General features: G+C 65.8%; 59 protein-coding genes and 1 tRNA gene (1 of these 60 only partly in view). 33 read left to right on the forward strand and 27 right to left on the reverse strand.

What is annotated here, in order from left to right; translation table 11 throughout:
• From HV766_RS25370 to HV766_RS25410, 9 genes are all read left to right on the forward strand, one after another.
• A partial coding sequence (locus HV766_RS25370; RefSeq protein WP_254593360.1) for a thiamine pyrophosphate-dependent enzyme occupies positions 1–631 on the forward strand: 631 nt, incomplete at its 5' end.
• The gene (locus HV766_RS25375; protein WP_119449583.1) at positions 628–930 is read left to right on the forward strand and encodes a (2Fe-2S)-binding protein; all 303 of its coding nucleotides are present in this window, start codon (positions 628–630) and stop codon (positions 928–930) included. The genes HV766_RS25370 and HV766_RS25375, both read left to right, overlap by 4 nt.
• Complete coding sequence (locus HV766_RS25380) at positions 921–2,309, forward strand: FAD/NAD(P)-dependent oxidoreductase (RefSeq protein ID WP_054453501.1); 1,389 nt, start codon at positions 921–923, stop codon at positions 2,307–2,309. The genes HV766_RS25375 and HV766_RS25380 overlap by 10 nt, the downstream gene beginning before the upstream one ends.
• Positions 2,306–3,424 carry an NAD(P)/FAD-dependent oxidoreductase gene (locus HV766_RS25385; RefSeq protein ID WP_175182054.1) on the forward strand — a complete coding sequence of 373 codons (1,119 nt, stop codon included), beginning with the start codon at positions 2,306–2,308 and terminating at the stop codon, positions 3,422–3,424. Before HV766_RS25380 ends, HV766_RS25385 begins: the two co-directional genes overlap by 4 nt.
• Before the next feature lie 101 nt (positions 3,425–3,525).
• Entirely contained in the window at positions 3,526–3,846 is a 321-nt protein-coding gene (locus HV766_RS25390) for a BON domain-containing protein (protein ID WP_054453503.1), read from the forward strand.
• Positions 3,847–3,939: 93 nt separating this feature from the next.
• Positions 3,940–4,215, forward strand: coding sequence for a hypothetical protein (locus HV766_RS25395; protein WP_054453505.1), 276 nt, complete (start codon positions 3,940–3,942; stop codon positions 4,213–4,215).
• A gap of 35 nt (positions 4,216–4,250) precedes the next feature.
• Positions 4,251–4,760: a CinA family protein gene (locus HV766_RS25400; protein WP_054453507.1), complete on the forward strand. Its 510-nt coding sequence runs from the start codon at positions 4,251–4,253 to the stop codon at positions 4,758–4,760.
• Between the two features lie 86 nt (positions 4,761–4,846).
• Positions 4,847–5,407, forward strand: a complete 561-nt coding sequence (locus tag HV766_RS25405; RefSeq protein WP_119449578.1) for a DUF4142 domain-containing protein — start codon at positions 4,847–4,849, stop codon at positions 5,405–5,407.
• A gap of 92 nt (positions 5,408–5,499) precedes the next feature.
• Positions 5,500–5,733, forward strand: coding sequence for a hypothetical protein (locus HV766_RS25410; RefSeq protein WP_054453510.1), 234 nt, complete (start codon positions 5,500–5,502; stop codon positions 5,731–5,733).
• Between the two features lie 3 nt (positions 5,734–5,736).
• Here the strand turns inward: HV766_RS25410 and HV766_RS25415 are convergent, their stop codons facing one another.
• Positions 5,737–5,940: a hypothetical protein gene (locus HV766_RS25415; protein ID WP_175182055.1), complete on the reverse strand. Its 204-nt coding sequence runs from the start codon at positions 5,938–5,940 to the stop codon at positions 5,737–5,739.
• 111 nt (positions 5,941–6,051) lie between these two features.
• Between HV766_RS25415 and HV766_RS25420 the strand changes: the two genes are divergently transcribed.
• Entirely contained in the window at positions 6,052–7,137 is a 1,086-nt protein-coding gene (locus tag HV766_RS25420; protein WP_175182056.1) for a mechanosensitive ion channel family protein, read from the forward strand.
• On the opposite strand, the gene HV766_RS25425 is transcribed toward HV766_RS25420, so the two are convergent.
• The 3 genes from HV766_RS25425 to HV766_RS25435 form a co-directional block, all read right to left on the reverse strand.
• Positions 7,134–8,888, reverse strand: a complete 1,755-nt coding sequence (locus tag HV766_RS25425; protein WP_175182057.1) for a phosphoglucose isomerase-related protein — start codon at positions 8,886–8,888, stop codon at positions 7,134–7,136. The genes HV766_RS25420 and HV766_RS25425 overlap by 4 nt on opposite strands.
• 145 nt (positions 8,889–9,033) lie before the next feature.
• Positions 9,034–9,432, reverse strand: a complete 399-nt coding sequence (locus tag HV766_RS25430; RefSeq protein ID WP_054453518.1) for a PRC-barrel domain-containing protein — start codon at positions 9,430–9,432, stop codon at positions 9,034–9,036.
• Between the two features lie 174 nt (positions 9,433–9,606).
• Positions 9,607–9,786: a hypothetical protein gene (locus tag HV766_RS25435; protein WP_125472928.1), complete on the reverse strand. Its 180-nt coding sequence runs from the start codon at positions 9,784–9,786 to the stop codon at positions 9,607–9,609.
• A gap of 107 nt (positions 9,787–9,893) precedes the next feature.
• On the opposite strand from HV766_RS25435, the gene HV766_RS25440 reads away from it, so the two are divergent.
• The 5 genes from HV766_RS25440 to HV766_RS25460 all read left to right on the forward strand — a co-directional run bounded on the left by HV766_RS25440 (position 9,894) and on the right by HV766_RS25460 (position 13,896).
• The gene (locus HV766_RS25440) at positions 9,894–10,427 is read left to right on the forward strand and encodes a DUF421 domain-containing protein (RefSeq protein WP_125472929.1); all 534 of its coding nucleotides are present in this window, start codon (positions 9,894–9,896) and stop codon (positions 10,425–10,427) included.
• A gap of 215 nt (positions 10,428–10,642) precedes the next feature.
• Positions 10,643–10,993: a hypothetical protein gene (locus tag HV766_RS25445; RefSeq protein ID WP_054453523.1), complete on the forward strand. Its 351-nt coding sequence runs from the start codon at positions 10,643–10,645 to the stop codon at positions 10,991–10,993.
• 183 nt (positions 10,994–11,176) lie between these two features.
• Positions 11,177–12,133: a glycosyltransferase family 9 protein gene (locus HV766_RS25450; RefSeq protein ID WP_054453525.1), complete on the forward strand. Its 957-nt coding sequence runs from the start codon at positions 11,177–11,179 to the stop codon at positions 12,131–12,133.
• A complete protein-coding gene (locus HV766_RS25455) occupies positions 12,108–13,226 on the forward strand; it encodes a glycosyltransferase family 4 protein (protein WP_175182058.1) in 1,119 nt (372 codons plus the stop codon). Before HV766_RS25450 ends, HV766_RS25455 begins: the two co-directional genes overlap by 26 nt.
• 64 nt (positions 13,227–13,290) lie before the next feature.
• Positions 13,291–13,896, forward strand: coding sequence for a hypothetical protein (locus HV766_RS25460; protein WP_175182059.1), 606 nt, complete (start codon positions 13,291–13,293; stop codon positions 13,894–13,896).
• 39 nt (positions 13,897–13,935) lie between these two features.
• Here the strand turns inward: HV766_RS25460 and HV766_RS25465 are convergent, their stop codons facing one another.
• Positions 13,936–14,325, reverse strand: coding sequence for an OsmC family protein (locus HV766_RS25465; RefSeq protein ID WP_175182060.1), 390 nt, complete (start codon positions 14,323–14,325; stop codon positions 13,936–13,938).
• Positions 14,326–14,721: 396 nt separating this feature from the next.
• Between HV766_RS25465 and HV766_RS25470 the strand changes: the two genes are divergently transcribed.
• The 5 genes from HV766_RS25470 to HV766_RS25490 all read left to right on the forward strand — a co-directional run bounded on the left by HV766_RS25470 (position 14,722) and on the right by HV766_RS25490 (position 19,269).
• On the forward strand, positions 14,722–15,195 hold the full coding sequence (locus HV766_RS25470) for a (2Fe-2S)-binding protein (protein ID WP_054453532.1): 474 nt from the start codon (positions 14,722–14,724) through the stop codon (positions 15,193–15,195).
• Entirely contained in the window at positions 15,192–17,483 is a 2,292-nt protein-coding gene (locus tag HV766_RS25475) for a xanthine dehydrogenase family protein molybdopterin-binding subunit (RefSeq protein ID WP_175182061.1), read from the forward strand. Before HV766_RS25470 ends, HV766_RS25475 begins: the two co-directional genes overlap by 4 nt.
• Positions 17,484–17,485: 2 nt before the next feature.
• Positions 17,486–18,526, forward strand: coding sequence for an XdhC family protein (locus tag HV766_RS25480; RefSeq protein WP_175182062.1), 1,041 nt, complete (start codon positions 17,486–17,488; stop codon positions 18,524–18,526).
• Between the two features lie 106 nt (positions 18,527–18,632).
• Complete coding sequence (locus tag HV766_RS25485; RefSeq protein WP_125472936.1) at positions 18,633–18,815, forward strand: type II toxin-antitoxin system HicA family toxin; 183 nt, start codon at positions 18,633–18,635, stop codon at positions 18,813–18,815.
• Between the two features lie 61 nt (positions 18,816–18,876).
• Positions 18,877–19,269 carry a type II toxin-antitoxin system HicB family antitoxin gene (locus tag HV766_RS25490; RefSeq protein ID WP_041654201.1) on the forward strand — a complete coding sequence of 131 codons (393 nt, stop codon included), beginning with the start codon at positions 18,877–18,879 and terminating at the stop codon, positions 19,267–19,269.
• Positions 19,270–19,392: 123 nt separating this feature from the next.
• Here HV766_RS25490 and HV766_RS25495 read toward each other — a convergent pair.
• From HV766_RS25495 to HV766_RS25525, 7 genes are all read right to left on the reverse strand, one after another.
• Positions 19,393–19,469: transfer RNA gene (locus HV766_RS25495), tRNA-Arg, on the reverse strand.
• A 95-nt stretch (positions 19,470–19,564) separates the two neighbouring features.
• Positions 19,565–20,149: a helix-turn-helix domain-containing protein gene (locus HV766_RS25500; RefSeq protein WP_054451277.1), complete on the reverse strand. Its 585-nt coding sequence runs from the start codon at positions 20,147–20,149 to the stop codon at positions 19,565–19,567.
• Positions 20,150–20,161: 12 nt separating this feature from the next.
• Positions 20,162–21,454 carry an NAD(P)/FAD-dependent oxidoreductase gene (locus HV766_RS25505; RefSeq protein ID WP_175182063.1) on the reverse strand — a complete coding sequence of 431 codons (1,293 nt, stop codon included), beginning with the start codon at positions 21,452–21,454 and terminating at the stop codon, positions 20,162–20,164.
• An 11-nt stretch (positions 21,455–21,465) separates the two neighbouring features.
• Positions 21,466–22,155, reverse strand: coding sequence for an amino acid ABC transporter permease (locus tag HV766_RS25510; protein WP_059371832.1), 690 nt, complete (start codon positions 22,153–22,155; stop codon positions 21,466–21,468).
• Positions 22,156–22,157: 2 nt separating this feature from the next.
• A complete protein-coding gene (locus tag HV766_RS25515) occupies positions 22,158–22,850 on the reverse strand; it encodes an amino acid ABC transporter permease (RefSeq protein ID WP_054451275.1) in 693 nt (230 codons plus the stop codon).
• A gap of 4 nt (positions 22,851–22,854) precedes the next feature.
• Positions 22,855–23,646: an ABC transporter substrate-binding protein gene (locus tag HV766_RS25520; protein ID WP_054451274.1), complete on the reverse strand. Its 792-nt coding sequence runs from the start codon at positions 23,644–23,646 to the stop codon at positions 22,855–22,857.
• Between the two features lie 142 nt (positions 23,647–23,788).
• The gene (locus HV766_RS25525; protein ID WP_054451273.1) at positions 23,789–24,538 is read right to left on the reverse strand and encodes an amino acid ABC transporter ATP-binding protein; all 750 of its coding nucleotides are present in this window, start codon (positions 24,536–24,538) and stop codon (positions 23,789–23,791) included.
• Between the two features lie 149 nt (positions 24,539–24,687).
• Between HV766_RS25525 and amaB the strand changes: the two genes are divergently transcribed.
• Both amaB and HV766_RS25535 read left to right on the forward strand, forming a co-directional pair.
• Complete coding sequence (gene amaB, locus HV766_RS25530) at positions 24,688–26,190, forward strand: L-piperidine-6-carboxylate dehydrogenase (RefSeq protein ID WP_054451272.1); 1,503 nt, start codon at positions 24,688–24,690, stop codon at positions 26,188–26,190.
• 137 nt (positions 26,191–26,327) lie between these two features.
• Complete coding sequence (locus tag HV766_RS25535) at positions 26,328–27,620, forward strand: phospholipase A (protein ID WP_119449546.1); 1,293 nt, start codon at positions 26,328–26,330, stop codon at positions 27,618–27,620.
• 28 nt (positions 27,621–27,648) lie between these two features.
• On the opposite strand, the gene pdxK is transcribed toward HV766_RS25535, so the two are convergent.
• The 12 genes from pdxK to HV766_RS25595 form a co-directional block, all read right to left on the reverse strand.
• The gene (gene pdxK, locus HV766_RS25540) at positions 27,649–28,482 is read right to left on the reverse strand and encodes a pyridoxine/pyridoxal/pyridoxamine kinase (protein WP_054451270.1); all 834 of its coding nucleotides are present in this window, start codon (positions 28,480–28,482) and stop codon (positions 27,649–27,651) included.
• Between the two features lie 36 nt (positions 28,483–28,518).
• On the reverse strand, positions 28,519–28,881 hold the full coding sequence (locus tag HV766_RS25545; protein ID WP_054451269.1) for a cupin domain-containing protein: 363 nt from the start codon (positions 28,879–28,881) through the stop codon (positions 28,519–28,521).
• Between the two features lie 42 nt (positions 28,882–28,923).
• Positions 28,924–29,478 carry a helix-turn-helix domain-containing protein gene (locus HV766_RS25550; RefSeq protein ID WP_054451268.1) on the reverse strand — a complete coding sequence of 185 codons (555 nt, stop codon included), beginning with the start codon at positions 29,476–29,478 and terminating at the stop codon, positions 28,924–28,926.
• Between the two features lie 93 nt (positions 29,479–29,571).
• On the reverse strand, positions 29,572–30,354 hold the full coding sequence (locus tag HV766_RS25555; protein ID WP_054451267.1) for an aldolase: 783 nt from the start codon (positions 30,352–30,354) through the stop codon (positions 29,572–29,574).
• Positions 30,355–30,382: 28 nt separating this feature from the next.
• On the reverse strand, positions 30,383–31,024 hold the full coding sequence (locus HV766_RS25560; protein ID WP_054451266.1) for a glutathione S-transferase family protein: 642 nt from the start codon (positions 31,022–31,024) through the stop codon (positions 30,383–30,385).
• A 2-nt stretch (positions 31,025–31,026) separates the two neighbouring features.
• Positions 31,027–31,992: a Bug family tripartite tricarboxylate transporter substrate binding protein gene (locus HV766_RS25565; protein ID WP_054451265.1), complete on the reverse strand. Its 966-nt coding sequence runs from the start codon at positions 31,990–31,992 to the stop codon at positions 31,027–31,029.
• A gap of 250 nt (positions 31,993–32,242) precedes the next feature.
• Positions 32,243–32,629: a VOC family protein gene (locus HV766_RS25570; protein WP_175182064.1), complete on the reverse strand. Its 387-nt coding sequence runs from the start codon at positions 32,627–32,629 to the stop codon at positions 32,243–32,245.
• A 153-nt stretch (positions 32,630–32,782) separates the two neighbouring features.
• On the reverse strand, positions 32,783–33,892 hold the full coding sequence (locus HV766_RS25575) for an SDR family oxidoreductase (protein ID WP_175182065.1): 1,110 nt from the start codon (positions 33,890–33,892) through the stop codon (positions 32,783–32,785).
• 7 nt (positions 33,893–33,899) lie between these two features.
• Positions 33,900–34,871, reverse strand: a complete 972-nt coding sequence (locus tag HV766_RS25580) for a Bug family tripartite tricarboxylate transporter substrate binding protein (protein ID WP_119449600.1) — start codon at positions 34,869–34,871, stop codon at positions 33,900–33,902.
• A 56-nt stretch (positions 34,872–34,927) separates the two neighbouring features.
• Complete coding sequence (locus tag HV766_RS25585) at positions 34,928–35,845, reverse strand: SMP-30/gluconolactonase/LRE family protein (protein WP_175182066.1); 918 nt, start codon at positions 35,843–35,845, stop codon at positions 34,928–34,930.
• Between the two features lie 11 nt (positions 35,846–35,856).
• Complete coding sequence (locus tag HV766_RS25590; protein WP_054451251.1) at positions 35,857–36,183, reverse strand: AtuA-related protein; 327 nt, start codon at positions 36,181–36,183, stop codon at positions 35,857–35,859.
• Between the two features lie 2 nt (positions 36,184–36,185).
• On the reverse strand, positions 36,186–37,544 hold the full coding sequence (locus HV766_RS25595) for an acyclic terpene utilization AtuA family protein (RefSeq protein ID WP_119449541.1): 1,359 nt from the start codon (positions 37,542–37,544) through the stop codon (positions 36,186–36,188).
• A 110-nt stretch (positions 37,545–37,654) separates the two neighbouring features.
• On the opposite strand from HV766_RS25595, the gene HV766_RS25600 reads away from it, so the two are divergent.
• The gene (locus HV766_RS25600) at positions 37,655–38,548 is read left to right on the forward strand and encodes a LysR family transcriptional regulator (protein WP_175182067.1); all 894 of its coding nucleotides are present in this window, start codon (positions 37,655–37,657) and stop codon (positions 38,546–38,548) included.
• On the opposite strand, the gene HV766_RS25605 is transcribed toward HV766_RS25600, so the two are convergent.
• Entirely contained in the window at positions 38,545–39,240 is a 696-nt protein-coding gene (locus tag HV766_RS25605; RefSeq protein WP_119449540.1) for a FadR/GntR family transcriptional regulator, read from the reverse strand. The genes HV766_RS25600 and HV766_RS25605 overlap by 4 nt on opposite strands.
• 268 nt (positions 39,241–39,508) lie before the next feature.
• Here HV766_RS25605 and HV766_RS25610 point away from each other — a divergent pair, with 268 nt between their 5' ends.
• The 10 genes from HV766_RS25610 to HV766_RS25655 are packed head-to-tail and all read left to right on the forward strand — an operon-like array spanning position 39,509 to position 49,016.
• Positions 39,509–40,636 (forward strand): cupin domain-containing protein, encoded by a 1,128-nt coding sequence (locus HV766_RS25610; RefSeq protein ID WP_054451247.1) that lies wholly within the window; start codon positions 39,509–39,511, stop codon positions 40,634–40,636.
• Positions 40,637–40,647: 11 nt separating this feature from the next.
• Entirely contained in the window at positions 40,648–41,784 is a 1,137-nt protein-coding gene (locus HV766_RS25615; RefSeq protein ID WP_175182068.1) for an LVIVD repeat-containing protein, read from the forward strand.
• A 1-nt stretch (position 41,785) separates the two neighbouring features.
• Positions 41,786–42,163 carry a RidA family protein gene (locus HV766_RS25620; protein ID WP_054451245.1) on the forward strand — a complete coding sequence of 126 codons (378 nt, stop codon included), beginning with the start codon at positions 41,786–41,788 and terminating at the stop codon, positions 42,161–42,163.
• A gap of 39 nt (positions 42,164–42,202) precedes the next feature.
• Positions 42,203–42,805 carry a glutathione S-transferase family protein gene (locus HV766_RS25625; RefSeq protein WP_175182069.1) on the forward strand — a complete coding sequence of 201 codons (603 nt, stop codon included), beginning with the start codon at positions 42,203–42,205 and terminating at the stop codon, positions 42,803–42,805.
• Between the two features lie 20 nt (positions 42,806–42,825).
• Positions 42,826–43,629 carry an ABC transporter ATP-binding protein gene (locus tag HV766_RS25630; RefSeq protein ID WP_225590541.1) on the forward strand — a complete coding sequence of 268 codons (804 nt, stop codon included), beginning with the start codon at positions 42,826–42,828 and terminating at the stop codon, positions 43,627–43,629.
• Between the two features lie 14 nt (positions 43,630–43,643).
• Positions 43,644–44,450, forward strand: coding sequence for an ABC transporter permease (locus HV766_RS25635; protein ID WP_119449599.1), 807 nt, complete (start codon positions 43,644–43,646; stop codon positions 44,448–44,450).
• Positions 44,451–44,473: 23 nt separating this feature from the next.
• Complete coding sequence (locus HV766_RS25640) at positions 44,474–45,487, forward strand: ABC transporter substrate-binding protein (RefSeq protein ID WP_054451241.1); 1,014 nt, start codon at positions 44,474–44,476, stop codon at positions 45,485–45,487.
• A gap of 9 nt (positions 45,488–45,496) precedes the next feature.
• Entirely contained in the window at positions 45,497–46,993 is a 1,497-nt protein-coding gene (locus HV766_RS25645) for an aldehyde dehydrogenase family protein (protein ID WP_054451240.1), read from the forward strand.
• Positions 46,990–48,603, forward strand: a complete 1,614-nt coding sequence (locus HV766_RS25650; RefSeq protein WP_054451239.1) for a GMC family oxidoreductase — start codon at positions 46,990–46,992, stop codon at positions 48,601–48,603. The genes HV766_RS25645 and HV766_RS25650 overlap by 4 nt, the downstream gene beginning before the upstream one ends.
• Positions 48,603–49,016 carry a hypothetical protein gene (locus tag HV766_RS25655; protein ID WP_175182070.1) on the forward strand — a complete coding sequence of 138 codons (414 nt, stop codon included), beginning with the start codon at positions 48,603–48,605 and terminating at the stop codon, positions 49,014–49,016. The genes HV766_RS25650 and HV766_RS25655 overlap by 1 nt, the downstream gene beginning before the upstream one ends.
• A gap of 64 nt (positions 49,017–49,080) precedes the next feature.
• Here HV766_RS25655 and HV766_RS25660 read toward each other — a convergent pair whose 3' ends face one another.
• Both HV766_RS25660 and HV766_RS25665 read right to left on the reverse strand, forming a co-directional pair.
• Positions 49,081–51,894, reverse strand: coding sequence for an autotransporter family protein (locus HV766_RS25660; protein WP_175182089.1), 2,814 nt, complete (start codon positions 51,892–51,894; stop codon positions 49,081–49,083).
• A gap of 115 nt (positions 51,895–52,009) precedes the next feature.
• Positions 52,010–55,758: the 3' end of an autotransporter-associated beta strand repeat-containing protein gene (locus HV766_RS25665; protein WP_175182071.1), read on the reverse strand. The gene runs 3,784 nt beyond the window's last position; 3,749 of the gene's 7,533 nt are visible here — the last part of the coding sequence; its start codon lies beyond the right edge, outside the window; it ends in the stop codon at positions 52,010–52,012.

Raw genomic sequence — 55,758 nt, forward strand, 5'->3', positions numbered from 1 at the left:
GGCCGCCGCAGCGCCCGCGCTGCCGCCCACGCCCGGCCCGCTGGACCTGAACGCGGCGGCGCGCCACGTCGCGGCCACGCTGCCGCGGCACTCCTGCGTCACGGTGGGCGCGGGAAATTACGCGCTCTATGCGCACCGGCACATCGCCTTCAAGGGACCGGGCAGCCAGCTTGCGCCCGCCGTCGGCGCCATGGGCTACGGCCTGCCCGCAGCCATCGCGGCCAAGCTGCGCGACCGCGATGCGGCCGTGGTCTGCTTCGCCGGCGACGGCTGTTTCCAGATGACCATGCAGGAGCTGGCCACCGCGGCGCAGTACCGGCTGGGCATTGTGGTGCTGGTCTTCAACAATGGCCTGTTCGGCACCATCCGCCTGCATCAGGAGCGCGCCTATCCCGGACGCGCCCTGGCGACGGAACTGGTCAACCCCGATTTCGCGCGGCTCGCGCACAGCTATGGCGGCTACGGCGCTGCGGTCGAGCGCACGGAGGATTTCGCGCCGGCCTATGATGCCGCGCTGGCGTATGCCCGGGAGCATCGCATGCCGGCCATCGTGGAGCTGCGCTACGACGCCGACATCATCCTGCCCGACCGCACCCTGTCGCAACTGCGCCGCGCGGAGACCGCCGCATGAAACCGCTGCTGCGCCGCGTGTCGGCGCCCGAATCGACGCCGCTGCGCCTGACCTGGAACGGCTTGCCGCTGCAAGCCCATGAGGGCGACACCGTGCTGACGGCGTTGCTGCTGGCCGCGCAGCACCTGCGCGTCACCTTGGGCGAAGGCGCGCCGCGCGCCGGCTTCTGCCTGATGGGCGCCTGCCAGGATTGCTGGGTGCAGACGGCGGACGGCGCACGCCTGCGCGCCTGTTCCACCGCAGTCGAAGACGGCATGGAACTGGTCAGCGCCCAGCCCGGAGAACTCGCATGCAAATGAACCCGCCCGGCGCCGATGACTCGCCGCGCATGGTGGTGGTGGGCGCCGGGCCCGCGGGCGTGCGCGCCGCGCAGACGCTGCTGCGCCACGGCGTGCGTCCGGTGATCGTGGACGAAGCCGCCTTGCCTGGCGGCCAGATCTATCGCCAGGGCGCGGCCCCTCGCGGCACCGCGCGCCAGCGCTATGGCTTCGAATGGAAGCGCGCGCAGGCCATCCACGCGGCGGGCGCGGACCTGGCCGCCCGCGCCGACTATCGCGCCGCCACCGCGGTGTGGAATGCCGCCCCGGGCTGCCTGGACCTGGTCCGCGACGGCGAACTGGAAACCCTGCCCTATTCACGGCTGCTGCTCGCCACCGGCGCCACCGACCGAGTCCTGCCCTTCCCGGGCTGGACCCTGCCCGGCGTCTACTCGCTGGGCGGCGCGCAGATCGCGCTGAAGAGCCAGGGCTGTACGTTTGGGCCGCGCATCGTGTTCGCCGGCACTGGCCCCCTGCTCTATCTGGTCGCCTACCAATATGCGCGCGCCGGCGCCCAGGTGCAGGCCGTGCTGGACTGCGCGCCGCCAGGCAGCCAGGTCCGCGCCGCGCCGGCGCTGCTGAGCCAGCCCGGCATGTTGGCCAAAGGCATGTACTACCTGGGCTGGCTGCGCGCCCACGGCGTGCCGGTGCACCATGGCGCACGGCTGGATGCGGCCGAAGGCGCAGGCCGCGTCGAGCGCGCGCTTGCGACCCTGGGCGGCAAGCAGCGCGCCATTGCTTGCGACGCGCTTGCGGTCGGCCACGGGCTGCGCGCGGAAACGCAGCTTGCCGACCTGCTGGACTGCGCCTTCGACTTCGATGCCGCGCAGCGCGCCTGGCTGCCGCGCCGCGACCCGGACGGCCGCAGCACGGCGACCGGCGTCTATCTGGCCGGCGACGGCGCCGGCATCGGCGGCGCGGTCCTGGCCGAGCTTGCGGGCGAACGCGCCGCGCTGGCCATGCTGGCAGACAGCGGCATCGACGTCAGCGCCGCCAGGGTGCAGTGGCTGGCCCGCCGCCAGGCGCGCTGGGCGCAATTCCGCCGCGGCCTGGACCGGGCCTTTCCCCTGCCGGGCGCGGGCGCCGACTGCGACGACTCCGTCATGGTCTGCCGCTGCGAGGAAGTGCGCGCCGGCACGTTGCGCGCCGCGGCCGCGCAATACGCCATCCACGATCTCAACCGCTTGAAGGCGCTGACGCGCATCGGCATGGGCCTGTGCCAGGGACGCATGTGCCAAGCGGGCGCGGCCGAGCTGCTGGCCGACTGCCGCGGACTGGCCTTGGCGGACATAGGCCGGCTACGCGGGCAGGCGCCCGTGAAGCCCCTGAACCTGTCCATGCTCGGCAAGGTGGAACCATGAACCCGCTGCACACGGAAGTCGCCATCATCGGCGCCGGCCTGGTGGGCGCTAGCGCCGCCCTGGCGCTGCGCCGCATGGGGGTCGCCACGGCGCTGATCGACGGCGGCGCAAGCGGCGCACGCGCCAGCGGCGTCAACTTCGGTGGCGTACGCCGCCAGGGACGCTCGATCGAGCAGCTGTATCTGGCGCAGCGCGCACACGGCATCTGGTCGCGCCTGCCGGACCTCATCGGCACCGATGCGGAATACGTGCGCAGCGGCCACCTGAAGCTGGCGCGCTCCGAGTCCGACCTGGACAAGCTTTGTGCCTACCGCGACAAGGTCGGCGACTTCGACCTGGGCCTGGAGATCATCGACGCCGCCGAGCTGCGTCGCCGCTTTCCCGCGCTGGGTCCGGGCATTGCCGGCGGCTCGCTATGTCCGGAGGATGGCCAGGCCAATCCGCGACTGGTCGCGCCCGCCTTCGCCCATGCCGCTGCGCGCGCCGGCGCCAGCCTGCTCGAACATTGCGCCATCACGCAGGCAGACACCCAGGGTAGCGGCTTCCTGCTGACCGCCGCCGACGGCCGGCGCATACGCGCCGACACCGTCATCAATGCGGCGGGCGCCTGGGGCGCGGCGGTGGCCCGTTGGTTCGGCGACGACCTGCCCCTGCAGGTCAAGTATCCGACCATGCTGGTCACCGAGCCTCTCACGCCGCAGATCGGCGTGTCGTTGGGCGTGGAAGGCGGCGGCTTCTATGCCCGCCAGGTCGCGCGCGGCAATGTGGTCATGGGCGGCGGCTACGGCAGCGCGCTGCCGGGAGACCGCAGCCGGCCGGGCCGCGCCGCGCTCGCCGAACTCGGCCGCATCGCTCCGACCGTGGTCCCGGCGCTGGCCTGCGCCAGCGTGATCCGCTGCTGGTCAGGCATCGAAGGCTATTTCAACGACAAGAACCCGGTCATCGGTTTCAGCCCCAGAGTGCCGCGGCTGCTGCATGCTTTCGGCTTCTCGGGCGGGGGCTTTCAGATCGCGCCGGCGGTGGGCGAGGTCATCGCCGAAATGGCGATGGGACGCGGCGGCTTGATCATGGCGGAGAAGTTCTCGGCCAGCCGCTGGGAGGCCGCCCAGGCCTGATCGGTGCGAGAGCCTGGGCGCGGCCCTCACAGGCATGCGAGTTGCTCGCTTCCCGCGGGGCGGCATTTCCTGCCGCCATCCACGGCAAAGGAGCACTATCCATGGTCAGAAAATCCATAGTTCACGGCCTGGGCGCAGCAATGCTCGCCTTGGCGCTGGCAGGCTGCGCGGCGCAGGACGGCCATCGCAGCACGGGCCAGTACACCGATGACGTCACTACCACGGCGCGCGTGCGGGAGGCGCTGCTGAAGACGCCCAATTTACGGTCCAACACCATACAGGTTGAAACCTACCAGGGCGTGGTCCAGCTCAGCGGCTTTGCGGACAACGAAGACAGCGCGGCCTCCGCCGTCGGCGCGGCCCGGGGCGTGGCGGGCGTGAAGGAGATCCGCAACAACATCCAGGTGCGAAATCCGCAGTAATGCGCGGCGGCGCTCGGGAGGATGGGCCAGCCGGGCACGCGGCTTGCTGCGCAACGTCTCATAGAGACCATTGCAGCCCTACGGAGAATCATCATGCCTGGCACGCCCGTCAACTCCCTGCCCGATCCCCAGACCGATCCCTCCCCCCGCCCCGACCTGGGTCCCAGCGATTCGTCGGACTCGGCCAGCGACCTGCCTCAGGACCTGGTCCATACCGATAGCGATGCTCAAGGCACAGGCGACCGCGAAAGCGCCAACCCGCGCGACCGCGACCACGAAGGCGCCGACATAGGCGCGGACCGGGTCACCGATGCAGACCATGCCGGCGTATCGCGCAAGCCGCCCGACCCGGTGCGCAACGGCGGCTAGGCCAGGCGATCGTCAACCGGAAAGGGCCATCCGCCATGGACGCGATCGAACGCATCGCCGCGTACATGCATGAACACGCCCTGACGCTGGTCACGGCGGAATCATGCACGGCCGGCCTCATCGCCGCCACGCTGGCGGATGTGGCGGGTGCAGGTTCGCTGCTGGACTGCGCATTCGTGGTCTATTCCCCGCAGGCAAAGATGCGTTGCCTTGGGGTGACGCCCGCGACCCTGGCGCGGCACAACCTCACGAGCGAGCCGGTAGCGCGGGAGATGGCGCTGGGCGCATCGCGGCAAAGCCCGGCGCTGATCGCCATTTCCAATACAGGCGTCACCGACTCGGTCGACGACGACATTCCCGCTGGCACGCAGTGCTATGCCTGGGTCTTCAAGGCGGGCCAGGCCGATGCCGCGCCGGCAATCTACGCCGAAACCCGGCGCTTCTCCGGCAACCGCAACGGCATACGCCTGGCCAGCGCCCGCTATGCCCTGCAGCGTCTGGTGGAGTACCACGCCGAACTGACGGGCAAGCCCAAGCCCCGCTGAAGTCGCTGACGGGCGGGAACAGCGATTGCTGGTGGCTGCAGGCTCCCACCCATAACGGCGCACCGCGCCCAAATCTGGAGGTTTCCATGAAAACCCGCTATCTGACCGCCACGATCCTCGCCTCGCTGACGTTGGCTGCCGCCCATGCTGCGCAGGCGCAAACCGCGCCCGCCGCGCCTCCCACGGCCGCGGCAGCGAAATTGGACAGCGCCGACCGGGACTTCCTGGAGAACGCAGCCCAGGCCGGCCACCTGGAAGTCGCTGGCAGCAAGCTCGCTCTTGAAAAAGCCCGCGATCCGGACGTGAAGGCGTTTGCCCAGAAAATGATCGACGACCACGGCAAGGCCGGCCAGCAATTGGCCACGCTCGCGCAAGGCAAGGGTTATCAGGCGCCGACCGAACCCTCGCTGGTGCAGCAGGCAAAACTGAAGGCGCTGGGCTTGCGCGACGACAGCTTCGACAAGGCCTATGTGGACGAGATTGGCGTATCCGCGCACCAGGACGCGGTGAAGCTCTTCGAGAAAGCCTCGAACGACGTGAAGGATCCCGACGTCAAGCAATTCGCGATCGAGACCCTGCCGGTGCTGCAACAACACCTGGAAATGGCGACAGCCATGCAGCAACGCCTGGATGCCGCCAAGAAATAGGAGTCTTCCCCGAGGATTAGTACCAGCGAAGGAACAGATGCGCATACCTGCGGGCGCATCTGCAACCAGTGCGCTTGCTGCGGAACATGCATATGGATCGCGAGGAACTATTGGCACAAATGATCGCCACGCCAGCGGTCGACCGGGACTTCCATGACTGGCCCGAGGTGCTGGCCAACTATGCGGAATGCCTGATGGCGCTGCAGCCCAGGCTGCAGCCCGAAGAGCTGGAAAGGCTGATACGGGTTGGCGCGGATTTCTATCGCACGCTGGCGCGCGCCGAACAATATCGGCATGCGTCAGTCTGGGACGAACCGCAGCCGTAACGCTCAACCATAGGAGCCATATGAGCGCCTGTGGTACGCCTCCCTGACGTAGCGCTTGAGTTCTGCCTCAACTGAAGAGACGGCGGCAACTGGTTCCGCCTGCGGATCGAGCAAGCGCCGCGCTGCTTCGAGCGTGCGCCGCGCCCTCAGTTCACCTTCGCTCAAGATCTCGGCGGGCGCCGCCGTCGTATCGCGCTCTTTGTCCATGACGCTGCTCCTGAAGGCGAGCGGAATGCCGCCGCCTCGCTATCAGCAAACCACGTGCCCGCGCGGACGGCACGGCAATTGCTGCGTTGCGGCTTTCCTCCAGGAGACGGCATGCTCGCAAACTGGTTGCCTGAGGTCCGGGGCCTTTCGGACCATCCGCTGATGCTTTGGGCATTGGCGCTGACGGCGGGCGCCGCGTTGTTCTTCGCGCTGAGCGCCGCCTTGCGGATCACGCGGTCGCGGCTGCGGCAGCGCGCCGACACGCCAGGCCATCCTCTTGCGCGTTCGGTCTCCGAGGTCCTGCGGCGCACCAACAGTGTCATTTTGCTGTTGCTGTCCATCCTGATCGGCGCCGAATTCATCGGCGCCCCACTGCCCTGGAGCGCGGGCAAAGCCCAGCATCTTTGGTTCGTGCTGCTGACGCTTCAGCTCGCCCTGTGGCTCGACCGGGCAGTCGAGGTGGGACTCGATCATGCACTGGCCGCGCGCGGCCAGGTCAATGCCGTCACCGCCACCTTGTTCCGGTTCCTGCTGCGCACGCTGGTTGCCGTCATCGCCCTGCTGGCCATGCTGGACAATCTGGGCGTGAACATCACCGCGCTGGTGGCCAGCCTGGGCATCGGCGGCGTCGCCGTCGCGCTGGCGGTCCAGACCATACTGAGCGATCTGTTCGCCTCGATCTCGATCGGGCTCGACAAGCCCTTCGAGGCTGGGGATTTCATCGTCTTCGGACAGGTGGCCGGCAGCATCGAGCACGTGGGCCTGAAGACGACGCGCATCCGCAGCCTGGGCGGCGAACAGATCGTGTGTTCCAACACGGAGCTGCTCAAGCAGACCATCCAGAACTACAAGCGGATGCAGCAACGGCGCATCATCTTCACCGTCCGCATCACCTACATGACGCCGGTGGACCGCGCCGCCACCGTGCCGGAGCTGATCCGACAGCAGATCGAACGCCAATCCGGCACCCGCTACGACCGGGCGCATCTGGCCCGTTTCGGCGACAACGCGCTGGAGTACGAAGCCGTCTACTACGTCATGACAGCGGACTACAACCGCTACATGGACATACAACAGGAGATCAACCTGGGCATCATGCGCGAGCTGGACACGGCCGGCATCGCTCTGGCGCTCCCCGAGCGCATCGTGCACCTGCCGGCGCCCGCCCGGCAGGACGCCGATGAGCAATCCGGCTAGCGGAGCGCCGGTGGGACCAACGCGCGGTCCAGCAGCGCGGCCAGGCGGGCGAGCCCGGCCTCCACCGGTCCCGAGATGTGCACGCGCAAGCACGGCCGGCCCCGCGAGGCCAACTCTTCCATGTCGCCCAAGGCCTGCGCACGCTGCATGGCGGCGAAACCCAGGGCGTGGCCGGGCGCTTCCAGCTCCTCCCCGGCGTCCGCGGTAATGAACAGGAATCGTCCGCCCGCGGGGCCGCCCTTGTGCAGCTGGCCTATGGAATGCAGGTAGCGCGGACCGAACCCGACCATGGTTGCAGCGCCGGTCGCCTGGCGCAGCCGGCAGCGCATCCCGGCGAGGCGCGCGTCATGGACCGGATTCCGGGCGACATAGGCCAGCAGCGACACGTAGTCGCCCTGATCCATTCCCGCAAAGTACGACGCCAGCAGCTCGATCGCGGTCGCCCCCTCGGCCTCGCCATGGAAGGCCAGCGCGCCTTCGACCAGCCGGGGCATAACGTCGGCTACGCCGATGCCGGCTTCGTGGCGCGCCGCCAGGGCCTGCGTGCGCGCCTTGCTGGCTTCCACGTCCGGCTGATCGAACGGATTGACGCGCAGCACGGCGGCGGCCACGGCGGTGGCCATTTCCCAACGAAAGAACTCCTGGCCGAGCGACTGGGCAGACGGCAGTTCGCAACGCGCCACCGGGAATCCCGCAGCGGCCAGCCGCCGCATGCGCGTGTCCAGCTCGGCGCTGGGCGTATCGCTGCGCGCAAGATGGACGAACATGCGGTCGCGGCCATAATCGCACGCATCCCCGGCGGGCTCGTGGGCCACGGGAATGATGCCCCGCCCATTCTTGCCGGTGGATTCGGCCAGCAATTGCTCGAGCCAACACCCCACGTACTCCAGCCCGGGCGCGGCCAGGATGGTGAGCTTGTTGCGGCCGTCCAATGCGGCCTCGCCCAGCAGCGCTCCCAGAAGCAACCCCGGATTGGTGCGCGCCTGGGCCTGCCCCGCGCATGCCCGCACCATGGGGCGGGCGCTGCGCAGGAATGCCGCTGGATCGTGCCCCAGCAGCGCCAGCGCGACCAGTCCGAAGGGCGACAGCACGGAGTTGCGCCCGCCCACGGACGACTCGCCCTCGAAGACGGCGGCATAACCGTCCGCCCGCGCGCGGTCCAGCATCGGAGACCCCGGATCGGTAATGGCGACAAAGCGCTGCCCCGCTTCCTGCCGTCCAAGCCGCCGCGCCACCTGTTCATGGAAGTACGCAGCGAGCATGCGCGATTCCAGGGTCGATCCGGACTTGCTGCAGACGACAAACAGGCAACGCGTGAGATCCACCGCGGACTGCACCGCGCGCACCTGGGCCGCGTCGGTGGAGTCCAGCACGTGCAGGCGCAAGCCTCCGCTGGCCACGCCCAGCGTACGGGCCAGTGCCTCCGCGCCGAGGCTGGCGCCCCCCATGCCCAGCAACACCGCATCCGAGAACCCGGCCACGCACAACCTGCGGCAGATTGCCGTCATGCGGCCGAGCGCCCGGGGCGCCATGCCCGGTTGCAGCCAGCCCAGCCAGCGATCCTCATCGGTCCCGGTCCACAGCGTGGCGTCGCGTTGCCACAGACGCGCCATCCAGGCTTCGTTTTCGGCTTGCTCGACACGCTGGCGGATACGCGCGGCCAGACCGGCCGGCGCCTGGAAGCTGAAGCCGTTGAGCACCGCCTGACGGCCCAGGGAGACAGGGGCTCGTTCGCCGTGGCGTCTTCCCAAAAACCGGGCCGGGCGTATTGCCTGAACAGCATCGTGGGTAAGAGGAGTATGCATGGGAAGGGCCGGCCGACCGGCATGGGAAGAAGAAAGGGAAAAAAATGGAGGGGAAAAAGGGCGGCTCGCGGCCGCCCTCCCGAGCTGCGCCCTACCAGTAGGGATCCTGGTTGTAGTACTTGTGCACGCTCAACGCCCAGCTTTCGTCCGCCATCCTGGGCCAGTCGTCCTTGTCGAAGCCCGGCGCGTTCTTCAAGACCTCCTTGTCGACATTCAGGATGAAGCACTTGCGGTCGGTGTCCAGCGTCAAGGCCGCCCACGGAATCGCGAAGAGCTTGTCGCCCATGCCCAGGATGCCGCCGCGCGACAGCACGGCGTAGGCCACGCGTCCCCGCGGCACGTCGATCATGATGTCCTTGATCGACCCCAGGCTTTCTCCCGAGGCGTTGACGACGTCGTTGCCGTCAAGGGTGTCCGCAGCCATGATCTCGGGGCCAGGCCCGGTAGCGGAATCCTTGGGGCCGCCAACGATATTGGTTTGATGCTCCATACGTCTCTCCTATGCGGGGACCATCCCCACGTTGAACCACGGTCATGGCTGTATCGCTACGCCATTTCTTGCTCTCGATCCGAGTGGACCTATTCAGCAAGCGCCATGCCCATCCGGCCACTCGAAGACGTCCCGCCTGGCGTACGCGTTGGCGGGACGGTACGCAGCGGCCGCTCAGCCCTTGCTGCGCGCCCCAGCGCCTCGATTGCGTCGGCTTTGCTGATCCTGTCCGGTGCCTATTTGGCTGACATGGCCCTCCTTCTTGGTCCGGTTCTGCCCATCGCGGTGGCTGGCCTGGAGTTCCCGGTCGGTGTCATCGGCCGAAGGATTGGGTTTGCGGTCTTTGGGTTTCATGGCGGTCGTCCTCGTGATGGATCACTACCTCTCAGCAAATGCCATGCCCCCACTGCGTCTGTGCCGGCGCTGCCCGCACGCGGCACGGCGCTTGCTATCGAAACGCCATGGAAAAATTCGCCCAAATCTTCGAGTTGCAGGCGGGCTTTGCCGAAATGATCATCCGCGGCACGACCATGTATTGGGTGCTGTACGCGTTGCTGCGTATTTCCGGCAGACGTGACATGGGCTCCCTGGGAATGGCGGACATGCTGGTGCTGGTCTTGGTGGCGGATGCCGCGGGCAATGCCATGTCGGGCGATTCGTACTCCATGGGGGACGGCATCATCGTTGTCGCCACCATAGTCGGCTGGAGCTACCTGCTGGATCGGGTGGGCTATTACGTTCCTCCCTTGCGTCGCCTGCTTGAGCCACAGCGCGTCTGCCTGATCCGGTCCGGCAAAGTGCTGGTCCATGGACTCAGGAAAGAGCACATCACCCGCAGCGAACTGATGGAGCAACTAAGGTTGAAAGGCGTCGCCAACCTGGCTGAGGTCGAAAGAGCCTATCTGGAGGCAACAGGAGAGTTCAGTGTGGTCCGCGTGCAAGAGCGCTCCAAGGCGGGCGCCTCCACGCTGGAAGACGACGATGCCTGCGGTTAGCGTCCACCCGCAGCAGGAATGCGCACGACCGGCGAGGAAGCGGCGCGAATCGGTATATTTTTCCGGTGCGTTCGAGCTTGGGATGGAACGCCCGCTAGCGACGCGAGGCGTTCACAGGGCAAAGCACCTTTCCTTTCAGGATCACCGAGAGCCGTGCGCAGCCGGGCATGACGCTTGCGGATAGGTCCCAGCATTTCCCACATAGGAGCGTACTCATGAAAATCCGAGCCTTCACCTACGCGCTGGCCCTGTCCGCCGGACTGGCTTCGGCCGGTGCGCTGGCGCAGTCAGCCATGCCCACCTCGCCGTCCAACACGCCCAACGACAGCACCGCCGTCCCCCCCAACCAGCCCGTGCCGCCCGGACAGAAGCCGCCCGCGCCAAATGCGACGCCGAACACGCCGACCAACCCGCCCAACCTGAACAAGAGCGACCACACCCGGTCGGACATGCACAAGACAGACAAGCAGGGTCGCCACCGCGAGGCCAACGACAACGTGCCCAGTACCAAGGGCGGTGGCGCGGCGCCGCCTCCGGGCTACCCGAACTCGGGCGGTTCCAAGTAAGCGCGCAACGACGACGTGAACGCGAACCGCATACGGGCGTAGTTGTTTAGTTGTGTAAAGCACGTCCGGCAGGTTCTTCACACTCCTTAAAAGACCTCGGAAAGATTCATTCGACTGGATCGATACATTGCGCGGCAGCGGTCTGCGGACCTCCAAAAAACTGCCGTGCAAGCGAGGTTGCCCATGTCGGAAGTCGTCGTCTATGTCAGAAGCCAGCCCCGGCTGGGCGACCAGATCGTCGCCCTGCCGGCGCTCTATCAACTGAAAACCTGGTGGGCTTCCAGGCGGATCCGGGTGGTGGCCCGCGACGACCTGGCCGGCTTCTACCGCGGCGTGCCCTGGGTCGACGAGTTCGTCCGGGCCGCCACGTTCGGTGACTATCTGCGCACGCTCAAGAAGCACACCCCGGTTTGCGTCAGCCTGCATCACAGCAGCGAACGCTTCGGCCTGATCAACCTGCTGCGCCGGCCAACCATGCGCTTCGGTTTTCACAACGCGCGGATGAGCGACCTGGCCTGGACGCACTCCCATCGCAAGAGCGTTGCCGAATACATCGGCTTGGCCAATCTCCGGCTGTTGGCGTCGTACCGGCAGTTCGACGCCGAGGCCGTGGCGCGCCGCTGCTTCCAGACGCTGGCCCAGCCGCACCAGCATGCCGAGCAGGGGGCCGACGTGGTCCTGATCCCGGGCGGCGGGTCTGGCGCGTTCAAGCGCTGGAGCCTGCTGAACTACCTGCGCTTGGCTGAGAGGCTAAAGCTGCTGCTGGGCCCGGACACCCGCTACCTGTTCGTGCTGGGAGAACAAGAGGTCATCGAACGCGACAAGCTGGAAGCCATGCGGCGTCCTGAATTTTCCATCGCCTACTGCCGCTCGGTGCCGGAGCTCAGCGCTCTCATGCTGCGTGCGCGCCTGATCGTGGCCAACGATTGCGGCCCGTCGCATATCGCCCAAGGCGCTTGCGTGCCCTACGTGGGCGTATTCAACGAGTCCAACCCGGAGTGGTTCTGGGACCGCCCCTACTCCGCCGCGGTCGTTCCCCGCCATCCCCGCGACGGCATCAATTCCATCACGCCCGACGATGTGCTGGGCGCCTGCCGCAAAGTCCTGGAGCATCATGCGCATCCTGCATACGCTGGCTGAGCGCAGCCTGGGCGGGCTGGAATTCCGCGTCCTCGAGCAATCCTCCTGGCTGCAGCGCCATGGCTACGAAGTGGCGATCGCGGCTCCGGCGGACAGCGAAATCGGGCGCGAAGCCCGGCAGCGCGGCCTGCGCGCCGTGGACATAGACTTCGACGTCGCCTACTCGCCGGCCACGGTCCTGAAGCTGCGGCGCGCGGTCAAGACGCTGCGCATCGACCTGATCGACAGCCACAGTCGCGCCGACGGCAAGACCGCCGCGCTGTGCCGCGACCTGTGCTCGGTCGTCAGGACGCGCCACTTCGCCAAGCCCATGCCTTCCTCGCCGCGTCGCCGGCTGGAATGGAAAATCGGCTGCGACCACGTCATCGCGACCAGCCTGCTGGGCAAGCAGGAACTCGTCGCGGCGCGCCTGGCGCCCGCGCAGCGGATCAGCGTGGTCGGAGAATGGGCCGCGGACGAATTCTTCCAATCCGGCGACACGCCGCAGTCACGCCTGCGCACCCGGCAAGCACTGGGCATCCGTGCCCCCGACAGCGCCTGCGTCATTGCCACCATAGGCATGCTGCGTCCCGAGAAGGGCCAGTCCGATCTGTTGCGCGTGGTGCACCGGCTTCGCCGCCAGGGCCTGCCCGCCATCGCGCTGGTGGTCGGCATGCCCACCGCCAGCACCAAGCCCTATGCCTATGCGCTGCACCAGCTGACCGTGGATCTGGGCATTTCCGAACATGTGGTGTTCGCCGGTCATCGCAACAATATTGCGGAGATGATCCGCGCCGCCGACGTGGTGCTGGTGCCTTCGGCCACCGAAGCCTGGTCGCGCGTGGTACCCGAGTCGTTCGCCACGCGCCGCCCCGTGGTCGCCAGCGACGTGGGCGGATTGCCGGAAATCGTCACGCCGGGCCAGACCGGTTGGCTGGCTGCGCCGGGCGACGTCGCCGGCTACGCGGACCGCATCATGCAAATCCGCAGCGATCCGGGACAAACCGAAGCCATGATCGGTAACGCCCGGGCCTACGCCGAAGCCAATTTCCGGCTTGCGGGCAAGATGTTCAGCACCTTGGAAGCGTACAAGCGGGCATTGCGTCCCGCCTGAAGGGCGGACGCCACGGCGGAAGGGGTATCATGGTGCCCCCGATTTGTTTACCCGATTCAGTACCGTGACCAAGCCCGCCCTACTGCTCGTTCTGGCAATCGCCTTGACGGGTTGCTCCAAGCAGGAAGAGACCCCCTGGGAACGGCTTCAAGCCGCCACGCCGCAACTGCAGCTGGCCGCCAACACGCCGGAAGCGGCGGTGAAATCCTGGTGGCAGGTGCGCGACGCGCACGACCGCTATACCGCCACCGCCTGCAAGGAACTGGCCGAACTCTACCGTCCCTTCAGCGCCGCCGAAGACTCGCTGAGCACCGCACAGCTGCAGGCCCGGCAGAACGGCGACCAAAAATGCAGCGTCGAGATCTACGAGCGCAGTGTCGTCAACGTCGATGTCCAATCCGACACGCGCGCCTTCGTCGTCGCCCAGATCCGCAACACCACGCCCTCCACGCCCGGCTTTCCGGTGGACAACGACGAACGCGACCGCAAGGAGCGCGGCGTGCGCATGCAGTACCTGCTGGAACGCGCCGACAAGACCCAGGACTGGAAGATCGCCCAGGTGTATGGCCGCAACCGGTATTGCGAAGTGGCCCCGGTCAACGGCTGGTGCCCGCTGTACAACCGCACGGCGGGGTCGGCGAATAGTTATGTGTTTGAGTTCAGCCAATAGGTGAGGCGCGGGCAGAAACGCGTTCTGCCCCCCTCCTCTTCAGGCCACCAGGAACACAGCAGGCCGGACCCGCACCGTCTTGCCCAACGTGCGCGCAACCGGCGATGCCTGCGCCGCGCAGCGAACCAGATCCTGCTGCGCCGCCGTCAGCGCCGCAGCGAAGCGCAAACTCACCTCGAATCCGGTTTCGTCATCCTGACGATCGATATTCACCTGCACCGTCGCCTCGGGCAACGCGACGCCGGCGCGGTCCGCGGCCATGCCGATGGACATGCAGACACAGGCCGCGAGCGCGCTTTCAAGGAGTTCGTGCGGCCGCATGCCCGTGGTTCCTCCCTTGCCGTTCTTTTGCGTGTCGGAGAGCAGGACGTTTTGGCCGTTCGTTACTTCCACGCCATAGGGCACGCCCACCCGTTTCGCCTTCACCATGCGGGTCTCCTGTCGAAGATGAAAGAGCCGACAGGCTAGGCCTGGATCGGGGACCGGGGAAGGCCAGCGGAGATGCTGGTATGGGATGTGACAGGGTGGACGTCATTGCAGCGCAACCGAAAAAATGGGGCTGCACGCGACCTGGCAGCACGGATACACCGTGCTCACCGACGGGCCCGCCGAAGGCGTAACATCCTCGGGGCTGACCCTCGACGATCCGAAGGAGCCGTTCGCGTGGGCTCCAGGCGCCAGCTCTGGCTCGTCGCCCTTGAGTTCTGTCTGGAACAATTAGGCAGATTTTTTGAACTTTTAGGCAGAATTCCGATTTGAAAAAGTGATTCACTCACGGTTCAGGCAAGCTTTCGCCTGCCATGCCCGCCCACCAAGGATTCCTCCATGACCCAACTTCAAATCAATGGCCAGGCCAAGGATATCGACGTCCCGGGCGAAACGCCCTTGCTCTGGACTTTACGGGATGAACTCGGCATGACCGGCACCAAATTCGGGTGCGGCATGGCGTTGTGCGGCGCCTGTACCGTGCACATGGACGGCGCGCCAATCCGGTCCTGTGTCACCCCGCTCTCCGCCGTGGCAGGCCACAGCATCACGACCATCGAAGGGATAGAGGCGGATGCGGTCGGCCGGGCGGTGCAGCAAGCCTGGATAGAACAGAACGTTGCCCAATGCGGCTACTGCCAGGCGGGCCAGATCATGACGGCGGTAAGCCTGCTCAAGGTCTCGGCGCAGCCGACCGACCAAGACATCGAGGACGCCATGAGCGGCAATATCTGCCGTTGCGGCACCTATCCTCGCATCCGCGCAGCCATCCAGCAGGCGGCCAGGCTCCTCGCCCAGGGAGGCAAGCAATGACGCACACCGCTCAACTTTCCCGGCGCGGCTTTCTGCAGGGCGCCTTGGGCGCGCTCACCCTGACGGTCACGGCCAGGGGTTTGATCACGGCAGCCTGGGCCGCCGAGTCCCCCGCCCAGAAGTACGGCGCTGACAGCATGCCCGGCGGCACCGTCGACGACCCGCTGGTTTTCGTCAGCATCGCCGCGGACGGCACCGTCACCATCGTCGCGCACCGCGCCGAAATGGGCACGGGCGTGCGCACCAGCCTGCCCATGGTGGTGGCCGACGAGATGGAAGCGCGCTGGGACCGCGTCAAGGTCATACAGGCGCAGGCCGATGAAGCGCGCTATGGCAACCAGAACGTGGATGGCTCGCGCAGCGTGCGGCACTTCCTGATGCCCATGCGACGCGTCGGTGCGGCCGCCCGCCAGATGCTCGAAGCAGCGGCGGCAGCGCGCTGGTCGGTTCCTGTGGCCGAGGTCAAAGCGGTGCAACACGAGGTGCTGCACCAGCCCTCCGGGCGCCGGTTGACTTATGGCGAGTTGGCGGCGGACGCGGCCAAACAGCCGGTTCCCGCGGGCGATGCCCTCAAGCTCAAGGATCGGGCCGAGTTCCGCTATATCGGGAAGGAGCACGTGCGCCTGGTGGACCTGGAGGCCATCGGCAAGGGCCAGGCCAGCTACGGCATGGATATGCGCCTGCCAGGCATGGTTTATGCCGTCGTCGCACGTCCTCCTGTCGTCGGCGGCAAGCTGCGCCGTCTCGACAGCGCCAAGGCGCTGGCCGTGCCCGGCGTGCTGAAGGTCGTGGAGATTCCGCCAATGCAAGGGGCGCCCGCATTCCAGCCCCTGGGCGGCGTCGCAATCGTCGCGCGCAACACCTGGGCGGCCCGCCAAGGCCGCGACGCGCTGCAAATCGAATGGGACGACGGCCCCAACGGCAGCTACGACTCAAGCGCCTACCGCCAGACGCTGGAATCGGCAGCGCGCAAGCCCGGCAAGACCATGCGCAGCCAGGGCGATGCCGCGCAAGCGTGGGCCAAGGCGCCCGAAGCCGAGCGCGTCGCCGCGGAGTACTACGTTCCCCATCTGGCCCATGCCTCCATGGAACCGCCAGCGGCCACCGTCCGGATCAAGGATGGCCGCGCCGAGGTTTGGACGTCGATCCAGAACCCCATCGCCGCGCGCGATGCCGTCGCCGCCCGGCTGAAACTGGAGCCCGCCGACGTCACGGTCAATGTCTTGCTGCTGGGCGGCGGGTTCGGCCGCAAGTCCAAGCCCGATTTCGTGGACGAGGCAGCCATCGTCGCCCGCGCCATGCCCGAAGGCACGCCAGTCAAGCTGGTGTGGACTCGCGAGGACGACATTCATCATGACTATCTGCATACCGTGTCGGTCGAACGCCTGGAGGCCGTTCTGGACAAGAACGGCCAGGTCCAGTCCTGGCTGCACCGCAGTGCCGCCCCCACCATCGCCTCCCTCTTTTCGGAAGGCGCCAAGGGCCAGCAGCTCTTCGAATCGGCCATGTCGGCCATCAACATGCCGTACCGCATTCCCAACGTCCGGGTGGAAACGGCCGAAGTGGAGGCCCATGCCCGTATTGGCTGGTTCCGCTCGGTAGCCAACATTCCGCACGCTTACGCTGCCCAGTGCTTCATCGCCGAATTGGCCCACCGCGCGGGCAAGGACCCCAAGGATTTCGCGCTCGACCTCATCGGCCCGGCGCGCAGGATCGACCCGGGCACAATGGCCGACACCTGGAACTACTCAGAATCCCCCGACCTCTATCCCTACGACACGGGCCGCCTGCGCGGCGTGATCGAAGCGGCCTGCAAAGGCGCGGAATGGGGCAGAACACTGCCCCAGGGCCACGGGCTCGGGCTGGCATTCTGCTACAGCTTCATGAGCTACACCGCCACCGTGGTCGAGGTGGCCGTGGATGCAAAGGGCGAGGTGCGCGTGGTGGCCGTGGACATGGCGATGGACTGCGGTCCGCAAATCAACCCCGAACGCATCCGCGCGCAGATGGAAGGCGGCGCCATCATGGGCCTGGGCCTTGCCCTTGCCAGCGAGATCACGTTCGAACGCGGCCGCGTGAAGCAGAGCAACTTCCACGACTATGAAGTGCTGCGCCACAATGCCTCGCCGCGCGTGATCCGCACGCATCTGGTCAACGACGATCACACCCTGCCTCCTGGCGGCGTGGGCGAGCCCCCGGTGCCGCCCGTGGCGCCCGCGCTGTGCAATGCCATCTTTGCCGCCACCGGCAAGCGGATCCGCAGCCTGCCGGTGCGCAGGGTAGCCTAGGCATGGAGACGGTCGACGTCCGCGTGTTGCGCGAAGCCCGCGCCTGGCTGGCGGACGGGCACAGGCTGCTGCTGGCCACGGTGGTCAAGACCTGGGGCTCCTCCCCGCGCCCCGTCGGCTCCATGATGGCGCTGCGCGAAGACGGGCGCTGCGTCGGGTCTGTTTCGGGCGGGTGCATCGAAGACGACCTGATTCATCGATACACCCGCGCCCATGGCACAGGCGCCATCGCGCAAGGCGCGCCTGAACTGGTGCGCTACGGGATCGAAGCCGACGAAGCGCGCCGGTTCGGACTGCCTTGCGGCGGCACGCTGGAGCTGCTGCTGGAGTTCCAGCCGGACTACGAAACGCTGGACGCCCTGGTCCGGCGGCTCGAGTCCGGCCAGTTGGTCCAGCGCACCGTTGACGTAGCCACCGGAGCGGTGACATTGGCGCCGGCCTCGACGCCCGCCACAGTGCAATTCGACGGCGCGACGCTTTGTTCCACGCTGGGACCGCAGTACCGGATGCTGCTCATCGGCGCAGGCGCATTGGCGGAATACCTGGCCACCATGGCCTTGTTCAACGACTTTGCGGTGACCGTCTGCGATCCGCGCGGAGAACAAGTGGGCAGCTGGTCCGTGCCCGGCGTGCGCATCACGCGGGAAATGCCCGATGACGCCGTCCTGGCCCTCGCCCCCGACACGCGCACCTGCATCGTCGCCTTGAGCCACGATCCCAAGCTGGACGATCTCGCGCTCCTGGAAGCGCTGCACAGCCCGGCGTTTTACGTGGGCGCCATCGGTTCACGCCGCAATACGGGCATCCGCAGGCAACGCTTCATGGAGCATTTCGGCGAAACCGCCGCATCCCTGGAACGGCTGCATGCGCCAGTCGGCATCAATATCGGCAGCAGGACGCCCGCGGAAATCGCGGTGAGCATCATGGCGGAGATACTTGCCGTGAAGAACGGGGTTGTATTGCCTGCCATCGTCGATGGTTCTTGCCGGGGGCTACCTGCAGCACACTGTCCCGTGGCGATGACCCAACCCCTGACGCCATGAGCATCGCGCCGTGGGTAGTGAAAGGGTAAATAAAAAGCCCCGTGCAAGACATGGCTCGGAGCACTCAGGTGTGTGCCATACACATCTGAGTGTGTATAATACACACATGGACAGCAAGGAACTGATCAAACAGCTAGAGCGGTCCGGGTGGAAACTGCGAGGAGTTAAGGGCTCCCACCATGTTTTCATCCACCCAGACCGCCCCGGACATATCAGCGTCCCTCACCCTAAAAAGGACTTCGGCATCGGACTACTAAACAGCATCCTCAAAGCAGCTGGTTTGAAGTGAGGCACAGCCCCCGGAGCAATCCGAAGTCTGCTAGACCATGCCACACATGGAGCACACTAAAGTGAAATATCCCATTGCCATTGAACCCGGCAGCGACACTCACGCGTGGGGCGTCGTGGTCCCTGATCTGCCCGGCTGCTTCTCGGCAGCGGACGAAGGGATTGACCAAGCCATCGAGAACGCCAAGGAAGCCATTGAATTGTGGATTGAAACGGCCATCGATTCCGGCGATCCCATTCCTCCGGCAACCAGTATTGCCAATCATCAGGCCAATCCGGAATTTGCAAACTGGATTTGGGCGATTGCTGATGTAGATCCTGCGGTCCTGGATGAAACTGTTGAGCGCGTGAACATCACCATTCCGCGCCGCATTCTCAAACGCTTGGATGACCGCGCTCGCGCCGCGGGTGAAAGCCGCAGCAGCTATATCGCGCATCTCGCCATGACAGCCTGATGAAGCATGTAGAGTCGGATCCACTCAGCCGAAAGCCCCGACCGGAATATCCATGTCGGGGCTTGCTTGTTTCTACCCCGCCGCGGTGCGCGTCACTGTAAGCGCTTGATTCCAGGGGCAACCTGGCGCGGCAGGAGGGGCTCGAACCCCCGACCTCAGGCTTAGAAGGCCCGTGCTCTATCCAGCTGAGCTACTGCCGCGCGGTGTGGTGATGGCCCGGAAAGGATCCGGGCGCCGCATTTTACCTTGTTGCGGGCGGCTTGGGCGGCCGGCCCGCAATACCGGGGTTTGAACCCTACTCTTCGCCTATATCCGCATGGGTCGACACCCACAGCACCAGGGCGTCTTCGGGGCTCAGGCTGATCACCCGGTGGCCCATGCGGCTGTCTATATAGAAGCTTTCCCCGGTCTTCAGCCGGGCGGGTTCGTAGAACTCGGTGTAAAGCTCGACCTCGCCTTCCAGGACGTAGACGAATTCCTCGCCGCGGTGGCGGCTCCAGTCGTGGAATTCGTCGAAGGAGCGGGCCTTGACCCGGGTGTGGAAGGGCATCATGCGCTTGTGCGACAGCGCGGTGCAGAGCAGGCGGTGGTCGTAGTACGGGGTTTCGTACTGGCGCCCTTCCCCTTGGCGGCTGAGGCTGCGGCGGCCGGTGCCCATGTGGGCGTCGGACGCGGTGAAGAGTTCGGCCACGTCCAGCTCCAGGCCTGCCGCGATCTTGATCAGGTTGTCATAGGTGGGCGACAGCAGGCTGTTTTCGATCTTGGACAACGTGGACGCGGACACGCCGGTGGCCGCGGCCGCCTGCTTCAAGGTCCACGCCCGCGCCTGGCGCAAGGCTCGCAGCCGCTGTGCCAACACGCTTTGTTTGTTGCCTTCCATCTATGCACCCTGTCATGCCCGCGACCGCCGCTCCCGCCACCAGTCGCGCGCCTGGTAAGACCAATAAGTAAGTTGCACCGCTGCCGTGCCCAGACCGCCGCCGTTCCAGGCCAGCCCGAACGGCGCGTACAGCTTGTAGCGCTGGGTGTCGCCCGCGATCCCTTCGGCGACGACCCGGCCGCCGATCGACGCGGTGTTCATGCCGTGTCCGCCGAACGCCGTGCAGTACCAGACGTCCGGCGTCAGCTGGCCGATCTGCGGCATCAGATGCCGCGCGTAGGCCATGCGTCCCGACCACGCCGTCTCCACGCGCAACCCCTGCAATTGGGGGTAGACGGAAAGGAGCTCGCGGCGCAGCGACTCCGCCAGATCGGGCGGGTCGTCGACACGGGTGGTGATTCTACTGCCCCAGCCGATGCGCCCGCCATCAAGCACGCGGTAATAGTTGCCGGCGCGCCGGTCGTCGCCGATGGCGGCGGTGGTGCGTATGGCTTCCAGCACCCGGTCGCCCAGCGGCTCGGTCAGCATGATGTAGGTGGCGATGGGCAGTATCGCGCGGCGCAGCGCGGGCACCACGTCCTCGGTGTAGCCGCCGGTGGCCAGCACCACGGTGCGGGCATCGATCTCGCCTCGCTCTGTTTTCAGGCGCTTTACGGCTCCGTCCAGCGACGCCTGCACGACAGGCGAGTCCTCGTGGATGCGTACGCCCAGGCGCGCGCATTCCCGGGCCAGCGCGCGGGCGTAGTTCAGCGGGTGGAAGTGGAAGGACGTGGGGTCCTCGACGCCCTGGAAGTAGACGTCGGACAGCAGCCGTTCGCGGACCTGGCTGCGGCTCAAGAGGCGCACGTCGCGGCCGAAGTCGCGTTGCTGGCTGTCGCACCACTGCCGCAGGGCGTCGGTCGCCTCGTAGCGCACCACGCGCAGCCGGCCGTCAACCTTGCGGGCGTCGGTGATGTCCAGGTCGCGGATGTTGTTGCGGATGATCTCCACGCCTTCCATCGACAGGCGGTAGAGCTTGCGGTAGTGGTCTTCGTCGACGTGCTTTCTGATGGCGTCGGCGCCGGCCGAGTATGCCGGCGAGACGGAACCGCCGTTACGCCCGGATGCGCCCCAGGCGATGCGCCGCCCTTCCAGCAAAGTGACGTCGCGGCCGCGCCGGGCCAGTTCCAGCGCGGCGGACAAGCCCGCCATCCCTGCCCCGACCACGCAGACGTCGGTGCTGGCCGCGCCGGACAGCGGCGCATAACGGGTGTCGCCGTCGGCCAGCGTGCGCTTGTAATAGGTGTCGATGTACTCGGAAGCCATGGTGGTCGGCATCAGTTCAGGCCCGCGCCCTGCAAGCCGCCCGTCAGGCGCTTTTCCAGCCAGTTGGCCAGTCGCAGCAGCGGGTAGCAGTAAATGAAGTAGATGGCGGCGATCATGCCGTAGATGAACAGCGACTTGGCCGGGAAGGTGATGATGAAGACCTCGCCCTGCCGCGTCAGCTCGGTGATGCCCACCACCGACAGAATGGCCGTGCTTTTGATCAGCATGACGTAGACGCCGCTCATGGGCTGCACGATCAGGCGCATGGCCTGCGGCAGGATGACCAGGCGCAGGATCTGGAACGGCCGCAGGCCCAACGTCATCGCGCCTTCGGTCTGGCCGCGCGGCACGGCCTGGATCGCGCCCATGACGATTTCCGCGACATAGCAGGACGTGTAGACCGACAACGATACGAAGGCGGCCGTGCCGGAATCCCAATGCAGCATCTCGATGCCCGAGCTGGGCAGCACGAAATAGAAGATGTAGAGCTGCACCAGGAACGGCGTGCCGCGCAGGATGTGGATGTACAGGCCCAGCAGCTGGTGCACGCCGCGGATGCGGTAGCTGCGGATCACGCCGATCACGAAGCCCAGCAGGGATCCCGCGATGATGGCCACGAAGGAGATCTTCAGGGTCTCCCAGAAGCCCTTCAGCAGGAACGGCAGCACCACGCCGGCAGTGGAAATATAGGAATCCAGCATGCTTACCTCGCGTTCCAGGCGGGCCCCGCCAGCCAGATGCTCACGCCGCGCGACAGCAGCAGCATGCAGGCATAGATCAGCAGATAGCCGGCCGCGATGGTCAGGAAGCTTTCGTTGGGCACGATGCGGTCGCTGTTCATCTGCACGCCGGCCGCGACCAGTTCGAACACCGTGATCAGCGACAGCAGCGAGGTGTCCTTGATCAGCACGGCGGTCTGGCCCAGGAGCGGCGGCAGCGTATTGGCGAAAGCCTGCGGCAGCACCACGTAGCGCAGGCGCTGGTGGTAATTCATGCCGCAGGCCTTGGCGCCTTCGATCTGGCCGCGCGGCACGGATTCGATGCCCACGCGGATGATTTCGCTCATGTAGGCCGCATGATGCAGCGTCATGGCGAGGATGCCCAGCAGCATCTCGCTCCAGCCCTTGGCGCCCGGCACCAGCATGGGCACCGCGTAATAGACCAGGTAGATCTGCACCAGCAAGGGGGTTGAACGGATGAATTGCACATACGCCGCCACCGGCCGCCAGATGGCGGCGCGGGGCGACATATGGGCAAGCGCCAGCGGGATGCCGGCCAGCACCGACAGCACCAGGCTTGCGCCCGCCGCGATCAGGGTGTTGGCCAGGCCGGTGGCGAACTGGCCCGTGTACTGGCTGACGATGCGCCAGTTATAGAAGTCGAGCAGCCAGTCCATGGGCTCAGTGGTCTTTCTTCCAGTCCGTGGAGTACCAGTACTTCACCTGTTCTGGCAGCGTGTTGTCGGCCGTCTTCAGCGTCTGCCAGTTGTCCAGCCAGAACTTCAGGCGGAAGGCGTTGGGACCGACGGCGAAGGCCAGCGGCTCGCGCACCATGATGCCGTCCAGCACGCGCAGGTTGCCGAAGTCGACCAGGAACTGGTTGGCGGTGGACAACGACATGATGCCGGCGTCCAGGCGGCCGCTGGACAGGGCTTGCCCCACGGGTGCGCTACCGCCCGAAAACTCCTTCATGGTGGCCTTGGGCAGCATCTTCTTGCCCACTTCCGCATAGGTGCTGGCGCCCAGCACGCCCACGGTCACGCCGTCCTTGTTGAGTTCCTCGTACGATTTGTAGGGCGAATCCTTGGGCACCACGGCCACGGTATCGGCGTAGAACATCGGCGTGGAGAACAGTACCTGGGCCGCGCGCTGCGGGGTCGGCGTCATGTCGGCGGCCACCATGTCGGCCTTGCCGGACAAGAGCGCGGGAATCAGGCCCTTCCACTCGTAGTCCTGCAGCACCAGCTTCACGCCCAGGTCGTCGGCCATGCGCTTGGCCACTTCCACGGCCAGGCCGGTGCGCTTGCCGCTCTTGTCCATGAAGCTCATCAGCGGCCCGGAGGTCTGCACCGCGACGCGCAACTCGCCGCGCTTGAGGATGTCGGCCAGTTCGTCCGCTTGCGCGGGCAAGGCGACAGTGGCGGCCGCCAGGGCGATGCCGGCCATGCCCAGCCATTGTTTGATTTTCAGCATTTCCTACCCCTTGTGGTGAATGGACTCACATCATTCCGGGCAAAGCACAGAGCGCCGGCAGCGCCCGGATCAGCCGGACCGGCCCTGGTTACCGCCGGGCGCCGCGCATGCGGACGACCCGTTGCTTCCTTGCTGCTAGGAACTACAGAATCTTTTCCAGGAAAGCGCGGGTGCGCGCTTCCCTGGGGTGGCCGAACACCTCGTCCGGCGTGCCCATTTCCACGATGCGGCCCGCGTCCATGAAGAGCGCGCGGTCGCCCACGTCGCGGGCGAAGCCCATCTCATGGGTCACCACGGCCATGGTCATGCCGTCGCGCGCCAGCGCGCGCATCAGTTCAAGAATGCCGCCCACGGTTTCGGGGTCGAGCGCCGACGTGGCCTCGTCGAACAACATCAGCTTGGGGTCCATGGCCAGCGCCCGCGCGATCGCCACGCGCTGCTGCTGGCCGCCGGAGAGCTGGCTGGGATAGCGCGCACCGTAGTCGCCCATGCCCACGCGGCCCAGCAGTTCGCGCGCGTAGCGCTCGGCGTCGGCGCGGGCGCGCCCGCGCACCACGCGTTGGGGTAGCGCGACGTTGTCCAGCGCAGTACGGTGTTGGAACAGGTTGAAGTGCTGGAACACCATGCCGACTTCGGTGCGCCAGCGGTTGACGTCGGTGGCCGGGTCGGTGAGCGACACGCCGTCCACGCGGATGGCGCCGCTGTCGATGCTCTCCAGTCCGTTGAGCGTGCGCAGCAAGGTGCTCTTGCCGGATCCGGAGGGGCCGACCACCACCATGACCTCGCCGCGGCCGAGCTGGCAGTCGATGCCGTCCAACGCCAGATGCGGGGCCTGCCCGTCGCGTTGATAGGTCTTGCTGACTGCCTGGACTACCAGCAGAGGTTCCGCCACGGATCCACCTTCGTATGAGTGCTGCCCTGGTTAAAAAGGTTTCGCAATTCACGCTGGAGTTTCGTATAGTAAATTTTTTTCCAGAATCGCCACTTAGGCATAACCCTTAAGCGAAGACAGGCTCTTCGCAGGCAACCCAAGGAACCGGCATGGACACTCCCCAAGACATCCTGCGCGCGCTCGGGCTGAACCCGGAATCGCTCACTGGCGGCACGCTGCGCGCGCGCAGCCCGATAGACGGCGTCGAGCTGGCTCAGGTGCATGAGCACACGGTGGCCCAGGCCCATTCCGCCATCACCCGCGCGCGCCAGGCCAGCCTGGCGTGGCGCGACGTGCCGGCGCCGCGCCGCGGCGAGCTGCTGCGCCTGTTCGGCGAAACGCTGCGTCAGCACAAGCGCGAGCTGGGCCGCCTGGTGAGCCTGGAAGCCGGCAAGATCGTGGCCGAAGGCGAAGGCGAAGTGCAGGAGATGATCGACATCTGCGACTTCGCCGTGGGCCTGTCACGCCAGCTGTACGGTCTGACCATCGCTTCTGAACGCCCCGGCCACCGCATGATGGAAACCTGGCATCCGCTGGGCGTGGTCGGCGTGATCAGCGCGTTCAACTTCCCCGTCGCCGTGTGGTCCTGGAACGCCGCGCTGGCGCTGGTCTGCGGCAACGCCGTGGTCTGGAAGCCGTCGGAAAAAACCCCGCTGACCGCGCTGGCCTGCCAGGCGCTCTTCGCACAGGCCGCGCAACGCTTCGGCGACGCGCCCCCCGGCCTGTCCGAAGTGCTGATCGGCGGACGCGACATCGGCGAAGCGCTGGTGGATTCGCACGCCGTGGCCCTGGTCTCGGCCACCGGTTCGACCCGCATGGGCCGCCAGGTGGGGCCGCGCGTGGCGCAGCGCTTTGGCCGCGTGCTGCTGGAGCTGGGCGGCAACAACGCCATCATCGTCGGCCCCACGGCCGACCTGGACATGGCCGCGCGCGGCATCGTGTTCGGCGCCATCGGCACGGCCGGCCAGCGCTGCACCACCACGCGCCGTCTGATCGTGCACGAGAGCGTGGCCGAAGATCTGGTGCAACGCCTGCACAAGGCCTATGCCAGCGCCACCATCGGCAACCCGCTGGAAAGCGGCACGCTGGTCGGTCCGCTGATCGACCGCGTGTCCTATGACGCCATGCAGGCGGCGCTGACGGCGGCGCGCGAACAAGGCGGCAAGGTCACGGGAGGCGAGCGCGTGCTGGCCGAGCAATATCCCGACGCCTGGTACGTGCGTCCCGCCATCGCTGAAATGCCGGGCCAGACCGACGTGGTCTGCCACGAGACCTTCGCGCCTATCCTCTACGTGATGCGCTACGCCGACTTCAACCAGGCGCTGGCCTTGCAGAATGGCGTGCCGCAGGGCCTGTCGTCGGCCATCTTCACCAATGACCTGCGCGAAGCCGAGACCTTCCTGTCGGCGGCCGGCTCGGACTGCGGCATCGCCAACGTCAATATCGGCACCTCGGGCGCCGAGATCGGCGGCGCGTTCGGCGGCGAAAAGGAAACCGGCGGCGGCCGCGAATCGGGTTCGGACGCCTGGCGCAACTACATGCGCCGCGCCACCAATACGATCAACTATTCGCGCCAGCTGCCGTTGGCCCAGGGCATCAAGTTCGGCGAATAAGCCCGCGCGCAACGCTGTCCCCACAAGCCCCCGCCATGCGCGGGGGCTTACGCTTTCTACATACGATTAGCCTGCCTTACAAACTGTAGCGGGGGTCGATGCTACATTTCCTGGTCACAAAACTACGTTATGACCAGATGACCATCAGCCGTCCTGCACGATCCGCCCTCTCCCTGCGCACCCTGGCCGCCGCCCTGGCCATGGGCCTGGCGGGCGCAGCCACCGCGGGCGTGTCGTACCGGCTGGATCGCCCCTCGGCCGCCCCCGGAGAGACCGTCACCATCGAGGCGGTGTACTTCAACGAAGGCACTTCCCGCTCCACCTGGGAAGCGCCACCGGAACTGGTGCTGCAATGGCGCGGCCAGGACGGCCAGATCGTGCGCAGCCTGGCCAAGCTGCGCGGCGGCACGGCCAGCTTCAGCGTGCCCGTCAACAACTTCGCGCGCATGGCCTGGACCGCCGTCGTGCCCGCCACGGCCCAGGGCCTGCAGGCCGTATCCATCGAAGGCCAGCCCGCGATGATGGCGCTGGACGCCACCGGCCGCGACAGCGGCACCCTGGCCAGCACGCCCGCGCGCGGCCCGGTGGTGGACGCCAGCAGCGGAGAACCCGTACCCGCCGCGGCCGTGGCCGCGGTCGGCGCATCGCCCGAAGGCGGCCCCTCGCCCGACGCGTCCGCCGTGCCGACGGTACAGCAGCAGACCGCGTTCGACCGCTTCCGCAGTTCCATTTCCGAATACAAGCCGGTGTACTTCGACGTCGGCACCCGCGGGCAGACCACCGCGCGCTTTCAGATCAGCGCCAAGTACCGACTCTTCAGCCCCGCGGGCGACCGTCCCGCGACCTGGGACGAGAATTTCTACCTGGCGTACACGCAGACCTCGCTGTGGGACCTGGAAGGCGATTCCATGCCCTTCATCGACACCACCTTCAATCCCAGCGCCTTCTGGCTGTCCGACAACATCTGGCAGTCCGCCAGCCAGAACTGGCGCTTCGGCATGAATACCGGCGTCGAGCACAACTCCAACGGCAAGGACGGCGAGGATTCGCGCTCGCTCAACGACGGCTATATCGAGCCGCGCTTCCACTACCGCTTCGACGGCGGCAGCACGCTCACCTTTGCGCCGCGAGTCAAGGCCTACTTCGGCGTCGCCAGCGAGAACAGCGACTATGCCGACTACGCCGGCCACGTCGACTGGCAATTGCGCTGGGCCCAGGACAATGGCGCGGTCATCTCCGCCATGTACCGCCAGGGCGACCAGAAGCGCCGAACCACCCAGCTCGATTTCGCCTGGCCGCTGCAGCGCACCTGGCTGAACATGAACGGCTACCTTCATCTGCAGTACTTCAACGGCTACGGCGAAACGCTGCTGGGCTACAACCAGCGCAACGAATCGCAGTTCCGCATCGGCCTGTCGCTGGTGCCGTAAGGCGCGCCGCCAGGCTCGCGTAGGCGTCCTAGCCTTCCACCGCCAGCTCTTCCCAGCCCAGTTCGCGGGTGCGCTCCAGCGCCACCGTGACCTGGGCGGCGGCCGAGCGCACCGCCTCGACCAGCACCTGCCCGTTCAGCAGTTGCGCCGTAACGCCGGCCATGAACACGTCGCCAGTGCCGTGCACCGAAGGCGGTATCGCAATCTCCGGATGCGTCACGACCGTGGCCTGATCCCGCGTCACCACCGCCAGCTGCAAGGTGCCGGCCGCGGCGGCCATGGGCGCGGCGCTGGTCACGACTATCCAGTCCGGACCGCGCGCGATCAGTTCGCGCGCCGCCGCCACGACCTCGTCGATCGACGACAGGGCGCGCCCCACCAGCAACTCCAGCTCGAAGTGGTTCGGCGTCATGCCGTCGGCCAGCGGCACCAGCAGGTCCCGGTATTGTTCGACCAGGCCTTCGTTCACGTACAGCCCGTCGTTACGGTCGCCCATGACGGGGTCGATGTGCACCTTCAGATCAGGCCGGGATGCGCGCAGCGCAGGCAGCCAGCCGGCCAGAAGCCCGGCCTGCCCGGGTTGGCCCAGGTATCCGCAGACCACCGCGCGCGCAGTCCGGGTGACGCCGCGCTCGTCCAGGCCCTGCAACAGGCCCTCGAACCAGTCCAACGGCACCGCGCCGCCATGCAGGGTCGGATAGTGCGGCGTGTTGCTCAGGATCACGGTAGGCACCGCGATCGCGTGCAGGCTGGCCTTGCGGAAGACGGGCATGGCGGCGTTGTTGCCGACGCAGCCGTACACGACCTGGGATTGGACGGAAACGATATCCACCTGCGCGGTAACGGCGGGGATTGCGCTCATGGGGCTGGCTCCTGGGCTGCCGCGGTCTACGCGGCGCTACATGCGGGTGATGAAATAGATCTTCTTGACGAACTGGTCCACTTCCCAGCGGCCGGTATAGCCTTCGGGCATGACGAAAGCCTCGCCCACGGTCAGTTCATGCACGGTGCCGTCCGGATCGACCAGGCGCGCCGCGCCTTCGACGATGTAGCCGAACTCGATATAGCCCGTGGTGTTGGACTGGAACACGCCCGCGGTGCTTTCCCAGACGCCGGCTTCAGCCTTGCCGCCGTTGCCTTCGAAGGCAGTCACGGTGCGGAACGCCGCGTCGCCCGAGATCGGGCGGCGGGGCTTTCCAGGCACCGGATTCTTCATGGGGCCGGCATCGATGCGGACGAGCCGCGATTGATCGTTCTTCATGGCACTCCTGTATGCGGATAGATGATGAGTCCGAAGGCCTGCTCAGTGCGAGGCCACCACCAGCACCTCGGCCATGGCCCGGCTGACGGTGCGCATGCGGTGCGGCAGTTCGGAGTCGAAATAGACGGAATCCCCGGTCTCCAGGCGGAACTGGCGTTCGCCCACATGGACCTCGATGGCGCCCTTGAGCACCAGCAGGAATTCCTCGCCGGGGTGCGGAAACACCGCGGTCGCATCGGGAAAATCGCGGGGCGGATGCACCACAAAAGGCTCCATCGCCTTGACCTTGCGGCGGCCGGCCAGCGACTCGTAGTGATACTCGCTGCCCAGCCCCCGGCGCTGCAAGGCTTCGCGGTCCGCCACCCGCACCACGCTGACCACTTCTTCCTGCGCAGCATCGTCCGTGCCCACCAGCTCCGAGACACCCAGGCCATAGGCTTCCGCCAGCCGCAACACGGTGGAAATGGAGGGTTCGCTCAGGCCCCGCTCCAGTTTGGAGAGGTAGCTCTTGGTCAATCCGGTGCGCTGCGCCAGCTGTTCCAGGGACAGGGTTTGCTGGCGACGCAGGGCGCGCAGGCGGTGCGGCAGGTCTATCATGGACGGGGTTGCAAAAATACGGTCGCGGAATACGACCGGTAAGCATGCCCTAATCCGGCCCTGCCGTCGAGCCGGCCCCGCCCGCCGCCGCCATCAGGCCAGCACGTCGGGATGCGCCCGCAGCGCGCGCCGCGCATAGTACGAAAAGCCGACCTGCGAACGCTTGGGCGTCAGGATCCAGTCATGGGCCTCGCGGCCCAGCGCCGGCGGAATGGGCTGGATCTTGCCGGCGGCCATGGCCAGCAACTGCATGCGGGCGGCGCGCTCGAACTGCAGCGCCAGCACGCAGGCCTCTTCCACCGAACCCGCCGCAATCAGCATGCCGTGGTGCGACAGCAGGATGGCGCGTTTCGAACCCAGCGCGGCCGAGATGATCTCGCCTTCCTCGTTGCCCACCGGCACGCCGGGCCAATCCTTCAGGAAGGCCACGTCGTCGTACAGCGGGCAGTTGTCCATATGCGAGATTTCCAGCGGCACCTCCAGCATCGACAACGAAGCCGCGTGCAGCGGATGCGTGTGGATGATGCAGTTCACGTCCGGACGCGCGCGGTAGATCCAGGAGTGAAAACGGTTGGCCGGATTGGGCATGCCGCCGCCTTCCTGCACGCGCAGGTCTTCGTCCACCAGCAGCAGATTGCTGGCGGTGATCTCGTCAAAGCCCAGGCCCAGGCGTTGCGTGAAATAGCGGTTCGGCTCCGGCGCGCGCGCCGTGATCTGTCCGGCCAGGCCGGAGTCATGCCCGCCGTCGAACAGGATGCGGCAGGTCAGCGCCAGGCGCTCGCGCAGGCTCCAGTCGGGCGTCTCGAACTGGCGCTGCATTTCGGCTTTCGCCCGCGCGATCAGTTCGTCCTTGCCCAGGTGCATCGTATCGGCCATCGTCGTCACTCCTAAGATAGTGTCTCTGTCATGCCGCTTCGATCAGCGGCGTAAACCCTGGCAAGGCGCGCATGCGCGCCAGCCAGGCATCGATATGGGTAAAGCCGGACAGGTCGTAACCGCCCTCGGCCGCCATGCTCGTATAGGGATACAGCGCAACATCGGCAATGGTCGGCGCGGTACCCACCAGATAATCGCGGCCGGCCAGATGCGCGTCCATCAACGCGGCCGCCTTCATGCCGATCTCGCGCCACGCCCGCATCGCCGGGTCATCCACCTGCGCGGTGTTGCGCAGATGGATCAGCAGGCGCGGCTGCGCAAAGGCGTGCATGTGCTGGGTCTGCTCGAAACTGAGCCAGCTGCTGACCTGCGACTGCTCCAGGCGGCCGGCGGGCAGCCAGGGCGTGCCCATCGCCAGATACCAGAGTATCGCCTGCGACTCGGCCAGCCACTCGCCCTCCGGCGTCAGCAAGGCCGGCACCTGGCGCCACGGATTGATGCGCGCGAACGCCTCCGTTTCCAGGTCGCCCTGCACGATGTCGAAGGTGCGCCGCTTGATCGGCAGCCCCATGTAGCCGCAGGCCAGCCGGATCTTCCAGGCATTGCCCGAACGCAGCGTATCGGCCAGTTCCAGCGGCTTGCCCGCCAAGGGATGCGGTATCTGGTTCATCGTCAGTCCATCTTGATGTTGGCGCGCTTCACGATCTCGGTCCACTTGGCCTTCTCGCCGGCGATGAAGCGCTGATACTCATCCGGCTTGCCCGTGTACAGCTGCGTCCCCTGCGACGCCAGCCGGTCCTTCAGTTCCGGCGACGCCAGCGTCTTCTGCAGCGCCGCGTTCAGCTTTTCCATCACGTCGGGCGGCGTGCCTGCGGGCGCGAAGAACGCGTTCCACGAGCTGATCTGCAGCGCCGCGTCGCCCACCTCGCTGCTGGCGGGCACGTCCGGCGCGGACGGCAGGCGCTTGTCGGCGGCCACCGCCAGCGCGCGCAGCTTGCCAGACGCTGCATGTGGCATGATCACCGGGCTGGCGTCCATCACCACGTCGACCTGCTCGCCGATGGCGGCATTGACGGCTTCGCTACCGCTCTTGAACGGCACGTGCACGATGTCCAGCCCGGCCGTCAGCTTCAGCAGCTCCAGGCCCAGGTGCGGCGAACTCGCATTGCCCGCCGAACCGAAGTTCAGCTTGGCCGGATTGGCCTTGGCATAGGCCACGAACTCGCCGAAAGTCTTGGCCGGCACGCCCGCACGCACGGCCAGCAAATACGGCGATCCCGACACCATGCCCACCGGCGCGAACTTGTCCGCGTCATAGCTGAGCTTGCTGTAGATCAGCGGGTTGACCACCTGCGTGCCCACCGTACCCATGAAGATCGTATAGCCATCGGCCGGCGCGGTAGCGGCCACCTGCGCCGCGATCACTCCACCCGCGCCCGGCCGGTTCTCGATCACGATGCTCTGACCCAGCGCGTCGCCCATGCCCTTGCCGACCTGACGCGCCACGATGTCCGTGATCCCCCCCGCGCCGAAAGGCACCACCAGCCGGATCGGCCGGTCCGGATAGGCCGCCTGGGCCCCATTGCCCGCCATTGCCGCAACCAACGCCAGCGCGCCGGCGATTCCCGAAATCTTCATGTCATCCCCCTACGGGCGCCGCCTATCGGCACCATCATGACACGAAGTGTCCTATAGGAGATTGATTTTCCGCAAGGAAAATGAGTTTAGGGAAAACCCTGGGCCGCAGGAATATAGTTCGCCTTTGAAGTTCGCCTTTTGGCTTTGGCGCGCGAGGCCCGGCATTGCGCACGCATCTTGCGCTCGTCTCTGCGCATGGAGACGCAGCGTCATGCTGACGCTGCGGTGCCAATACTGGGAAGTACGCGGATCAGACCGGGCGGTGACACACCGCTTCTATGTTGTAGCCATCCGGGTCCAGGATGAACGCGCCGTAATAATGCGGGTGGTATTGCGGACGCAAGCCAGGCCCGCCGTTATCGCGCCCTCCAGCCGCCAGCGCCGCCTGGTGAAAGGAATCGACCTCGGCACGGCTGCGGGCGCGAAAAGCCAGATGCACGCGCGGGGTGCTGGGCGTGCCCTGATGGATCCAGAATTCGCCGCCCGGGTCTTCAGACTCGTGAGGCTGGCCTACGCCGAAGCCCATCCCGGTCGCGAGCACTTTGCGCGGTATGTAGCCTAGCGCCGCGAGCGCGCTGCGGTAGAACATCCGGCAGCGCTCGAAGTCGCTCACGTGAATTTCGACATGATCCAGCATGCGCCGACCCTTCGGAAAGCGGCCCCAGCGGGCCAGAAAGATCAGAATAGGTCAGTTGGCAAGCCAGGGACGCTTCGATTTGCAACGCGGGCCTCGCGATTCTTCCGCAATTCGCGCACCGCAAGCGCAACTCCGGCTCGCCGCGATCAACGCTCAAACGCGGCCTGCGACACTCGTTTTGGAGAACGGAATGATCTTGCGCTCCATCAGCACCCCCAGCCAGTGCTTCACGCAGGCCTCGGTGTCGTAGGTTTGCGTGAAGCCCGCCTGCTTGATCTTGACCGTGCTGACAAATGCGGGCGCGGGCGGGGTCTTCAGGCCATAGCCGAAACGGGCGTCGGCGGAGTAATGGGATTGGCCAAGAATCTGCGCCATGCTCAGCGGCCGCAGGCCATGCTGCTTGACGATCCCGTCCCACAGGTCCGCCCGGCTGGGCAGGTATTCGGCCAGGCGCAGGGGCTGGTCCGGGCCCGCTTCAACGTCCAGGAACTCCGCCAGGGACGGCCATAGATCATGCCAGCTGAACACTTCGCCGTTGGTAAGGTTGTAGTGCTCGTTCCAGGACGCCGGATTCTCCGCCGCCCAGACGCCTGCATCGCCGATCAGGCGCGCGTCCACGGCTTCACGCGGATAGGAAATGTGGCCGGGATAGCAGAACGGCTTGCCTTCGGCGCGGCACACTGCCGCGTAGACGCCTATGACCGGCACCGTGTTCATGGCCACGCCCACATTGGGGCCCAGCACGATAGTGGGACGGAATATCGTCCAGCCAAAGCCGGACTGCGCGGCCTTTTCCCGGATGTAGTCTTCCTGGAACCAGTACGAGTTCGGATGATCGTCCCGCGGCTGGCATTCGCGCGCCGGCGTGCGGATGGGATGCAGGTGTACGCCATAGGCCTTGGTACCCTGCAGCACGCTGACATGCTGCAGCCTGCCGCTGGCGGCCAACGGCTCGATGACGTTCCTGATCATGCCCAGGTTGGTGGCCATCTGCTCAGGGTCCTGCCAGCCGGCGATGAGCCCTGGCTTCTCATAGACGGCCGCATAGAAAACGTGCGTGGCTTCAGGCATATCCCCGAAGGCGCGGCGGCAAGCCTCCGCGTCCTGCAGATCGACCGGCAGATGGGTGTACGGCCGTTGGCTGATGATCTCCGGACGCCGGCGGGAAACCGCGATGACTTCCCAGCCCGCGTTGAGGAATGAATCGACGGCAGCTGAGCCGACCAGCCCGCTGGCGCCAGTAACGATTACGGTGCGTGACATGATTCCGTCAATCCATGACCAGGTTGATCTGCTTGAACAATTCCTTGAAACGGACGTACTCGTCCGCCATGCGCTTGCCGAAGTCCGCCCGGCTGTCCGCCGAAGGAACGATACCGAGGCCGGCGAATTTCTCCTGGGTTTCCGGGTTGTTCACGGCCTTGACGATTTCGTCGTGGAGACGGTCCAGGATCGCCTGCGGCGTGCCGGCAGGCGCGACGATGCCATACCAGGCGACGCTCTCCGCACCGGGCAGTCCGGCTTCGGCAACAGTGGGGACGTCCGGCAGCAAGGGCGAACGCTTGGTATCGGCCACGGCCAGGGCGCGCAGCTGGCCGGACTTCACGAACGACAGGATGGGCGGGACGCCGCTGATGACCATCTGGGTGCGCCCGCCCAGGGTGTCCGTAATCGCATCGCTGTTGCCCTTGTAGGGCACGTGCAGGATTTCGGTCTTGGACAAGTGCTGGAATAGCTCGCCGGCGATATGACCGCTGGTGCCGACGCCAGCCGAGGCGTAGTTGACCTTGTTCGGATTGGCCTTGATGTAGGCAATCAGTTCCTTCAGGTTGGTCACCGGAATCGACGGGTTGACCAGGATGACGTTCGGTCCCGTCGCCACCAGGGCAACCGGCGCCAGATCCTTGAGCGGGTCATAGGGCATCTTGCTGCGGGCATTGGGATTGACCGTGATCGGCCCGGCCGAGGCGAAGCCGATGGTGTACCCGTCCTTGCCGGACTTGGCGACGATGTCGGTGGCCAGGTCGCCGCCCGCGCCGGGCTTGTTCTCTACGATCACCGGCTGGCCGAGTTGCTCGGCCAGGGGCTTGGCCACCAGGCGCGCAATGATGTCGATGGAACTGCCGGGGCCGAAGGTGGCGATCAGGCGTATGGGGCGCGCAGGGTACGCATCGGCGGCCTGCGCGCCTGTGACGGCGGCCAGGCTCAGGGCCAGGCCGGCGATCAATCGAAAAGCAATCATGATGTTGTCTCCCATGGATAGTGGCTTTTTTGCGGATCGTGTTCGCGGCGCGCGGCTCAGTCCCGGTGCGAGTACATCCGCTTGCCGGGATGCGGCAGCCGGGCGCGCAGGATGACGCCCTGTTCCGCTTCGGTGATGAACAAGGAACGACCGTCCTCGCCGCCGAAAGCGACGTTGGTGGTGCGCAGGCCCGCGCAGGAACGGATGCGGTAGAGGGGTTCGCCCAGCGGGCTGAACAGCCATACGGTGCCCGCCTGCGCGTGGACGATGGCCAGGTTGCCGGCCTCATCCAGGGCCATGCCGTCCGGCCCGGCCGTGCTGCCCGATAGCTGGATGAAACGGCTGGCCTTCTTCATCTGGCCATCCGGCTCCATCCGCAGGGCGTAGATGGCGTTGTCGTGCGTGATGGCCACGTAGAGCACGTTCTCGGCCTTGTTCATGACCAGGCCGTTGGGACCCGCCAGGCCATCCATGATGAGGTCCACCGTCTTGCCGTCGGCGCGCAGGCGGAACACGCGGCCGGTGGGGTTTTCCAAGGCGCTTTCACCCTGATCGGTGAAGTACAGGTCGCCGTTGGAAGCGAAGAACAGATCGTTCAGGCCCTTCAAGCCTTCCCGCCGCACGTGCTGCAGGTAGGGCCGGATGCTGCGGGTCTCGGGATCCAGAAGCATCAGGCCGTGCAGATGGTCGGCAACGAAGATGCGGCCGTCGCGATGGATCTTCAGGCCGTTGGGTTCGCCTTCGTAGCTGACGATGACCTCGAAATTGCCTGCCGGATCCACGCGCAGGATGCGTCCATGCGCCAGGTCGACGCACCAGAGATTGCCCAAGCGATCGAAGGCGGGCCCCTCCAGAAAGGAGTGCATCTTCACGTGACGCGCGGCGAGCCAGGTCGAGGCCTGATCGGTCAGGTGCAGGGATTCGGGCAGCCGGGCGTAGACCTCGGTGCCCATGGGTTCAGCGGGAGGGTACATTGCTGTTCCTTTCAGGATTGCGATGGGCTGGCCGGAAGCTCGATTCCCAGCATCAACGAACTGAGCGACTTGCCATGGGGATCCAGGCGCAGCGAGCGCGTGACGCCGCCGGACAGTACGTCCGGGATGACAAAGTTCAGCGCCCTCAGGCTTTCGACCTCGTAGCGCCTCACCTTTCCTGCTCCCAGATGGGCAAAGGCCTGCTCGACGCGCTCGGCGGTAAGCGCCTGGCGCAGCAGGCGCCAGGCGTCCTCGTCGTAGGCAATGACGGCGATGCTCGAGGTATTGCCCTTGTCGCCAGCGCGCGCATGCGCAAGGTCATGAACCAGAATGCTCATGGTCAGGCTCCCACCGTAATGACTTCGGGCGTGACCCAGTCGCGCGGAATCAACAGGGCGTCCACGGCTATGACTTCCTTGGCGCCCAGGTTGACGGGACCGCCTGCGCCATAAGGTCCCTGCATGTTCAGTTGCCGCACGTGATCCCCCAACAAGTGCGCGCTCTTTTTGTCGGGACAGCGGGCCGACACGCGCAACCGGACTTCGTAGGGGTGGCCGGCGACGGCCTGCGGATGATCGCCATGCAGGCTGCTCACGCCGATCAGATCGACCTGGATCTCGCTGGCCGCGCCGCCGTCGAGCCGGAACCGCTCTTTCACCGTGTCGGCCGCCAGCCGCGCCCGCGCGATCGCGTTCACGCCTGCATAGGCGACCTCGCCAGTGCCTATCCAGCCATCGAAGTAGCCGACCACGACCTTGTAGCTATCGGTGCGCGGCGCGGCGCGTATGCCGCGCACGGCCACGCGGTCCGCGTGCTGCTCTTCAAAATGCAGGCCTTCCAGGCTCAACACGCAATCTGGCGTGATGTAGGCCGAGGGATCATGGATTTCGTATAGCGCCTGCTCGGTACAGGTCATGCGGTCGAGGCGGCCGCCCGAGCCGGCGGGCTTGCCTATGTACAGTTCGCCGTCGCTGTAAAGATCGGCATAGGGATAAGCCAGTTCGGCCAGGCGGGGCACGTCTTTCTTTCCCGGGTCGGCGAAATAGCCGCCGGTGATCTGCGCGGAACACTCCAGCAGGTGGCCCATGATGGTGCCCGCCGCCAGCTTGGGCAGGTCCTCGTAGCTCCAGCCGTGATGATGCAGGGCAACGCCCAGAAACAGCGAGGGATCGGCGACCCGGCCCGTCAACACCACGTGCGCGCCGGTGGCCAGCGCATCGCGGACCACATCGGCGCCCAGGTAGGCATTTGCCGAGGCCAGCTGGGGCAGGATCGCCTCCAGCGGCAGATCGCGATCCAGCAGGCGCAGTTCAGGATGCAGGCGCACGCGCTCGGCCACGTCGTCGCCGACTACGGCGGCGCACTTGAGCTCCTGCCATCCCAAGGCGTGTCCTATGTCCAGCGCGGCCTGCGCGGCGCCGGCCGGATTGGCCGCGCCCATGTTGGACACCAGCCGTACACCTTTCTCCCGGCACGCCGGCAGGAAGGCACGCATGCGCTCCTCCAGCATCGGGTTGTAGCCGTGAGCGCCGTCATGCTTGCGTGACAGCGTTTCGCGCGCAATGGTCCGTTCGGCCAGGCATTCGCACACCAGGTAATCGATATCGCAGTCTTCCAGCAGCGGCATGGCCGGACCGATGCGGTCGTCCGCCATGCCGGCCCCTACGCCGATGCGCAGCCGCTTGCGCGGTTCATTCATGTCTGTCTCCGTCCGTATTGCTACTTTGCGGCCTAGTATGCTGCGGCCAGCCTGATCTGAAAATTGATATATTTATATCTTCGTAATAACCCAAACGCATCACGCAGGCCATGACCCTGACCATTTCCGAATTGGAGGCGGTGCTGTTGGTGGCGGAAACGCTCAACTTCCGCATGGCCGCCGAACGCGTGCCGATTTCGCAGCCGGCGCTCAGCCGGCGCGTACAGGCGGCGGAACAGAAGCTCGGCGCCAGGCTGTTCGACCGTGACAAGCATGGCGTGGCGCTGACCTCCGCTGGCGCGGAACTGGTGCCTATTGCGATGCGGATGCTGTCGGAGTTCCGCGACTCGCTTAGCGATCTGTCCGAATTCATCGCGGGCCGTCGCGGCAGCATCAACATCTGGGCCCTTCCCTCCGTCGCCTCCGCACTGCTGCCCGCGGCGACGCGCACTTTCCAGAAGTCGCACCCGCAGGTACGCCTGAACATCCACGCGGTTTCCGCGCGCCAGATCACGCAGGCCGTATCGGAAGGCAATGCCGACATCGGCATCTCCATCGAGATCCCCGACCAGCCGGCCAGCGTGCAATTCACGCAACTGCTGAAAGAGAACTTCGTGCTGATCTGCCCTATCGGCGACCCGCTGGCGCAACGCAAGCGCGTGGATTGGAGCGTTTTTGCCGACCGGCCTTACGTTGCGAGCGGGCCCGCCAGCAGCATCCGCCAGGTCACCGACCAGATCCTGGCAGCCTCCGGCCGGCTGCCGGAAATGAACTACGTGTCCGACAATATTTCGGTAGTAGGCGCAATGGTGGCTGCCGGCGTGGGCATAGCGGCAGTGCCGCAACTGGCCCTGCGCCTGATGGATACCACGCGCCTGTGCAGCGTGGCGCTGCACTCGCCCGCCGCGTCACGGGACATCGGCATCTTGCTCAAGCGCCAACGATCCCTGTCGGCGGCGGCGCAACGCTTCCTGGACACCTTGCGGCAGACGGATCCGGGTTAGGAGCGCGACGCCAGCGGGCTCTGCCCCCCGGTTCCGACCGGGTTCAAACGATCCGCGATCTCGCGCTGCACACGCCACAGATGGACGCGCATGCTTTGCTCGGCCGCATCCGGCGATCGACTCGCAATGGCTTCCGCGATTGCGCGGTGTTCCTGGTCACGCATCTGTATGCGCTCTCGCGTGGTTTGCGTCGTGGCGGGAATATGCAGGCGCTGGTCCGCGCCGACGTGGCGCAAGAACGCATAGAGACTTGCAGCCAGTTGGTTCCCGGAGCTGTCCGCCAGCAATTTGTGGAATGCGATATCCCCGGTCGAGCGCGCTACCCCTGACGGCGTTGTGGCGGCTTCCAGGATTTTGGCGATCTGCACCGGCGAGGCCCGGATTGCGGCCAATCGCGCGATTGCCGGCTCCAGCACCATACGCAGTTCGATCACCTCGAGCGCATTCGTCTCCTGGACCACGACATCGCCTTTGAGAATGGGCGGATCGTTGCGGCGGATGACGGGCCGCGGCAACTCCGATGCCTCGCGCATCTTGTCCAGGGCAAGGCGCAAACGATGACGGTTGACGTCCAGTTGCCCGGCGAGAACCCGCTCGGAAGGTAGTTCTTCTCCTTTGCCCAACAGCGCTCGGATCTGCGTAATCAGCCTGCGTATGTCATTGGAAACCTCGGGTTGGCGGGTGCGTGCCATTGTTCCCTCGCGTCATGTTTTCGCAACCATCTTAGATTTGAAAATGGTTGATTCGCAATAAAAATAAACAACCGGTTGAGAATTTTGATAAACGGATTATTTTCCATAATCCATTGTTTTATATGTGTTTTTTATTATTCAAAAGCCCAACAATCCGAGCACTTAGGGGTTTTCCATATCGAACCACAAATACCGTTTACACAACCATTGGTTGTTATTAGATTTATTCCGCCATGTGGTTAATCAATAACTTTCAAGGGGAACATGTATGCACGGAACCCGTCCCGTCAGCGGCACTCGCGAAGCGGATTTGTTGGCCATGTATGAGCAGATCGAGCGGAGATCCATGTTTCCGTTCTGGGCCCGCGAGAACGAGGCGCACGACGACATCAAACAGCTCGTCAGCGGCCCCAAGGCCGTGCCCTTCCGCTGGTCGTACAAAGAGGACATCCAGCCCCTGCTTGCCGAATCGGCGCGGCTGATCTCGACCGAAAACACCGACCGGCGCTCGTTGATCCTGGTCAATCCGGGCCTGGCCCCTCGCCGCGCGACGGTGTCGACCCTGTACACCGCGTACCGTCAGAACGATCCGAACGAGATCATGCCTCCGCACTCGCACACCGCGAGCGCCATCCGCTTTGGCCTGACGGGCCAGCAGAACTTTACCGGCGTGGAGGGTGAAGACATCACTTTCCTGCCTGGCGACATGGTGCTCACGCCGCGCGACACCTGGCACAACCATGGCAATCTCGGCAACGAGCCCGCCATCAACCTATCAGTGCTTGACTACCCGCTGGTCGAAAACCTCAACGCGCTGAGCTTCAAACACGACTACCAGGAGAACGGCGAAATCGTGCGCAAGCAGAGCGCCCGCTTCCAGACCGAGTATTCGCGCACAGTCTATGGCGTGGGAGGCCTGACACCCCGCTTTGTCGACCATCGGCGCGGCGGCGGCGACTCATCGCCCATGTTCGTGTATCGCTACGACGCCATGCGAGAGCTGCTCTACCGCTTCCGGGACTGGGACGAATCTCCGCACGAAGGCTTGCTCGTTGAATATACGCATCCGTTGCGGGGCGGCCCGGTGTACCGCACGATGACCTTTTTCATGCAGATGGTCCGCCCCGGAGAGCGGACTCTGCCGCTGAAGCAGACGGCCAATCTCCTGGTCGCTCCGTTTTCCGGACAAGGCGCGATGACGATCGGCGAAGAGAGCTTCCCGCTCGAGCCCTTCGATACCGTGGCCGTGCCCAGCGACACCTGGGTCCAATACCGCAATGACCACACCGAACCATTGATCCTCTTCATCGCCAGCGACGAGCCGGCACTGCGCGCAATGGGGCTTTTCCATCAGTGGGGCCGCACCGCGCAGGGCGATCTCATTGAGTTGGTCTGAGGAGACCGGTCTTGGCTAAAGCTTGGAATACCTCGTTGGTGGCTCATGTGGACTGCGAGGGCGGCGGGCAGGTCTGGGTGGAAGGGAACACGATGTTCGTGTCCCATATGCGGCCGCCCTATGGCACCTCCATCTATGACGTGGCGGATCCCCGGCGGCCTCGGCTGCTGGCCTCGCTCGAGGTGCCGATGGGATGGCATTCGCACAAGGTGCGCGCGAAGGACGGCCTGATGATCGTCAACTACGAAAAGTTCCGTGTTGGCGCGGACGACTTCGGCGGCGGACTGGGCATCTACGATGTGAGCCGTCCGGACCGGCCCCGCCTCATCAAGCACTGGAAGACGGGGACGGAGGGCGGAGGCGTGCATCGCTACGACTTCGATGGCCGCTATGCCTACATTTCGCCCACGGCCCCCGGCTTCGTCGGCAACATCGTGAAGATCCTGGACCTGCAGGAACCGTCGCGTCCCGAAGAAGTGGGAAGCTGGTGGATTCCAGGCCAGAACATGCAGGCCGGCGAACACTATCCGTGGGACAACTATGTTCCGCCTCGCTGCCATCACCCGCTACGCATGGGAAATCGGCTGTACGTGTCCTACTGGCACCACGGCATGTTCATCCTGGACATCGAGGACCTGTCTCGCCCCAAGCTGGTATCGCAATTCAACACGGGGCCGGCGCATCCCCATCCGACACACACGGCCCTGCCGATACCCATGCTGCTGAAAGGCCGGCAGATCCTGGTCGTCGCCGATGAAGACGTCGCCAAGCTGCGTCCTTCCCCACCGGCCTTTACCTGGCTGTTCGACATCACCGATGAACGCCAGCCCATTCCCGTCTCGACGTTCCAGGTCGATGGCGTCGACCCGGACGGCACTCCCAAAGAGCCTATGTCGGGCTGTCACCAGCCCGCAGAGCGCTTCACGGGCAGCGTCCTGCCCTTTGCCTGGTTCGCGCGCGGCTTGCGCCTGGTCGACATCAGCGACCCTTTCAGGCCCAGAGAAGTCGGCTACTACGAGCCCGAAACGCCGGCCGGGTTCGAGCGGGTCTCATCGAACGACGTCACGACCGACTCGCGCGGCCTGCTCTATCTGCTGGACAGGCAGCGCGGGCTGGACATCATCGAAAGCTCTGTCTACGGAAACTGAAATGGCATATCTACAACAAGCCTTCGGCAAGAAGAATCCCAACCTTCCCTTCCACCCGGCCGTGCGTGCGGGCGACTTCGTCTTCGTGTCCGGGCAGGTCGCCAAGGACGAGAACGGCGTCATGCAGGAAGGGACCATCGAACAGCTGACACGCAGCACTATCGAAGCCATGCGCCGCGCCTTGCAAAGCGCGGGCTGCGACCTGGCGGACGTCGTCAAGGTCACGACTTACCTGGAAGATGCGCGCGACTTCGGCCGCTACAACGGCGTCTTCAAGGAGTACTTCCCGGACGGCATGCTGGCACGCACCACGGTGGAGGCGCGCGCCGTCATCGACACCAAGATCGAGATCGAATGCATGGCCTACAAGCCGCTTTGACCACAAACACACGACAAACACACTCAAGGGAGTTGCATCATGTTGGAAGTTCTTGGCCGCGCCACGTCCGGCAATGTTCAGAAAGTGCTGTTCCTGCTCGAGGAGCTGAAGGTCCCTTACCTGCGCAAGGACTACGGCAAGACGTTCGAAGGGACGACGCTCACCGGGGAATACAAGGCCATCAACCCCACCCAGAAGGTGCCGACGCTGCGCGACGGCGACCTCCATATCTGGGAATCGCACACGATCCTGCGTTACATCGCCAACACGCACGAAGCCGAAACCCTGTATCCCGCCAATCCGGCGGCCCGCAGCCAGGTCGAGCGCTGGATGGACTGGACTTTGGCATCGCTGAACGTCGCATACCTGGCGGGTTTCAAGGAAGCCAAGCTGCCTCCCGAAGAGCTGACCGAGGCTGCGACGAAACTGCTGGGCGCGGAGCTATCCCTGCTCGATGGCCACCTCGCAGGCAAGACCTGGGTGGCGGGCGACAAGATTTCCCTGGCCGATATCTGCCTGGCTCCGCTGGTCCGGCGCTGCCTGAAGTTCCCGCACGCCAAACCCGAGTTGCCCAATCTGAAGGCATGGATGAAACGGGTCGAGGACAGGCCGGCCTTTGCCACGGCCGTCGCGGCCGGTTGAGGTCGGCCATGGAGACCGGCATGCACAAACCGCCAGACGACTCCCAGATCCGCGCGCGCGGACTGACTGTCGACTTCGACACCCGCGCCGGACGCGTGCGGGTGCTCAACGACATTGACGTGGACATCGCGAAGGGATCCTTCACCTCCATCATCGGCCCGTCCGGCTGCGGCAAGAGCACCCTGTTGAAAGTCTTTGCCGGATTGGTGCCGCCCACCGGCGGCGACGTCCGCGTGGCCGGCGTGCCCCCCACGGAAGCTGTGCGCCAGCGCCGCGTGGGCATGGTCTTCCAGGAAGCCGCGCTCATGCCCTGGCGCACGGCGCTCGAGAATGTCTGCTCGCTGATGCACCTGGTGCATGCCCGGCCCAGGCAGGAAATTCTCCAGCGCGGCCGCGAAATGCTGCGGCTGGTCGGGCTGGAGTATGCGGCCGACCGCTATCCCAAGCAGCTGTCCGGCGGCATGCGCCAACGGGTTTCCATCGCGCGTGCCTTGGCCCTGGATCCCGAGGTACTGATGATGGACGAGCCGTTCGGCGCGCTGGACGCCATCACTCGCGAAACCATGAGCGACTTCTTGCTGGACATCTGGGAGCGCACCGGCAAGACCATTGTCTTCGTCACCCATTCCATCGACGAAGCCGTTTACCTCTCGGACCGGGTCTATGTCATGGCCACCAACCCCGCTCGCATCGTCGACTGCCTGCCGGTCGCGCTGCCGGGCCCGCGCAGCGAGGCCACGTTCGCCAAGCCCGAGTTTCACGAGAAGTCGTATCAGCTTCGCCAACTGCTCAAGACCGGCCACGCCCAGGGGAGCACATCATGACGGCGGGTAGCACCATGAAAGCCAAAGCGCAGTCGCAAGTCCCTGTCGTTCCCCGGTTGCCGGGAAAGATCCGTCACGCGCTCGGTTCGGCCACGCCCAGCATCGTGCTCGTGCTGATCATCCTGGCCGCCTGGGAGGCCTGTGTCCGCATTCTGCAAGTGCCCGCGTTTGTCGTACCCGCGCCGACGGACATCGCGGCCGTTCTGGCGGAACGGCAGGCGGAACTCTTCCAGGCCTCGCTCGTCACGGGCGCAGAGATCCTGTACGGCTTCCTGTATTCGTGCGTCGTGGGCATCGCGATTGCGCTCCTGGTCGACCGCTATGCCTGGTTCGGCCGCGCGAGCTATCCGCTGATCGTGCTGTTCCAGAACGTGCCGAAGATCGCCCTGGCGCCGCTGCTGATTCTCTGGTTCGGGTACGACCTGCTCCCGAAGATCGCCCTGATCGTGATCATGGCCTTCTTCCCGGTCACGCTCAACATGTTGGTCGGCCTGCGGTCGGCGGATGCCAACCTGGTCGCGCTGCTCAGGTCCATCGGCGCGACGCCCAACCAGATACTGCGCCAGGTGAAGATCCCCGCTTCGCTACCCGCTCTGATGGCGGGGATGAAGGTGGCCATCACGCTGAGCGTCATCGGGGCGATCGTAGGGGAATTCGTAGGCGCTTCGGCCGGACTGGGCTACATGATCCAGTTCGCATCCAGCCAGATGGAAACAGCGTTGGTATTCGCCGCCCTGGTCCAGATTTCGGTGCTCGGCGTCTTTTTCTACTACGTCATCGAATTGATCGAACACAGGTTTTTGGGTTGGGCCACTCACTAAATCGAATCAACAAGGGGAAAAACATGAGATCGAGTTGGAGATTCAGCGCGCTCTTCGGAGTGCTGGCACTGTTCAGCGGCGCCGTCCACGCCAAGGACGCAGTCACCGTGCAACTGGACTGGGTCGTGCGCGGCAATCATGCGCCCTTCTTCGTCGCCAAGGAGAAAGGCTATTTCGCAGACCAGGGCATCGATGTGACGGCGATCCGCAAGGGAACCGGCTCCACCGACGCGCTGCGGCTGGTGGCCAACGGGAACGCCGACTTCGGCTTCTCCGACCTGCCTACCCTGATGGTCGGGAGATCGCAGGGCGTGGCCAACTCGGCGCTGCTGGCGGTCAACCAGAAGACGCCGCTGGCAATCATATCGCTGAAGAAAAACTTCGACCTGCAGAACGCCAAGCAACTGAAGGACGCCAACATTGGCGTGCATCCCAGCGGTTCGACCTACATCTTCCTGAAGGCCGCGCTGGCCAAGAACGGCCTGGCGCTCGCCGACATCAAGCAGTCGACGGTGTCGCCGCCCTACGAAAACCTGTTGCTGCTGAACCGCGTGAACGTGGTACCGGGCTATATCGACGCCGAGGTTCCCGAACTGGAACACAAGGCAGGAGGGCCGGGCTCCCTGTCCATCCTGCACGGCGAGGATCTGGGCATCCAGAGCTACGGCTCGGGCGTCTTCACGTCGGACAAGAATATTGCTCAGCGTCCGGATCTCGTGCAGAGGTTCGTGACGGCCTACGCCAAGGCCTTTGCCGACGTGATCCAGAACCCGGAGGCGGCCGCCGACACGCTGATCAAGAACAACCCCGAGTACAAGGGCAAGAAAGACATGCTGGTGGCACAGTTGCGTGCAGATCTGGACTTTACGTTCTTCAGCGACCACACCCGGACGCACGGCATCGGCTGGATCGATCCGGCCCTGTGGCGCTCATCCGCGACGCTCTTCAAGGAGCAAGGCGCGCTGTCGCCTTCCTTCGACGACACCCAGGGCTTCGACACGCGCTTCCTTGAAAAAGCGCAAGCTCTGAAGCAGTGAGGCGACAACATGGCAGGAAAAACTCATAAGACCGCCTCGGGCGATGTCCAGCTGCCCGCCAACAACGGCGTCTACTATGGCGGCGGCTGGCACGCCCCCCTCAGCGAACGCTGGATCGACATCGCGGCGCCCGGAACGGGCGAACGGCTGATGGCCGTGGCTGATGCTGGCGCCGAAGACGTGGCGCGCGCGGCCGGCGCGGCGCGCGCCGGAGCCCTTGCATGGCGCCGTACGGCCCCGCTGGCCCGGGCCGCCATCTTGCGCAAGATGGCCCAGCGCTTGCGGGACAACGCAAGGGAGCTGGCGCTCCTGGATGCGTTGGACTGCGGCAATCCGGTATCCGAGATGGGTTCCGATGTCATGGTTGCCGCGGCGCTGCTGGATTTCTTCGCAGGCCTCGTGACGGAACTCAAGGGCGACACCATCCCGATGGGACACGACGCGCTGGACTACACCGAGCGGGAGCCCGTCGGCGTCGTGGCGCGCATCGTTGCGTACAACCATCCGCTGCTGTTCGCCATGGGCAAGCTGGCCGCCCCGCTGGCTGCGGGAAATGCAGTGATCATCAAGCCGCCGGTGCAGGCGCCCTTGTCTGCCTTGCGTTGTGCGGAACTGATCGGAGATCTCTTGCCTCCGGGCGTCTTTTCGCTGATCCCGGGCGGCGCCGACGCCGGGGCCGCGCTGGCCGCCAGCCCCGACGTCGACATGATCGGCCTGGTGGGCAGCATTCCCACCGGGCGCAGGGTGATGCAGGCCGCGGCGTCGCGGCTCAAGCCCGTGGCGCTGGAACTGGGCGGCAAGAACCCGTTTATCGCCTGCCCGGACGTCGACCCCGCGCTGGCGGCGCGCGCGATCGTCGATGGCATGAACTTCACGTGGTGCGGGCAATCTTGCGGGTCCACCAGCCGGGCCTTCGTGCACCGTTCCATCTATGACGAAGTCTGCGCCAAAGTGGCGCTGGCTTGCGCCGCGTTCGTGCCGGGAGACCCGACCGACCCCGCCACCACCATGGGCGCAATGATCAGCCGCGAACACCGCGACCGCGTCAAGCAGGCGATCGACGCCGCCGTGGCGCAAGGCGCCCGCCTGATCGCGGGCGGCGGCATTCCGCGCGCCGGCGTCCCCGCAGGCGGCTTCTATCTGGAACCGACCGTCTTTGCGGACGTGGCCGCCACCTCGCCATTGGCCACCGAGGAGTTCTTCGGTCCCGTGCTGGCGCTCATTCCGTGGGACGACGAGCAAGAGATGCTGGCAGCGGTGCACAGCCTGGACGTCGGCCTGACCGCCGCTATCTGGACGGCGGACCTTGCGCGCGCCCACAGGCTCGCCCGCGAAATCGATGCGGGATTCATCTGGATCAACGAAGTCGGCAAGCACTTTCTTGGCGCACCGTATGGCGGGGTCAAGCAATCAGGCATCGGCCGCGATGAGTGCATCGGCGAGATGATCTCGTTTACCCGGGAAAAGAATGTCCACATCAACTTCAGGCCAGTGAGCCCGACATGAAGGCGGAATACGACTACATCATCGTTGGCGCAGGCTCCGCAGGCTGCGTGCTGGCCAATCGTTTGAGCAAGGACCCGGCAGTCTCGGTGCTGGTCATCGAAGCGGGCCCCTGGGACCGAGACCCGCTCATCCACATCCCGCTGGGATGGGGCAAGATCCTGCAGCAACGCCTGCATGACTGGGGTTACGACGCCGAGCCTGCCCCGCACGCCGATGGCCGGGCTATCGAATGCGCGCGCGGCAAGGTTGTAGGCGGAAGTTCGTCGACCAATGCGATGGCGTTCGTGCGCGGCCATCCCAAGGATTACGCGCGCTGGGCGCGGCATTACGATCTGCCCGAGTGGCGCTTCGAGGAAGTCCTGCCCTACTTCCGCCGCCTGGAGGACTGGGAGGACGGACACACCGGCGACCGTGGCGCGGGCGGCCCCTTGCGGGTGCAGCGCTGCCGCTACCAGGACCCGCTGCTCGACGCCTTCTCCACGGCCGCCCGCCAGGCCGGGCACCCCTGGCTCGACGACTACAACGCCTCGCCGGCAGGCGGCTTCTCGCGCCTGCAGATGTCGATCCGGCGCGGACGCCGATGCAGCGCCGCGACGGCCTACTTGCGCCCCGCGCTGCGGCGTCCCAACCTGACCGTGGTCACGTTGGCGCATGTTCTTGGCCTGGACTTCGACGGCAGCCGCGCAGTCGGCTTGCGTTTTACCAGACAGGGCCGCACCACGGCCGTCAGTGCTCGCCATGAGGTGATTCTTGCCGCAGGCGCCATCAACACGCCCGCGATCCTGATGCATTCAGGGATCGGCCCCGCTCAGACATTGCGCGATGCCGGCATACGCATCAGGCAGGAACGCGCCGGGGTAGGTGAAAACCTGCAGGACCATATCTCCGTCATCGTTACTGCACGCCGCCGCGAGCCGGGTCCATTTGTGCACGGCATGCGCCTGGACCGCATCGGCATCTCCATGGCGCGCGCCTATCTGGGCGGCGAGGGCTTTGCCGGCGACGTTCCAGGCGGCATAGTGGGATTTGTGCAGCCAGACGGCGGGGATACGCCGGACCTGCAGTTTCTCCTGACTGCCGCGCCGTTCAACGCTCATCCCTGGTTCAATCCGGTGCGCAAGCCTTTCGCCGACGGCTTTGCCGTCCGAACGGTGTTGCTGCACCCCCATAGCCGCGGCAAGATCACCGTCGCCAGTGCGGACCCGTTGGCGCCACCCCGGATCAACCAGAACTTTCTGGCGAGCGACGCAGACCGGGTCAGGGTACGCGAGTCGGTGCGTATCGCGCGGACCTTGCTGGACCAGCCCGCGCTTGGCGATTACGTCGCCACCGAGCTTGCGCCGGGCGGCGGCGTAATCGATGACGCCGCTATCGACGCATTCGTCCGAAAGACTGCCATCACGGTTCACCACCCCGGCGGCACGTGCAGAATGGGAGCCGAAAGCGACCCGATGGCAGTCGTCGACAGCCGTATGCGCTGCATCGGCGTTCCAGGCCTGCGCATCGTCGACGCCTCGGTCATGCCGGACCTGACCTCGGGCAACATCAACGCGCCCGTACTCATGCTGGCGGAGCGCGCCTCGGACTGGATACTGGAGGAGGCGCGCTGATGCGGCTTTCATTGCAACGTCATCGCTGTGTCAGCCTGCTGCCGCTGGCGCATACCGCCCACCAGCGGCTGGACGATTTCTTTTCCGTCGAGTACTGCAGCCGCGCCGATGAGCTTCCCGCCGACACGGCCGCGCTGATCGTCGGCGGTGCAAGCCTCTCATCGCTGCAAACAGGGCTGCCGGAGCGGATTCAGTCCGTGACCGTGGTGGGCAGCGATGCAGTGCCACCGCAGTTCGTGGAACAGATGAAGGCCAAGCGCGTACTGGTAACCTGGCCACGGGTCGCCGGCGCCGAAGACGAGCAAGAAGCGATGGAGATCTGTCACGACGTGATGGCGGCCTTTGGATTCGGCCGCATGGGGTCGCGGCCGCGCAACGTAGTCAACGATGTTTTGCTTTGCGATTGCTGTTGACTGCGTATTCCCGTGAAAGACCTGGCGCCGGCAGAAGGAGGTTCTGCCGGCGCCATCATCCACCTTAGAAAGTCATCCTGAAACCCGCGGTCGCGGTGACGACATGGCTGCCGGAGAAATCCGAGTCCGCGTCGATCTGGCCGTAGATCGCATAGCGTTCCCCCCAGCCGTAATTCACACCCGCCCCCACGCTGCCCCAGGTTCGAGCCATGCGACTGGCGACCTGCGTGTCGGCCACGCGTACACGCGTTCCGTCCAGGAATTCATGTTTCACGTTGACGACGCCATAGACGCTGGACTCGCGCTTTACACCGGCCGTTTGCCAATTGCTCTTGTAATCCAGCGCAATGCCAAGGCGGCCCAGCAGGCTGTCGCCCTTGTCGCTTTCGACGCGCGCGCCGAATCTGTCGTTGAAGCGGTCGAAGCGGGTCGATACGTATGTCAGCTGCGCCTGCGGAATCAGGGCGAACCCCTCGCTCAAACCGAACGCCTTGCCTGCCTCGATACCCAGCCCATAGCTCTGGGCCTTCTGGCCGCCTTTCAGTTTTCCTGCCAGCCGTGAATTGAGGTCGCTGTCGAACCAGGTCGCCTGAGCCTGGGCATCGATATAGACACCATTCTTGCCATACCAGGTCAAAGTTGGCGTCAGGCCATAGGCAGTGGTGTCGATGGTGCCGTCGCCATACACCGACGACACACGCGTGTCGGCCTTGCCGTAGTAAAAGGCCAGGCCGCCCACCAGACGGGAGCCCTCTTCCTGGCCCGCCAGGATACGGTCAACGCCGAATTGCGCTTTCCAGCTATCGATGTCCTGGCGCGCGCCCGTAGTCGACGCCGCGGGATCGAGCCGGCCCGTCGAGCCCTCCACACGGCTCCATACGCCGTTGCGGCCGGCGTCCGCCGAATCATAGAGGCGATTGCCGACCCGCTGGCGCAGGGTAGGCAGCTGGCTCAGGTGTAGCAGCGTATTGGCATAGGCCTCATAGACCGGCACGCCGGGCTGATAGAGCAAGGGCGGCTCGGCGCCCGGCGTACCGCCGCCGGGCGAGGGTGTGCCAGGATCGGTCGGCGTAGTGCCCGGGTCCGTCGGGGTAGTGCCTGGATCCGTCGGGGTAGTGCCGGGATCCGTCGGGGTAGTGCCGGGATCCGTGGGAGTGGTGCCGGGATTGGTCAGGGACGACCGCAAGTACCAGCCGCCGTCGGCCGAATCCTGTTGCAGCACATAGCCATAGGCGCCGGCCACCAAGGCCGGACGCCCCCCGATGACGTAATCGCCATTGGCCAGATCGAATCTTCCCGCCGACAGGCCATGGACCTGTACCACCTGGATGCCCCGTTGGGTCTGCGCGCCGGCGCCTCCCATGTTCTTCACCGTGACCGGTGTCGTGCCAGCGCTGTCGCCCGTGATCACCAGCTTGTCCGTCGGCGAATCATCGGCGCCAAGCTGCGTGCGAATTTCCAGATTGCCGCCCTGCGCCGCATAGTCGCCCGCGATCGTGAGGGTGCCGAAGCCACTGCGCGGACCCGGTGCGATCGTGCCGCGGTTGACTGTCGCGCCCACGCGTCCCGTGCCGGTCAATCGCGCGCCCGAAAGCACATCCACCGGGCCGCCGAAGGTGCCATCCATCTGCAGCGTTCCGGCCTGAATCTCGGTGTTTCCCGTGAACGCCGCGCTGTTGCCGGACAAGGTCAGCGTGCCCGCGCCCTGCTTGTTGAAGCTTGACGTCCCCGAGAACGCGGTAGACACGCCCACATCATGACCGTTCGTGTCGAACCAGGCGCCACCGCTGCCCACGGCCTGCGTGGCGAAACCGTTCAGGAAATTATCCTCGTCACGATTGGCCCGCAGGATGCCGCCGTCCAGGTTGAAGGTGGCGTTGCCCGCGCCCTTGATGACGGAGCCGGTCTCCAACACGCCGCGGCCGCTGGCATCGCCGGTCAGGTTGAGCGTGCCGGTGGAAGTGCCGGCAGGGGCAAGCCACGTGTTGCGGGCGGCGACCGCAACCCCGCCCTTGGCGATGGTCAGCGTGCCCGTGCCTTCCGAACCTATTTCGATGCGGTCGCTGGCGGTGAGCGTGGAGATATCGGCCGTCGCGCTCGATACGGTCACCGTGCCGACGCTGCCCGCACTCTTGCCGATGTAAACCGCTGCCGCGGCGCCTGGCCCGCCCGAGCCGACGGTGCTGACGCTGGCGCCATCCAGGACGCGCAAGTCGCCAGTTCCTTCGAAACCCACGTATATATTGTTCAGCGGGTCCCAGACCGCCTTCGGGCCCGATACCGTAACGCTCCCTTCGCCGCCGACGTTCCAGCCGATGATCGCCTGACCGCTGTGCACGACGCCGTTGTCGATCTGCAGCGTGCCCTTGCCGCCCGTGCCGATCTCGAACGCGCCGATGGTGTTGAGATTCCAGGTGGACCCCGCCCCGGAAACAAGAACGTTCCCGACGCTGCCATTGTCGACGCCGATTCTGGCCGAGTCGCTATGCGCCACGCCGCCGTCCAGGATACTCAGCGTGCCGATGCTGCCGGCCTCGCCCCCGATCAGCACCGGGCTGGCGCTGGTCCAGGAGGACGCCGTGCCATTGCCGTCGCGGCCCTTCACCGTCACGGCGCCTGGAGCGCCATTGAAAATTCCAACGTTGGCCCAGTCATTTTCTACGGAACCGCCCGCATCGATGACCAACTCCCCGGCCAGGGTATCTCCGACCGTCAGATCGCCCCCGACATTCCAATGCGGCGTCTGGACGGGCCCCGGCAAGACCTGGCCAGTGACGGAGACCGATTGGGCATTTGCGGGACTGGCGAAGTTCGCCGCGTAGACAACGAGGGCAGCCGACTTCAGCCATCCCGTGCGCGAGCAATTCCTGGCGACCATGAACAATCCTTTCTGAGTAGACGAGATCTCCTGTCGGTACGGCATGCAACCTGGCTTTCTTAATAGGTATTTTCACCAAAAGCGCGGGATTGCATACGCGGGCTGGAGCTCGCCCTCAGAACGCCCAGCGCACACGCACCTGCGCCGATTGGTCGCGGTTGCCTCCTCCGAATTCGCCGTTGTAGCCCAGCGCCAGGGCGGCGCGATTGCTCAGGTCCACCTCGGCGTCCAGGCCGACTACCGCCGCGTTGCGCGCCAGCGGCACGCCAGCCACAGTGAAGTCCTGCCCGCCTTCGAAAGCCATGGTGGACTGGGTGGCCAAGTCGCCAAACGCATGACGCCAGCCCAGCGTGGCGCGCAGACGCCCGTCCCTGCCGCCTGCCGCGAAGTCGCTATGGGCGCGCACGCCCAGCGTCGTGCTGGCCAGGTCGTCGCTGCTATTGTTGCCGCGCAGGGCCGCAAAGCCGCCGCTTTCCTGGAAACCGCGCGTACGTTGCTGGCCCAGGCTGACGCCGGCGAAGGGCTCGATGCCTGCCTTGTCGTCCTGGCCCATGGCGTAACCCACTTCGGCAAACACCTGCGTGGTGCTGGCGTGATAGTCGGCCTTGAGGGTCTGGCTCAAGGACGTCACCTGGCGTTGCGACGCGATGTCGTGCCAGGTGTAAGCCAGGCCGCCCATGACGTTCAGGCGGCCCGCCCCCAGGCCAAAGGATTTGCCGCCATAGATGGCGGCGCTGTAGCTGTCCACCGTGGCCTTGGAGCTGCGGTCGGACACCTGGCCATCGGCGCGCGTGTAGCCCAACGATCCGCCCAACCGCCAGCCGCTGGCAGCCACTTCGGCGTCGCCCCCCAAGAACAGGCCGCCGGTGTTTTGTTTCCAGCTGGCGGCATTGCCGTCGCCCGCATAGTTTTGCCAGTGTCCGACGACCTCGGCCCACATGGGCAAGGCGTTGGACGCTGGCCAGGCGGATGCCGCAATCGTGCCGCCGGACTGTGCGGTCGGCGCGCCAGGACGCAGCGTGGCAGTGAGATTGCCGTGCAGGTGATTGAGCGCACTGGCGCCGAACATGGCGGCGCCGGCGCGCATGCTGCCTTTGGCCGTGGCGTGGCTTTCGCCGGACAGGCTGTCGAACACGGCCTGGGGCGTTCCCGCAGGCAGCGTTTCAACGTAGCGGTACAGGGCGCTTGCAGGCGCCAGGCTCTCCACCCCGTTGGCCACGGCGGCCTGATTGCGGGTCTCGGCCAGATCGGCAAAGGTCATGCTGCCCGAGCTGCCGTTGGATTTGCGCCGCAACTGCAGCGTCACGTCGGTGCTGGTGTAGTTCAGCGTCGGGGCCAGGTAGGCGTAGTCCGAAGCCACGGTATCGAATCGGCCGATCAGGCTGTTCGCCGACAGGATGGAGTAGGTTTTGGCGACCTCGAAACTGCCCGGCGCACCCATATGAACCACGCCTCCGGCCAGCGTAGCCGTGCCTGCCACCTGGGTCAGCGTGCTGGCGCTGCTGTCGGGGTCGGCCCGCACCTCGTAGGTAGAGCCCGCCTGCAATTCCAGATCGCCCTGTACGCGCAACGTCCCATAGGGCGTTGCCGCATCGGGGCTCAAGCCCGCTGCCAAGGCTCCGCCGCTCTGGATGATGGTCTTCGCGCCAGAGGATCCTACCGAGCCCGTGCCCGCCAGCTTGCCGCCGCCGGCTACGGTGAGCGCGCCGCCCAGGTTGCCGTCCACGACCAGATAGCTCTGCTGCACAGTCGTGCTGCCGGCAAAGCCGCTGCTGTCGCCTGTCAACGTCAGCGTGCCCGCGCCGGTCTTGGTCAGGCTGCCGTTGCCAAGCAGGGTTTGGCCCATGCTGGCATCCAGCGTCTGGCGCAGCTCCAGGGCGGCATTGTTGGTGATGACGCCGCTGCCCAGGTTGGCCGCCGATGCCACCAGGCGGCCGGCGCTGATGAACGTGGCGCCCGTGGAGGTGTTGGCGCCCGTCAGGGTCAGAGCGCCTGCGCCCGTCTTGCTCAGGCTGCCGCTGCCGGTGAAGGCTTGCGCCATGCTGGCATCCACGGCCTGGTTCAGTTCCAGCGCCGCGTTGTTGATGATGGCGCCGCTGCCCAGGTTGGCCGCCGATGCCACCAGGCGGCCGGCGTTGATGAGCGTGGCGCCGGTGTAGGTGTTGGCCCCCGTCAAAGTCAGCGTGCCGGCGCCGGTCTTGCTCAGGCTGCCGCCGCCGCTGATGGCCTGGGCCAGCGCGCCGTCCGCGGCCTGGTTCAGTTCCAGCGCCGCATTGTTGATGATGGCGCCGCTGCCCAGGCTGTGCGAAGACGCAATGAGGCGTCCTGCATTGATGAGGGTGACGCCGCTGGAGGTGTTGGCTCCGGTCAGGCTCAGTGTGCCCGCTCCGGTTTTGGTCAGGCTGCCGCCGCCGCTGATGGCTTGGCTCAGCGTGGCGTCCGCGGCCTGGTTCAACTCCAGCGCGGCGTTGTTGACGATAGCGCCGCTGCCCAGGCTGGCGGCGGAGGCGACCAGCCGGCCTGCGTTGATGGTGGTGCCGCCGGTCGACGCGTTCGCGCCCGTAAGAATCAACGTGGCATCGCCCGTCTTGATCAGGCTGCCGCTACCGCTGATGGTTTGGGCCAGGATGGCATCGCTGGCCTGGTTCAGCTCCAGCGCCGCATTGTTGATGATAGCGCCGCTGCCGATGCTGGTCACCGACGCCACCAGACGCCCGGCGTTGATGGTTGTGCCGCCGGTGGCGCTGTTCGGCCCAGTCAAGGTCAGCGTCGCGTTTCCTTGCTTGATGAGGTCGCCATTGCCGCTGATTGCGCCGCTCAGGAGCAGATCGTGGCTGCCGTCCACCGTCAACGCCTGATCGAGCTGTATGCGATTGCCCACCGTCATGCTGCTGGCGGTATCCAGATGGGCAGCGCCGGTGACGTGGAGCGCACCGCTCCCCATGGCCGTTTGTTGTCCCAGTTTCAAGGTGCCGGCATTGAGCACCGTGTTCCCCGCATACTGGTTGTTGCCGTTGAGTTCGAGCGTACCGCTGCCCAGTTTGACCAGTCCCCCTGAACCGGCAATATCGCCGTTCAGCGCAAGGTTGTTGCTTCCCGCCAGGGTCAGATCCGCATTCAGCGTGATAGCGTTGGACAGCGCGATAGCAGCGCTGCTATCCAACGCAGCCGCCTCTACGACTTGCAGGCTGCCGCCGCCCAGCGCGCCGCCATTGCCCAGCAACAGTTTGCCTCCCGCCAGGCGGGTGCCGCCGGTGTAGCTGTTGTTGCCATTGAGCGCCAAGGTGCCTGCGTCCAGCTTGGCCAGCGTGGCGTTGCCGCTCAGGTCGACATTCAGCGTGGCCGTCTTGCCAGCGTCTACGCGGATGGCGGCATAGCCGGCGGATCCGTCCACCAGTTCCAGCTTCCCGGCCGCTCCCGCCGTCAGCAGATAGCCGTCACTGGTGAACTGCATCCCGGTGGTGCGCTGGGTTCCTTCCACGGTAACCGTGCCGGGGCTGCCCGCGAACACCGCAAAGCTGTCATTCCATCCCGCATTGAACCCGCCGCTGGCGATGGTCCAGTTGGTGTTGCTGCTATTCCATACACCGCTGCCGCCCTCGACGTTACCGTTTCCGGCAGGCTCGCTGCCGTCCCAGAAGCGGACGTTGGACGTTCCCCCCACCACCAGATTGACCTGACTGGCAACGCTGGTCTGTACTTCCAGGTCGTTGGCGCGTACGCCTGAGGGCAGTGTCCCGAACGCCAGTCCGCGATCGGTCAGCGTGCCGACGTAGTCGAACAGGCGATACACGCCGATCCCGAAGCCACCGGTGTCGATGATGTTGAGCTTGCCATCCAAACTCAGGTTGCCAGCGACCTTGG

It is taken from the genome of Achromobacter aegrifaciens (genome assembly GCF_902859735.1).
GTDB lineage: Bacteria > Pseudomonadota > Gammaproteobacteria > Burkholderiales > Burkholderiaceae_B > Achromobacter > Achromobacter aegrifaciens.

Coding starts and splice junctions, on each gene's coding strand:
- HV766_RS25660 (WP_175182089.1), bottom strand. CDS start 51,894: ATGGTCGCCAGGAATTGCTCGCGCACGGGATGGCTGAAGTCGGCTGCC.
- HV766_RS25640 (WP_054451241.1), top strand. CDS start 44,474: ATGAGATCGAGTTGGAGATTCAGCGCGCTCTTCGGAGTGCTGGCACTG.
- HV766_RS25550 (WP_054451268.1), bottom strand. CDS start 29,478: ATGATAGACCTGCCGCACCGCCTGCGCGCCCTGCGTCGCCAGCAAACC.
- HV766_RS25475 (WP_175182061.1), top strand. CDS start 15,192: ATGACGCACACCGCTCAACTTTCCCGGCGCGGCTTTCTGCAGGGCGCC.
- HV766_RS25520 (WP_054451274.1), bottom strand. CDS start 23,646: ATGCTGAAAATCAAACAATGGCTGGGCATGGCCGGCATCGCCCTGGCG.
- HV766_RS25405 (WP_119449578.1), top strand. CDS start 4,847: ATGAAAACCCGCTATCTGACCGCCACGATCCTCGCCTCGCTGACGTTG.
- HV766_RS25420 (WP_175182056.1), top strand. CDS start 6,052: ATGCTCGCAAACTGGTTGCCTGAGGTCCGGGGCCTTTCGGACCATCCG.
- HV766_RS25535 (WP_119449546.1), top strand. CDS start 26,328: ATGACCATCAGCCGTCCTGCACGATCCGCCCTCTCCCTGCGCACCCTG.
- HV766_RS25590 (WP_054451251.1), bottom strand. CDS start 36,183: ATGAGCATTCTGGTTCATGACCTTGCGCATGCGCGCGCTGGCGACAAG.
- HV766_RS25510 (WP_059371832.1), bottom strand. CDS start 22,155: ATGCTGGATTCCTATATTTCCACTGCCGGCGTGGTGCTGCCGTTCCTG.
- HV766_RS25580 (WP_119449600.1), bottom strand. CDS start 34,871: ATGATTGCTTTTCGATTGATCGCCGGCCTGGCCCTGAGCCTGGCCGCC.
- HV766_RS25440 (WP_125472929.1), top strand. CDS start 9,894: ATGGAAAAATTCGCCCAAATCTTCGAGTTGCAGGCGGGCTTTGCCGAA.
- HV766_RS25515 (WP_054451275.1), bottom strand. CDS start 22,850: ATGGACTGGCTGCTCGACTTCTATAACTGGCGCATCGTCAGCCAGTAC.
- HV766_RS25655 (WP_175182070.1), top strand. CDS start 48,603: ATGCGGCTTTCATTGCAACGTCATCGCTGTGTCAGCCTGCTGCCGCTG.
- HV766_RS25595 (WP_119449541.1), bottom strand. CDS start 37,544: ATGAATGAACCGCGCAAGCGGCTGCGCATCGGCGTAGGGGCCGGCATG.
- HV766_RS25375 (WP_119449583.1), top strand. CDS start 628: ATGAAACCGCTGCTGCGCCGCGTGTCGGCGCCCGAATCGACGCCGCTG.
- HV766_RS25395 (WP_054453505.1), top strand. CDS start 3,940: ATGCCTGGCACGCCCGTCAACTCCCTGCCCGATCCCCAGACCGATCCC.
- HV766_RS25435 (WP_125472928.1), bottom strand. CDS start 9,786: ATGAAACCCAAAGACCGCAAACCCAATCCTTCGGCCGATGACACCGAC.
- HV766_RS25570 (WP_175182064.1), bottom strand. CDS start 32,629: ATGCTGGATCATGTCGAAATTCACGTGAGCGACTTCGAGCGCTGCCGG.
- HV766_RS25380 (WP_054453501.1), top strand. CDS start 921: ATGCAAATGAACCCGCCCGGCGCCGATGACTCGCCGCGCATGGTGGTG.
- HV766_RS25560 (WP_054451266.1), bottom strand. CDS start 31,024: ATGAACCAGATACCGCATCCCTTGGCGGGCAAGCCGCTGGAACTGGCC.
- amaB (WP_054451272.1), top strand. CDS start 24,688: ATGGACACTCCCCAAGACATCCTGCGCGCGCTCGGGCTGAACCCGGAA.
- HV766_RS25545 (WP_054451269.1), bottom strand. CDS start 28,881: ATGAAGAACGATCAATCGCGGCTCGTCCGCATCGATGCCGGCCCCATG.
- HV766_RS25600 (WP_175182067.1), top strand. CDS start 37,655: ATGACCCTGACCATTTCCGAATTGGAGGCGGTGCTGTTGGTGGCGGAA.
- HV766_RS25555 (WP_054451267.1), bottom strand. CDS start 30,354: ATGGCCGATACGATGCACCTGGGCAAGGACGAACTGATCGCGCGGGCG.
- HV766_RS25630 (WP_225590541.1), top strand. CDS start 42,826: ATGCACAAACCGCCAGACGACTCCCAGATCCGCGCGCGCGGACTGACT.
- HV766_RS25500 (WP_054451277.1), bottom strand. CDS start 20,149: ATGGAAGGCAACAAACAAAGCGTGTTGGCACAGCGGCTGCGAGCCTTG.
- HV766_RS25505 (WP_175182063.1), bottom strand. CDS start 21,454: ATGGCTTCCGAGTACATCGACACCTATTACAAGCGCACGCTGGCCGAC.
- HV766_RS25410 (WP_054453510.1), top strand. CDS start 5,500: ATGGATCGCGAGGAACTATTGGCACAAATGATCGCCACGCCAGCGGTC.
- HV766_RS25430 (WP_054453518.1), bottom strand. CDS start 9,432: ATGGAGCATCAAACCAATATCGTTGGCGGCCCCAAGGATTCCGCTACC.
- HV766_RS25585 (WP_175182066.1), bottom strand. CDS start 35,845: ATGTACCCTCCCGCTGAACCCATGGGCACCGAGGTCTACGCCCGGCTG.
- HV766_RS25620 (WP_054451245.1), top strand. CDS start 41,786: ATGGCATATCTACAACAAGCCTTCGGCAAGAAGAATCCCAACCTTCCC.
- HV766_RS25400 (WP_054453507.1), top strand. CDS start 4,251: ATGGACGCGATCGAACGCATCGCCGCGTACATGCATGAACACGCCCTG.
- HV766_RS25605 (WP_119449540.1), bottom strand. CDS start 39,240: ATGGCACGCACCCGCCAACCCGAGGTTTCCAATGACATACGCAGGCTG.
- HV766_RS25385 (WP_175182054.1), top strand. CDS start 2,306: ATGAACCCGCTGCACACGGAAGTCGCCATCATCGGCGCCGGCCTGGTG.
- HV766_RS25415 (WP_175182055.1), bottom strand. CDS start 5,940: ATGGACAAAGAGCGCGATACGACGGCGGCGCCCGCCGAGATCTTGAGC.
- HV766_RS25645 (WP_054451240.1), top strand. CDS start 45,497: ATGGCAGGAAAAACTCATAAGACCGCCTCGGGCGATGTCCAGCTGCCC.
- HV766_RS25390 (WP_054453503.1), top strand. CDS start 3,526: ATGGTCAGAAAATCCATAGTTCACGGCCTGGGCGCAGCAATGCTCGCC.
- HV766_RS25575 (WP_175182065.1), bottom strand. CDS start 33,892: ATGTCACGCACCGTAATCGTTACTGGCGCCAGCGGGCTGGTCGGCTCA.
- HV766_RS25450 (WP_054453525.1), top strand. CDS start 11,177: ATGTCGGAAGTCGTCGTCTATGTCAGAAGCCAGCCCCGGCTGGGCGAC.
- HV766_RS25465 (WP_175182060.1), bottom strand. CDS start 14,325: ATGGTGAAGGCGAAACGGGTGGGCGTGCCCTATGGCGTGGAAGTAACG.
- HV766_RS25485 (WP_125472936.1), top strand. CDS start 18,633: ATGGACAGCAAGGAACTGATCAAACAGCTAGAGCGGTCCGGGTGGAAA.
- pdxK (WP_054451270.1), bottom strand. CDS start 28,482: ATGAGCGCAATCCCCGCCGTTACCGCGCAGGTGGATATCGTTTCCGTC.
- HV766_RS25650 (WP_054451239.1), top strand. CDS start 46,990: ATGAAGGCGGAATACGACTACATCATCGTTGGCGCAGGCTCCGCAGGC.
- HV766_RS25625 (WP_175182069.1), top strand. CDS start 42,203: ATGTTGGAAGTTCTTGGCCGCGCCACGTCCGGCAATGTTCAGAAAGTG.
- HV766_RS25480 (WP_175182062.1), top strand. CDS start 17,486: ATGGAGACGGTCGACGTCCGCGTGTTGCGCGAAGCCCGCGCCTGGCTG.
- HV766_RS25445 (WP_054453523.1), top strand. CDS start 10,643: ATGAAAATCCGAGCCTTCACCTACGCGCTGGCCCTGTCCGCCGGACTG.
- HV766_RS25470 (WP_054453532.1), top strand. CDS start 14,722: ATGACCCAACTTCAAATCAATGGCCAGGCCAAGGATATCGACGTCCCG.
- HV766_RS25610 (WP_054451247.1), top strand. CDS start 39,509: ATGCACGGAACCCGTCCCGTCAGCGGCACTCGCGAAGCGGATTTGTTG.
- HV766_RS25565 (WP_054451265.1), bottom strand. CDS start 31,992: ATGAAGATTTCGGGAATCGCCGGCGCGCTGGCGTTGGTTGCGGCAATG.
- HV766_RS25635 (WP_119449599.1), top strand. CDS start 43,644: ATGAAAGCCAAAGCGCAGTCGCAAGTCCCTGTCGTTCCCCGGTTGCCG.
- HV766_RS25455 (WP_175182058.1), top strand. CDS start 12,108: ATGCGCATCCTGCATACGCTGGCTGAGCGCAGCCTGGGCGGGCTGGAA.